Source organism: Pedobacter antarcticus (assembly GCF_900103515.1).
Classification (GTDB): Bacteria; Bacteroidota; Bacteroidia; order Sphingobacteriales; family Sphingobacteriaceae; genus Pedobacter; species Pedobacter antarcticus.
This window is the reverse complement of record NZ_FNGZ01000003.1, coordinates 295,900-353,570: the sequence shown is the minus strand read 5'-3', so window position 1 is coordinate 353,570 and position 57,671 is coordinate 295,900. Positions and strand designations below refer to the sequence as shown.

General features: G+C 41.2%; 46 protein-coding genes, 1 tRNA gene and 1 pseudogene (1 of these 48 running past the window's edge). 19 read left to right on the top strand and 29 right to left on the bottom strand.

Annotation, left to right across the window (positions count from 1 at the left end; genetic code table 11):
- The 5 genes from BLR53_RS08720 to BLR53_RS08700 form a co-directional block, all read left to right on the top strand.
- A protein-coding gene (locus BLR53_RS08720; RefSeq protein WP_074589030.1) for a sensor histidine kinase crosses the window boundary here: on the top strand, positions 1–946 show its 3' portion. Its footprint begins 569 nt before the window's first position; only the last 946 of its 1,515 coding nucleotides appear in the window; its start codon lies beyond the left edge, outside the window; the stop codon is at positions 944–946.
- A gap of 3 nt (positions 947–949) precedes the next feature.
- A complete protein-coding gene (locus BLR53_RS08715) occupies positions 950–1,633 on the top strand; it encodes a LytR/AlgR family response regulator transcription factor (protein ID WP_037442624.1) in 684 nt (227 codons plus the stop codon).
- Positions 1,634–1,783: 150 nt separating this feature from the next.
- Complete coding sequence (locus tag BLR53_RS08710) at positions 1,784–5,260, top strand: hybrid sensor histidine kinase/response regulator (protein ID WP_074589027.1); 3,477 nt, start codon at positions 1,784–1,786, stop codon at positions 5,258–5,260.
- A 1-nt stretch (position 5,261) separates the two neighbouring features.
- Positions 5,262–6,098 carry a CheR family methyltransferase gene (locus BLR53_RS08705; RefSeq protein WP_037442629.1) on the top strand — a complete coding sequence of 279 codons (837 nt, stop codon included), beginning with the start codon at positions 5,262–5,264 and terminating at the stop codon, positions 6,096–6,098.
- Between the two features lie 24 nt (positions 6,099–6,122).
- Positions 6,123–7,718 (top strand): response regulator, encoded by a 1,596-nt coding sequence (locus tag BLR53_RS08700; RefSeq protein WP_074589025.1) that lies wholly within the window; start codon positions 6,123–6,125, stop codon positions 7,716–7,718.
- Here BLR53_RS08700 and pth read toward each other — a convergent pair whose 3' ends face one another.
- From pth to BLR53_RS08680, 4 genes are all read right to left on the bottom strand, one after another.
- On the bottom strand, positions 7,719–8,279 hold the full coding sequence (gene pth, locus BLR53_RS08695; RefSeq protein ID WP_037442644.1) for an aminoacyl-tRNA hydrolase: 561 nt from the start codon (positions 8,277–8,279) through the stop codon (positions 7,719–7,721).
- Positions 8,280–8,535: 256 nt separating this feature from the next.
- Positions 8,536–9,114, bottom strand: coding sequence for a 50S ribosomal protein L25/general stress protein Ctc (locus tag BLR53_RS08690; protein WP_037440629.1), 579 nt, complete (start codon positions 9,112–9,114; stop codon positions 8,536–8,538).
- A 79-nt stretch (positions 9,115–9,193) separates the two neighbouring features.
- On the bottom strand, positions 9,194–10,135 hold the full coding sequence (locus BLR53_RS08685; RefSeq protein ID WP_037440631.1) for a ribose-phosphate pyrophosphokinase: 942 nt from the start codon (positions 10,133–10,135) through the stop codon (positions 9,194–9,196).
- Positions 10,136–10,207: 72 nt separating this feature from the next.
- Positions 10,208–10,278: transfer RNA gene (locus tag BLR53_RS08680), tRNA-Gln, on the bottom strand.
- 505 nt (positions 10,279–10,783) lie between these two features.
- On the opposite strand from BLR53_RS08680, the gene BLR53_RS08675 reads away from it, so the two are divergent.
- Positions 10,784–13,819 carry a glycosyltransferase family 117 protein gene (locus BLR53_RS08675; RefSeq protein WP_037440634.1) on the top strand — a complete coding sequence of 1,012 codons (3,036 nt, stop codon included), beginning with the start codon at positions 10,784–10,786 and terminating at the stop codon, positions 13,817–13,819.
- Positions 13,820–13,953: 134 nt separating this feature from the next.
- Here BLR53_RS08675 and BLR53_RS08670 read toward each other — a convergent pair whose 3' ends face one another.
- The 19 genes from BLR53_RS08670 to BLR53_RS08580 form a co-directional block, all read right to left on the bottom strand.
- Complete coding sequence (locus BLR53_RS08670) at positions 13,954–14,916, bottom strand: acetyl-CoA carboxylase carboxyltransferase subunit alpha (RefSeq protein ID WP_081857503.1); 963 nt, start codon at positions 14,914–14,916, stop codon at positions 13,954–13,956.
- Between the two features lie 28 nt (positions 14,917–14,944).
- The gene (locus tag BLR53_RS08665; RefSeq protein WP_074589022.1) at positions 14,945–16,492 is read right to left on the bottom strand and encodes a S10 family peptidase; all 1,548 of its coding nucleotides are present in this window, start codon (positions 16,490–16,492) and stop codon (positions 14,945–14,947) included.
- A gap of 89 nt (positions 16,493–16,581) precedes the next feature.
- On the bottom strand, positions 16,582–17,937 hold the full coding sequence (locus tag BLR53_RS08660) for an MFS transporter (RefSeq protein ID WP_074589020.1): 1,356 nt from the start codon (positions 17,935–17,937) through the stop codon (positions 16,582–16,584).
- A gap of 28 nt (positions 17,938–17,965) precedes the next feature.
- Positions 17,966–19,633 (bottom strand): alpha-amylase family protein, encoded by a 1,668-nt coding sequence (locus BLR53_RS08655; RefSeq protein WP_244889469.1) that lies wholly within the window; start codon positions 19,631–19,633, stop codon positions 17,966–17,968.
- Positions 19,634–19,719: 86 nt separating this feature from the next.
- A complete protein-coding gene (locus BLR53_RS08650) occupies positions 19,720–22,038 on the bottom strand; it encodes a family 65 glycosyl hydrolase domain-containing protein (RefSeq protein ID WP_074589015.1) in 2,319 nt (772 codons plus the stop codon).
- 121 nt (positions 22,039–22,159) lie between these two features.
- Entirely contained in the window at positions 22,160–22,828 is a 669-nt protein-coding gene (pgmB, locus tag BLR53_RS08645) for a beta-phosphoglucomutase (RefSeq protein ID WP_074589013.1), read from the bottom strand.
- Positions 22,829–22,856: 28 nt separating this feature from the next.
- The gene (locus tag BLR53_RS08640) at positions 22,857–24,713 is read right to left on the bottom strand and encodes a glycoside hydrolase family 13 protein (RefSeq protein ID WP_074589010.1); all 1,857 of its coding nucleotides are present in this window, start codon (positions 24,711–24,713) and stop codon (positions 22,857–22,859) included.
- An 82-nt stretch (positions 24,714–24,795) separates the two neighbouring features.
- The gene (locus BLR53_RS08635; RefSeq protein ID WP_037440652.1) at positions 24,796–25,833 is read right to left on the bottom strand and encodes a SusE domain-containing protein; all 1,038 of its coding nucleotides are present in this window, start codon (positions 25,831–25,833) and stop codon (positions 24,796–24,798) included.
- Between the two features lie 13 nt (positions 25,834–25,846).
- Positions 25,847–27,421, bottom strand: a complete 1,575-nt coding sequence (locus BLR53_RS08630) for a RagB/SusD family nutrient uptake outer membrane protein (RefSeq protein ID WP_037440654.1) — start codon at positions 27,419–27,421, stop codon at positions 25,847–25,849.
- A gap of 94 nt (positions 27,422–27,515) precedes the next feature.
- Entirely contained in the window at positions 27,516–30,473 is a 2,958-nt protein-coding gene (locus BLR53_RS08625; protein ID WP_037440657.1) for a SusC/RagA family TonB-linked outer membrane protein, read from the bottom strand.
- Positions 30,474–30,944: 471 nt separating this feature from the next.
- Positions 30,945–31,955 (bottom strand): LacI family DNA-binding transcriptional regulator, encoded by a 1,011-nt coding sequence (locus BLR53_RS08620; RefSeq protein WP_037440660.1) that lies wholly within the window; start codon positions 31,953–31,955, stop codon positions 30,945–30,947.
- 95 nt (positions 31,956–32,050) lie between these two features.
- Positions 32,051–33,502 carry a M28 family peptidase gene (locus BLR53_RS08615; RefSeq protein WP_074589008.1) on the bottom strand — a complete coding sequence of 484 codons (1,452 nt, stop codon included), beginning with the start codon at positions 33,500–33,502 and terminating at the stop codon, positions 32,051–32,053.
- Between the two features lie 83 nt (positions 33,503–33,585).
- The gene (locus BLR53_RS08610; RefSeq protein WP_074589006.1) at positions 33,586–34,557 is read right to left on the bottom strand and encodes a polyprenyl synthetase family protein; all 972 of its coding nucleotides are present in this window, start codon (positions 34,555–34,557) and stop codon (positions 33,586–33,588) included.
- Positions 34,558–34,631: 74 nt separating this feature from the next.
- On the bottom strand, positions 34,632–35,612 hold the full coding sequence (locus BLR53_RS08605; RefSeq protein ID WP_074589004.1) for a YpdA family putative bacillithiol disulfide reductase: 981 nt from the start codon (positions 35,610–35,612) through the stop codon (positions 34,632–34,634).
- The gene (locus tag BLR53_RS08600; RefSeq protein ID WP_074589001.1) at positions 35,605–37,026 is read right to left on the bottom strand and encodes an MBL fold metallo-hydrolase; all 1,422 of its coding nucleotides are present in this window, start codon (positions 37,024–37,026) and stop codon (positions 35,605–35,607) included. The genes BLR53_RS08605 and BLR53_RS08600 overlap by 8 nt, the downstream gene beginning before the upstream one ends.
- A gap of 129 nt (positions 37,027–37,155) precedes the next feature.
- Entirely contained in the window at positions 37,156–38,172 is a 1,017-nt protein-coding gene (locus BLR53_RS08595; RefSeq protein ID WP_037440668.1) for an asparaginase, read from the bottom strand.
- 4 nt (positions 38,173–38,176) lie between these two features.
- On the bottom strand, positions 38,177–38,944 hold the full coding sequence (locus tag BLR53_RS08590) for a TatD family hydrolase (RefSeq protein ID WP_074588999.1): 768 nt from the start codon (positions 38,942–38,944) through the stop codon (positions 38,177–38,179).
- Between the two features lie 75 nt (positions 38,945–39,019).
- On the bottom strand, positions 39,020–39,994 hold the full coding sequence (locus BLR53_RS08585) for an FKBP-type peptidyl-prolyl cis-trans isomerase (protein WP_074588997.1): 975 nt from the start codon (positions 39,992–39,994) through the stop codon (positions 39,020–39,022).
- Positions 39,995–40,101: 107 nt separating this feature from the next.
- Complete coding sequence (locus BLR53_RS08580) at positions 40,102–41,112, bottom strand: DHH family phosphoesterase (RefSeq protein WP_037440675.1); 1,011 nt, start codon at positions 41,110–41,112, stop codon at positions 40,102–40,104.
- 108 nt (positions 41,113–41,220) lie between these two features.
- On the opposite strand from BLR53_RS08580, the gene BLR53_RS08575 reads away from it, so the two are divergent.
- The 3 genes from BLR53_RS08575 to BLR53_RS08565 all read left to right on the top strand — a co-directional run bounded on the left by BLR53_RS08575 (position 41,221) and on the right by BLR53_RS08565 (position 42,736).
- On the top strand, positions 41,221–41,640 hold the full coding sequence (locus BLR53_RS08575; protein WP_037440676.1) for a nucleoside-diphosphate kinase: 420 nt from the start codon (positions 41,221–41,223) through the stop codon (positions 41,638–41,640).
- A 101-nt stretch (positions 41,641–41,741) separates the two neighbouring features.
- Positions 41,742–42,494 (top strand): BamJ family beta-barrel-assembly machinery protein, encoded by a 753-nt coding sequence (gene bamJ / locus BLR53_RS08570; protein ID WP_051759864.1) that lies wholly within the window; start codon positions 41,742–41,744, stop codon positions 42,492–42,494.
- A gap of 59 nt (positions 42,495–42,553) precedes the next feature.
- Positions 42,554–42,736 carry a hypothetical protein gene (locus BLR53_RS08565; protein ID WP_037440678.1) on the top strand — a complete coding sequence of 61 codons (183 nt, stop codon included), beginning with the start codon at positions 42,554–42,556 and terminating at the stop codon, positions 42,734–42,736.
- Positions 42,737–42,738: 2 nt separating this feature from the next.
- On the opposite strand, the gene BLR53_RS08560 is transcribed toward BLR53_RS08565, so the two are convergent.
- Together BLR53_RS08560 and recF are read right to left on the bottom strand one after the other, a co-directional pair.
- Positions 42,739–43,029, bottom strand: coding sequence for a DciA family protein (locus tag BLR53_RS08560; RefSeq protein ID WP_037440680.1), 291 nt, complete (start codon positions 43,027–43,029; stop codon positions 42,739–42,741).
- Positions 43,022–44,125 (bottom strand): DNA replication/repair protein RecF, encoded by a 1,104-nt coding sequence (gene recF / locus BLR53_RS08555; protein WP_037440684.1) that lies wholly within the window; start codon positions 44,123–44,125, stop codon positions 43,022–43,024. Before recF ends, BLR53_RS08560 begins: the two co-directional genes overlap by 8 nt.
- Positions 44,126–44,324: 199 nt before the next feature.
- On the opposite strand from recF, the gene BLR53_RS08550 reads away from it, so the two are divergent.
- The 3 genes from BLR53_RS08550 (at position 44,325) to ytxJ (ending at position 45,964) form a co-directional block, all read left to right on the top strand.
- Positions 44,325–44,996 (top strand): tetratricopeptide repeat protein, encoded by a 672-nt coding sequence (locus tag BLR53_RS08550; RefSeq protein WP_037440687.1) that lies wholly within the window; start codon positions 44,325–44,327, stop codon positions 44,994–44,996.
- 75 nt (positions 44,997–45,071) lie between these two features.
- A complete protein-coding gene (gene ribH, locus BLR53_RS08545; RefSeq protein WP_074588994.1) occupies positions 45,072–45,563 on the top strand; it encodes a 6,7-dimethyl-8-ribityllumazine synthase in 492 nt (163 codons plus the stop codon).
- Between the two features lie 68 nt (positions 45,564–45,631).
- Complete coding sequence (gene ytxJ / locus BLR53_RS08540; RefSeq protein ID WP_037440691.1) at positions 45,632–45,964, top strand: bacillithiol system redox-active protein YtxJ; 333 nt, start codon at positions 45,632–45,634, stop codon at positions 45,962–45,964.
- Here ytxJ and BLR53_RS08535 read toward each other — a convergent pair.
- Complete coding sequence (locus BLR53_RS08535) at positions 45,951–46,358, bottom strand: OsmC family protein (protein WP_074588991.1); 408 nt, start codon at positions 46,356–46,358, stop codon at positions 45,951–45,953. The genes ytxJ and BLR53_RS08535 overlap by 14 nt on opposite strands.
- Positions 46,359–46,520: 162 nt before the next feature.
- Here BLR53_RS08535 and lipA point away from each other — a divergent pair, with 162 nt between their 5' ends.
- From lipA to BLR53_RS08520, 3 genes are read left to right on the top strand one after another with little or no spacing between them, the layout of a single operon-like run.
- A complete protein-coding gene (gene lipA, locus BLR53_RS08530) occupies positions 46,521–47,399 on the top strand; it encodes a lipoyl synthase (RefSeq protein WP_037440695.1) in 879 nt (292 codons plus the stop codon).
- Positions 47,400–47,430: 31 nt separating this feature from the next.
- Positions 47,431–48,021 carry an RNA polymerase sigma factor gene (locus BLR53_RS08525; RefSeq protein WP_234797574.1) on the top strand — a complete coding sequence of 197 codons (591 nt, stop codon included), beginning with the start codon at positions 47,431–47,433 and terminating at the stop codon, positions 48,019–48,021.
- The gene (locus tag BLR53_RS08520; RefSeq protein ID WP_074588990.1) at positions 48,022–48,861 is read left to right on the top strand and encodes an anti-sigma factor; all 840 of its coding nucleotides are present in this window, start codon (positions 48,022–48,024) and stop codon (positions 48,859–48,861) included. It begins immediately after the preceding gene.
- On the opposite strand, the gene BLR53_RS08515 is transcribed toward BLR53_RS08520, so the two are convergent.
- Both BLR53_RS08515 and uvrA read right to left on the bottom strand, forming a co-directional pair.
- Complete coding sequence (locus BLR53_RS08515) at positions 48,854–50,347, bottom strand: NAD(P)H-hydrate dehydratase (RefSeq protein WP_074588988.1); 1,494 nt, start codon at positions 50,345–50,347, stop codon at positions 48,854–48,856. The two genes, BLR53_RS08520 and BLR53_RS08515, sit on opposite strands and share 8 nt — an antisense overlap.
- A gap of 11 nt (positions 50,348–50,358) precedes the next feature.
- Positions 50,359–53,202 carry an excinuclease ABC subunit UvrA gene (uvrA, locus tag BLR53_RS08510; RefSeq protein WP_037440701.1) on the bottom strand — a complete coding sequence of 948 codons (2,844 nt, stop codon included), beginning with the start codon at positions 53,200–53,202 and terminating at the stop codon, positions 50,359–50,361.
- 334 nt (positions 53,203–53,536) lie between these two features.
- On the opposite strand from uvrA, the gene BLR53_RS08505 reads away from it, so the two are divergent.
- The 3 genes from BLR53_RS08505 (at position 53,537) to BLR53_RS08495 (ending at position 56,406) form a co-directional block, all read left to right on the top strand.
- Entirely contained in the window at positions 53,537–54,181 is a 645-nt protein-coding gene (locus BLR53_RS08505) for an START domain-containing protein (protein ID WP_037440704.1), read from the top strand.
- A gap of 116 nt (positions 54,182–54,297) precedes the next feature.
- Entirely contained in the window at positions 54,298–55,194 is an 897-nt protein-coding gene (locus BLR53_RS08500) for a helix-turn-helix domain-containing protein (protein ID WP_051759865.1), read from the top strand.
- Positions 55,195–55,326: 132 nt separating this feature from the next.
- Positions 55,327–56,406 carry a transaldolase family protein gene (locus BLR53_RS08495; RefSeq protein WP_157282838.1) on the top strand — a complete coding sequence of 360 codons (1,080 nt, stop codon included), beginning with the start codon at positions 55,327–55,329 and terminating at the stop codon, positions 56,404–56,406.
- Positions 56,407–56,466: 60 nt separating this feature from the next.
- Here BLR53_RS08495 and BLR53_RS08490 read toward each other — a convergent pair whose 3' ends face one another.
- Positions 56,467–57,249 carry a lytic transglycosylase domain-containing protein gene (locus tag BLR53_RS08490; protein WP_037440734.1) on the bottom strand — a complete coding sequence of 261 codons (783 nt, stop codon included), beginning with the start codon at positions 57,247–57,249 and terminating at the stop codon, positions 56,467–56,469.
- A 219-nt stretch (positions 57,250–57,468) separates the two neighbouring features.
- Between BLR53_RS08490 and BLR53_RS20150 the strand changes: the two are divergent.
- Positions 57,469–57,671, top strand: a pseudogene (locus BLR53_RS20150) (pseudouridine synthase); the annotation flags it as partial.

The window sequence follows — 57,671 nt, the reverse complement described above, 5'->3', positions numbered from 1 at the left end:
ATTCTGGCTGGCCACAAACGCGGGGTTTCAGGTAATTATTTGCTGGACATTAATTTCTGCCACAGCGATATGGTTATTTATCCATTCGGTATACGAATTGATTCCTCAAATCTTTGATACGGCAAAAAAACCGTTGCGTACCTATCTCTATAAACTAAGCGGACTTATCCTGATAAGCCTTATCGCTACGTGTCTGCTTGCATTTCTAATCAGTGGCAGAAATCAGCTTATCCCTATTGTGATTGCATTTAACCTGCCTGTGCAATACCTGATCACTGCGCCCCTGGCATGGCAGATCTACAAAAGAAGAAATTCTACGGCCGAACAGATCTATAAGTTAAAGAAGGAACTGGGCCAAACCGACGCCAACCTGAATTTTCTCAAATCGCAAATCAATCCGCATTTTCTGTTCAATGCCTTAAATACGCTCTATGGAACTGCATTGCAGGAAAAAGCAGACCGTACGTCTGAAGGAATTCAAAAACTGGGAGATATGATGCGTTTTATGCTACAGGAAAATATGCAGGATAAAATTTCGCTGATAAGGGATCTGGATTATCTTAAGAATTATATCGACCTGCAGAAACTCAGGACTTCACAGTCAGTAGATATTACGATCAGCACCCAAATAGAGGAGCAGTTTACCGAGCTGCAGATTTCACCGATGCTGCTTATCCCTTTTGTAGAGAATGCATTTAAACATGGCATAAGTCTGCAACAGCCTTCGCATATTAAAATTACGCTGCAAACTAAAGAAAACACCTTGTATTTTGATGTACATAACAGCATTCACCTTAAATCGGAAAATGACCCGGAAAGAACGCACAGCGGAATCGGACTGGAAAATGTCAAACAACGCCTGATGCTGCTATATCCCGGGAAACATGAATTACTCATCAGAGAGAGTGCGAAAGAATTTTTTGTACATTTAACCCTGAAATTATAAAAGATGAATGCCATTGCGATAGATGATGAACCCATAGCCCTGGATGTGGTCAGTTCCCTGGCCGGAAAGGTTCCATTTATCGACCTCAAAGCCTGTTTCACCAATGCTTTTGATGCGATTATTTACCTGAAACAAAATCCGGTGGATCTGATATTCCTGGATATCCAGATGCCCGATATCAATGGAATAGATTTCCTGAACAGCCTCTCCCATCCTCCGCTCGTAATTTTCACAACTGCTTATGCTGAGCATGCAGTTAAAGGGTTTGAATTAAACGCCTTGGACTACCTGCTGAAACCATTTTCTCTTTCCAGGTTTCTAAAAGCCTGTAACAAGGCCGAAGAGTTATTCAGGCTCAGAAAGAATGCAGACCAGCAAAATACGGACCTGCACTTGTTCATCAAAGATGGTTATGAACAGATAAAAATTAATGTGTCCGACATCCTCTATATTGAGGCTGCAGGAAATTACACGCAGGTGCACAGAAAGGAACAGCCCCTGGTCAGTACCCGCATGCCAATTAGCGAGATGTTAAGCTTACTCCCCGCCGGACAGTTCATCAGAACACACCGCGCATTCATTGTCGCAAGAAAATCTATCACAAGATTTGACCGCAATCAAGTATGGATTGATACGCTCCAAATCCCTATAGGGCCCAGTTATGCCCAATGTATGCAAGATCTCTAGAAAAATTCTCTCCAAAATTCACTTCTTTACTCCTGAAACCCGGATTTATACTTATTATTGTTATAAATTCTAACACTATATTCCACTTCAGCAAATAACCTGGGACTAATTTATGCTGAAGGATATTTCATCACCACTATTTCGTATTTTATGTTTAAACTTACTTTTAAGCAACAAGTTTTAACAGGCTTTGCCATATCGCTATTGTTTGTACTTGTCTCGGCGGTAACTTCTTATTTCAGCATCCGCTCCGTAGATATTGACTCCGACTGGGAGAATCATACTTATGATTTCATAGATCGTGCGGAAAGATTGGAAGTTAAACTTCTGAATGCAGAAACAGGCCTGCGTGGTTTTATTCTGACGAGTGACAAAAAATACCTGCGGCCATACGAAGAGAACATCGGTCAGATAGATTCCACAATGGAAGATCTTAGACACATGTCTGAAGAAAATACGGCAGACGATGCACAACTGGACTCTGTTCAGTTCTATGCTACGGAACTGGTTCGGGATATGAGTAAAACACTGGAAGTTTATAGTTCTGAGGGGAAAACTGCTGCAATAGATATGATCCTTAATAACCATGGATCAGATATTAAGTACAAATTTCTAAATGCCAGTTCAAATCTGATTAAGTCAGAAAAGCAGATGCTTAAATTAAGAACTAAAACACGGCAGAATAGTACAACGCGCAGCACCATTATCATTACGCTTAGTTCCACAATTATTTTTGCGCTGATCCTATATCTGTTCAGCTTTATTCGACGGACATTCGATACCCAAAAAATTACCGAAGAGCAGATCCGTAAGAATAATACCCAACTGGAAAAATTGTCCGGAGAAAATGAGAAAAAGAACTGGCTTCTTTCCGGTGCCGCTGAAATTAATGATGTTATGAGCGGGGAACAGGAAATCGAAGAACTGACAGGACATATTATTACACAGCTTTGCAATTATGTAAATGCACCTGTCGGAGCGCTCTACCTGGTGAACACGCAGAAACAGACGCTCAGTTTCAGCAATGGTTATGCTTGGGATGATGCCAGAAAACGAAAAAAAGATATCGCACTCGGCCAGGGACTGGTTGGTCAGGCGGCGCTGGAGCAAAAGAGCAAAACGCTGCGTGAAATTCCGGATGACTATATCCAGGTAAGCACCGGATTAGGCAGCCTGAAACCTACAGAATTGATTATTGTACCTGTATTATTCCAGGATGAGACCATCGCTGTGATTGAAATAGGCTTATTGCAAAATGCAGCGGTAGATACCATGAACTTTATCGATACTGTAATTGATGCGATAGGTGTTGGTATAAACAGCGCGCAGGCAAGAACGCAGTTGCGAGAATTATTCCTGCAGACACAGCAGCAGGCAGAAGAACTGGAAAGCCAGCAGGAAGAATTGAGAACCACTAACGAAGAATTGCTGCATAAATCAGAAGAACTTCAGGCTTCCGAAGAGGAACTTCGTGTTCAGCAGGAAGAATTACGGCAAACCAATGCAGAGCTCGAAGAAAAGGCCAGCCTACTGGAAGAAAGAAATATATCGATCACTGAGGCTAGAGAGGCCATGAGCCTGAAAGCTGAAGAACTGGCCATATCCAGCCGCTATAAATCGGAGTTCCTGGCAAACATGAGCCATGAGCTTCGCACCCCGCTGAACAGTATTCTGATCCTGGCCCGTATTCTAAAAGAAAACAGACCTGAAAACCTAAATGAAGAACAAATTAAATATGCCGGCGTCATTCATAATGCCGGTTCAGATCTCCTGACTCTGATTAACGATATCCTGGATCTGTCAAAAATCGAATCCGGAAAGGTAGATCTTGATATTGAACCGGTAAGACCGGAAGAAATTGCCAGAAACATGGAATCGTTGTTCTCTGAAATTGCCAAAAGCAAAAAGATCACTTTCCGCACCATTATTGATGAGGCCCTTCCGCCACGCTTCATGACGGATCTTTCCAGAACCGAGCAGATTATTAAAAACCTGCTTTCGAATGCCTTTAAATTTACGCCGGAAAATGGAGAGATCAATCTGGAAATAAGTAAAGCTCCCGCCGAGCTTACCTATTATGCAGAGAATTTGCAGACGAGCAAAGATCAGATTATATCTTTCAGTGTAAAAGACAGTGGAATAGGTATTCCATCAGATAAGCAAAAGCTAATTTTTGAAGCCTTCAAACAGGCCGATGGAACTACAAGCCGAAAATATGGAGGTACAGGTTTAGGGCTTTCCATCAGCAAAGAGCTTTCTCATATCCTTGGAGGGGAAATACAGGTTGAAAGTGAACCTGGCACAGGAAGTACTTTCACATTGTATCTGCCAGCAAAACAATCAGGCGAAGAACGCCCGGCTCCATTACAAGCAGCAAAAGTGCCTATTACAATTCCATTAGTTTCGGAACCAGTATTGCAGGCTGTAAATCAAAACAGGAGACAGACACTGTTAATTGTAGAAGATGATCTGATTTTTGCGGACGTCCTGAAAGATTATGCAATCGAAAAAGGCTTCGATCCGCTGCTTGCCCATAGTGGCGATGTTGGGCTGGAAATGGCTCAAAAGGAATTACCTGATGCCATTATCCTGGATATTATGCTACCAGTAATGGATGGATGGACAATCCTAAAAAAGCTTAAATCCAATCCACAAACAAAAGATATTCCTGTACACATGATGTCTGCCGGTGAATTTAAAAGTGAAAAAGCATTGCAGGAAGGTGCTATTGGATTCCTTAAAAAACCGATTGAAAAAGATCAGCTGGACCAAGCCTTCCAGACCTGGCAGTCGGAAAACATTCATCTCGACTTTAACAGCGTTCTTGTCATAGAAGACCATGAACTGCAAAGTATGGCCGTAAAGGAGCAATTAACTGAAAGAGGAATCGATGTAGTCCAGGCATTTACTGGCGAAGCGGCATTGGAGCTAGTTAATTCCAGGAGTTTTGATTGCATTATCCTGGATCTGAACCTACCTGATATATCTGGATTTGACTTGCTCGACCAAATTAAGCAGAAGCCTGAGTATGCGCATATCCCTGTAATTATAAACACAGCAATGGAACTTGACCAGGATAGTATTGCACATATTATGAAGTATACGGAAGCGATGGTTCTGAAGTCCAATAAATCGAATGACAGATTAATTGACGAAGTGAGCTTATTTATGCACAAGCTTAAAAAACAGGAAAAATTCAAGGCTGTTTCAAAAAGCCCTACACAGGGGAAAACGATTTCTACTATCGAAAAAGCGCTGCAGCACAAAACGGTATTAATTACAGATGATGATATGCGTAATATTTTCGCGCTGTCCAGTGCCCTGCAGATTTACGACATGAAAATTGTTATTGCGACAAATGGTAAGGAGGCGCTGGAGAAACTGGATGAAGTTCCGGAGATTGATATTGTGTTAATGGATATTATGATGCCGGAAATGGATGGTTATGAAGCAATGAGACTGATCAGGAAGGACAAAGCTTATAAGAAGCTTCCGATCATTGCACTGACTGCAAAGGCTATGAAAAATGACAGAGAAAAATGTATCGAGGCAGGAGCAAACGATTATATCGCCAAACCTGTAGATGTCGATCAACTGTTATCTATGTTAAGAGTATGGTTAAGCTAATATGAATAATCCTGAGAAAAATATAGCCGAGGTAATCAGCTACGCCGAACTGGAGTCACTCGTGGGTTTTATTAGAAATGTCCATGGGTTCGACTTTAGTAATTATTCCCCCGCCTCTTTGAAAAGACGGGTAAGCCGTATAATGCAACTGCAACGGTTAAGTCTTTTTGATCTGAGAACCCTGCTGACTAATGATCTGGAATACTTTGAAACTTTTATTATGGAAATAACGGTTAACGTGACAGAAATGTTCCGTGACCCTCCTTTCTTTAAATCAGTTTCTCAACATATAATCCCCTATCTAAGATCGTATCAGCGGATTAAGGTTTGGAATGCCGGATGCTCAACTGGAGAAGAGCTTTATTCCTTTTCCATTCTTTTTGCCGAAGCTGGTCTTTATGACCGTAGTTTTTTTTATGGCACAGATATTAACGCAGAAGTACTGAACTATGCCAAGAACGGCATATATGACCTGCAGAAAATGAAACAATACTCAGAAAACTATCAGAAAACGGGTGCTACGCATACATTATCTGACTATTATACTGCTAAATATGATGCCGCATCAATTGTTCATTCCTTAAAAAAGAATGTTCTTTTCTCTGCACATAACCTGGCTTCTGAAGGCGTATTTAATGAATTTCAATTGATTTCCTGCAGAAATGTACTGATCTATTTTAACACCGCATTACAGGAAAAAGTGATTGATTTGTTTTACCACAGTCTCGCAAATTTTGGTTTTCTGTGCCTGGGCTCGAAAGAGACTTTAAGAAGTTCGGAAATTGGACGCTTTAAGGTCATCGACAGGAAAAACAATATCTATCAGAAAATAGCTTAATTCTCCCCGAAATTTTTTAATGCCATTAGAACATATGGAAAAATAAATATCCTGATCGTCGATGACAGACCGGAAAACATAATTGCGCTGGAAGCGTTGCTGAAAAGAGACGATGTTAATCTTATCAGCACGACCTTGCCGAATGAGGCCTTGAGACTTGCCTGGGAAATGGATATTGCCATTGCTCTTGTAGACGTACAAATGCCGGAAATGGATGGTTTCGAACTCGTTGAGATCCTGAAGAGTAATCCGCGTACAAAAAATATTCTGGTGATTTTTGTTACGGCAATATCCACCGAAACCAAATATGCTGTCAAAGGCCTCAATACAGGTGCTGTCGACTATTTATATAAGCCCCTGAATCCATATGTGACTTCTGCAAAAGTAGATTCGTTCATTCAGTTTGTCCGCAGCCAGCGTGAACTGGTCAAAAAGAACAAAGAACTGGAATCTTACCAAAAAGAGCTGATCAGAGCGAAAGAACTGGCAGAACAGGGAAGAAAGATCAAAGAGAATTTTCTGGCAAATATGAGTCATGAAATCCGTACGCCTATTAACGGCATTATAGGTATCGCCAACCTGCTTGAGAAAACCCCGTTGAATCAAGAACAGCAAGAAATGATATCCTTACTGGAGATCTCTTCTAACTCTCTTCTGGGCGTAATCAACGATATTCTGGATATCTCAAAAATTGAAGCTGGGAAATTCAAGATCAACAGAGCCCCGACCGACCTGATCATGACCAGCTTTTCTATCTTAAATCTGCTCAGTATTCGTGCAAAGGAAAAACATCTGGACCTAATTACCGAATTCGATCCGCAAATTCCAAAAAGCGTAATGGCTGACAGCCTGCGTCTGAACCAGATTTTAATGAACCTGATCGGTAACGCAATTAAATTTACGCATGAGGGGAATGTGACGCTGAGGGTGCAGGTTATGGATCATAAGGGAAATAATATGCTGATTAAATTCTCAGTTTCGGATACTGGAATTGGAATTGCAGAAGATAAAATCGATAAGACATTTGAAACATTCGAGCAGGCTGAGGATAATACGACCCTTCGTTATGGAGGTACAGGTCTGGGCCTGTCCATTGTGAAAAACCTGGCCCGATTGAAAGGCGGCCTGCTTACCGTAGATAGCGAGCTGGGTAAAGGAAGTACCTTTTCTTTTAGTAATTGGTATGAAATTGTGCAGGACAAGACTGAAAGTTCATCTGTCGCGACCGTACAACTCCTTCCCTTCAATGGCGTAAATATTCTGGTAGCAGAAGATAACCCTATCAACAAATTTCTGATTGTTAAGATCCTCAAGGGATGGAATATAGAAGCTGACGTTGTAGAGAACGGGAAGGAAGCACTCGACAAATTAAAGGAAAATCATTACGACCTGATCCTGATGGATACTTTTATGCCGGTAATGAACGGACTGGAAGCCACCAAACTGATCAGAGAGAATTATATTCCTGGCAAACAGGACATTCCTATAATTACATTTTCTGCTGCTGTGATGGAAAACGATAAAAAAGCTGCAATTGATGCTGGCGCCAGTGATGTACTGAGCAAACCTTTTGAACTGGGTATCCTACACCAGAAGATTACCCAGTTTACTGCAAAATAATTACTGGTTAAATGCAGTCATGGTCTTCGCTGGTCCGGCGGTTACAAAACTCTGGATCAGCGCAACACTCTTATCTATTAACGCGGGAAGCTCAGGTAATTCTTCTTTGTAAAAGGGTCCAAGCACATAATCTGCCTGTCTGCCTTTTGGAAAGTCGTCCCCGATGCCGAATCTTAACCTCGGATAATCCTGTCCGCCACAGGTTGCCTCTATACTCTTAAGTCCATTATGTCCTGCACTGCTGCCTTTGAGTTTTAATCGCAACTTGCCGAGTGGTAAGGCCAGATCATCGACGATAACCAATACATTTTCAAGTGGAATACGAAGTTCCTGCATCCAGTAATTAACCGCCCGTCCACTCAGGTTCATATAGGTAGTTGGCTTAATAACATGCAGCTTTTTTCCTTTCCAGGAAACTTCCGAGTAATAAGCAAGGCGCAGATTCGCAAATTCACCTCCCAGCTCCTTCACGAGCTGATCGGCGATATTAAAACCTATATTGTGCCTAGTATTGGCATATTCCGATCCGATATTTCCCAGACCAACAATTAGATATTTCATGTGAAATCGTGTATTTATATTTAAGGATCTATCCTGGGAACCCCGGTAGCAGCTTAGCCGGATTCTGGCACACAGCCGGTTCATTTGGCCAAACTTAGATAAATTCCTTTTTATGTGCAATTTAATCGCCTTGCATATAAAAAAGATTTATCGGTCTCTCCTCAACTGAGGAAAACATTATTGTAGAAGATATATAAATATAAAAAAGCCGTCTGCCCCGATTGGGGAGACGGCTTTTTTATATTAGAGAAACAGCTTATTTTTTACCTGCTGCCTGCTCTGCTTGTTTTAATGCTCTTGACATAATTACAGAAGCTATAGTATCTTCTTGAGTATTAGTCACAGTGTAAGCACCTTTTGCTAAGTCACGAACACGGAATAAGTTACCAACTTCTAATTTAGAAATGTTAACTTCAACTGTCTGTGGCATATCTTTTGGTAAAGATTTAACACGCAGTTTACGTAATTTCTGAACTAATTTACCACCCATTTTAACACCTGGAGAAGTACCGGTTAATTTAACTGGAATTTCCATAACGATTTCTTTCTCATCAAATAATTGTAAGAAATCTACGTGTAATAACACGTCTGTTAATGGATGAAATTGTAATTCTTTGATGATTGCTTTTACTTTAACACCATCAACATCAATTTCAACAAAGTTCGCTTCTGGTGTGTAGATAGCATCCTTTAAATCAGTGATAACAACAGCAAAGTGTTTTTGCTCTGTACCACCATACAATACTGCAGGAACTTTACCTTCATAGCGAAGCTCTTTAGCATCGCGTTTCCCTACGTTCTCTCTTGGAGAACCGCTAATTGCGATAATTTTCATCTTTTATTTATTTATTTTATATAATTAAATGAAGCCTTCCTGATTATTATAAAACCAGGCTGCCTCTATTTATTCTAATTTAAACCCGGAACAAATCACTGATTGAGCCATGTTCATTTACATTGGCAATTGCCTTCGCAAATAAAGGTGCAGTACTCAATACTTTAATTTTAGGGCTATCCTGTTTTAAAGGAATAGTATCCGTTACAATAAGTTCCGTCAACAGAGAGCTTTCTACTGTCTCATAAGCTTTACCTGACAATACCGGATGCGTACAAACAGCTCTAACACTTCTCGCTCCTTTTTCCATAATCAGGGCTGCGGCTTTTGCAAGCGTACCTGCGGTATCACAGATGTCGTCAATTAAAACAATATCCATATCGGTTACGTCACCGATAATAGACATAGATTCAATTTCATTAGCCCGTTTCCTTCTTTTATCACAGATTACGACCTCTGCATTGAAAAACTTTGCAAATGTTCTCGCACGGTATGATCCACCCATATCAGGTGATGCAATGGTGAGGTTATGCAAGCCCAGGCTTTTGATATATGGTACAAAAATCACTGAACCATCCAGGTGGTCTACTGGTATGTCAAAGAACCCCTGAATCTGTGCAGCATGAAGATCCATTGTCATGATCCGGTGAATACCGGCTGATTTCAACAGATTTGCAACAAGTTTAGCACCGATTGCAACACGGGGTTTATCTTTCCTGTCTTGTCTGGCCAGTCCGTAATAAGGAACAACCGCAGTAATGTAATGCGCCGAAGCTCGCTTCGCTGCATCAATCATTAATAGCAGTTCCATTAAATTATCTGAAGGCTGGTAAGTAGACTGGATTAAAAAGACATCACATCCCCTGACTGTCTCATCGTATGACGGCTGAAACTCCCCATCGCTAAATCTACTTAAGGTTACATTACCAAGAGGTTTGCCGTAACTTTCGGCAATTTTGTGAGCTAATGCTTTTGTACCGGTGCCGGCAAAAAGTTTAACGGGGTTAAATTGCAATGGCATGATTAGACGGGTATCAATGCTGGGTTAAAAAAAAATCGGATTGTGCTTTAGTCACAATCCGAATATGTTTAGTTGCCCGACCAGGATTCGAACCTAGACAAACGGTACCAAAAACCGTTGTACTACCTTTATACTATCGGGCAATCTTCCTTCTTTTCGACAAGCGTTCGTCTCAATTGGGAATGCAAATGTACGCAGATATTTTAGAATTGCAAATCTTTCTAAAAAAAAGTTTAAAATATTTTCAGAACACCATAAAACGCCCTCTATAACGTTCATTCGATGTATTACCTATACTTTCACACCTAACATATTCAAAAACAGGCAGAAAAACTACAGAATAATCCGGCGAAAATATACAGCCCTAAAAACATGGAATTAATTATTTTCAGCTAAAATAAAAGCAATCAGCAACTTAGATATCCCGCGATTTTTCCAATAAAAAAAATAAAAAAAACAGATCAGATGGCCAGAAACTAAAAAGAGACGAAAACAATTCGGTTACATAATGCCGGATAAGCAAAATATTAAACAAAATTTAAAGAAGCTCTCAATCTATTTGATTATTTTCGGCAGCATTTTAAGCTGTTTAAGTATATTAAAGTTTCAAACAGCTGCGATAAGCGAATTTTACATTAACAATAACACATGAACTATTCAAAAATTAATAACATTACAGGGTGGCTCTGCTTTATGGTTGCTGCGATTACCTATATCCTCACCCTGGAGCCCTCGGTAAGCTTCTGGGATTGCGGTGAATTTATCGCCTCAGCTTTAAAAATGCAGGTTGTACACCAGCCAGGCGCTCCATTGTTCTTAATGATCCAGCGTTTCTTCTCCCTGTTCGCTTTTGGTGATCTTGAGAAGATTGCATATTTCATGAATATCGGTTCTGCAATGGCGAGCGCCGCTACGATACTCTTTCTGTTCTGGACAATCACTGCCCTTGCCAAAAAGATGGTTATTAAAACGGATGCAGATCTAACAACAGCAAACCTGGTTACAGTTATGGGTGCCGGTGTAGTTGGTGCTTTAGCTTATACATTTTCTGACAGCTTCTGGTTTTCTGCTGTTGAATCGGAAGTATATGCACTTTCATCGCTGTTCACCGCTATTGTATTCTGGGGAATCCTGAAATGGGAAGCCCATGCGGATGAGCCCCGTGCAGACAGATGGTTACTTTTCATAGCCTATATAATGGGTTTGTCAATAGGAATTCACTTGCTGAACTTACTGACCATCCCGGCAATTGCATTTGTATATTATTTCAAAAAAACAGCCAATCCTACAAATACCGGTATTATTAAAACCTTCTTTGTAGGTATTCTGATCCTTGCTTTTGTACAATACGGTATCATTCAGTATGTAGTTTCGTTCGGTGCCTATTTTGACCTGTTCTTTGTCAATACACTGGGGCTTGGCTTCGGCACAGGTGTCGTTTTCTTCGCAATTCTGCTGATCGGTGGATTGGTCTGGGGAATTAGATACTCCATTAAACAACAGAACAAAATTCTAAACCTTGCCTTCTTATCAACAGCACTGATTATTTTTGGTTACTGCTCGTTTGCCATGATTGTTATTCGTGCAAAAGCAAGTCCTAATCTGAATAATAGTAATCCGGATAATGCCTTCTCTTTCCTGAGCTATCTGAACAGGGAACAGTACGGTGACCGTCCGTTGCTTTTCGGCCCCAATTATAATTCAGAAAAAATCAGTCTTAAAGAGGGTAAAACCCTTTATAGAAAAGGCGATACCAAATATGAAGTTGCTGGAAAGAAAACGGATTATGAATTTGACAGAACTACGCCTTTCCCAAGGATGTATAGCGACGACGCGAGACATGTCCGTGAATATAAGAACCTGATGGGTTTTGATGATGCCTACTTCCCCGGCTTATTTGATAACATCAATTATCTTTTCAAATACCAGATCGGTAATATGTATATGCGGTATTTCATGTGGAATTTCGCAGGTCGTCAGAATGACGAACAGGGAGCTGGCATTTATAGCGGGCAGTTCTTAAGCGGTATCAAACCTATTGATGCGCTTATGCTGGGAGATCAGACTAACCTCCCTCCTTCTATCACGGAAAACAATGCTTATAACCGTTTCTTCTTTTTGCCGTTAATCCTTGGACTGATTGGCGCAATATGGCACTTTAAGCGCAATCAGAAAGATGCGGGTATCGTCGGCCTATTATTCTTTTTTACAGGTCTCGCTATTGTACTTTACCTGAATCAGAAACCACTTGAGCCTAGAGAAAGAGATTATGCCTATGCAGGTTCATTCTATGCTTTTGCGATCTGGATCGGCTTTGCTGTTCTCGCACTAAAAGAATATTTATTTAAAAAGATCAATCCCGTCAACGCTGCAATTGGCGCTACGGTTATCTCCCTTTTTGGAGCCCCTGTTATTATGGCTGCCCAGGGTTGGGATGACCATGACCGTTCGACCAAAATGGTTGCACATGACATCGCAGTAGATTACCTGCAATCCTGCGCACCGAATGCTATTCTATTCACTTATGGTGATAACGATACGTATCCGCTATGGTACGCACAGGAAGTAGAGAATATACGTCCGGATATTCGTCTGGTTAACCTGAGTCTGTTTGATACGGACTGGTATATAGATGGTATGAAGCGTAAGCAGAATGAGTCTGCTCCTTTACCTATCAGTATGAAACCTTCACAATATGTGCAGGGTGTAAGAGATGTAATGTATTATCAGGACTATAAAATAGCTGGTGCTGTCGAACTTAAAAATATTTTAGAGGTACTTCTTTCTGATGATGATGATGACAAAATCCCATTGCAGAATGGCAGCAAGGAAAACTTTATTCCTACCAAAAACTTCAAACTAACTATCAATCCTAAACAGGTAATTAGCAGTGGGACTGTTAAAGCCGCAGATGCAGAGAAGATAGCTCCTGTGATGGAATGGACCTTCAACAAGAACTATGTGACCAAAGGTACACTGGCCCTGCTGGATATCCTGGTACATAACGACTGGAAAAGACCTGTTTATTTTGCAAGCACTGTGCCTTCTGATCAATTTATTGGTTTAGATAATTATTTATATACTGAAGGTCTTGCCATGCGTCTTATCCCGCTTAAAATTGATTCTGCAGCTGGCAGATCTGAGCTGGTTAATACAGACATCATGTTTAATAACGTTTACAACAAATTCAAATGGGGTAATGTTAAAAATGCGAAGTACCTGGACCCGCAATCTTCTGATGATATCAGTATCTTCAATAACCTGTTTAACACAACTATCTCGGGTTTAATTAAAGAAGGAAGAACTGAAGACGCGAAGAAAGTAGTAAACCGTTATTTTGAGGTCATGCCGGAACGTTTCTATGGAATTCGCTCGATGATGGGAAAATATTTCATGGCAGAAAACCTGTATATCTTAAAAGATACCGCACGCGCAAATGAACTAATGGAAAAATCGGGTGTTTACATCTATAAGGAATTGACTTACCTGGCAGATGTATCGAAAAGCAAAAATCGCTTTGTGGGCGGACAGAATGTCCAGCTTGGCCTGCAGTTCCTGAATCAGATGGTTAAAACAGCCACAGAACAGAACCAGACAAAACTTGCACAGCAACTAGGCAAACAGTTCACTGAGCTGGAGGGTCGTTTCTCTGTCTATTTTGCACAGGAAGTACCTGAAGAATAACGGGAGTTACCCGTAAAAAAGAGTTGTCCTAACCGGCAACTCTTTTTTTTATTATGATTTACAGCATACACGGAACAACAAAAAAGCCTGGTCAGAATTAATCTGACCAGGCTTTCTCATTTGTATTGTGCAGCTTATTCTACAACTACACCCATATTACAGAACTTGTCAATTCTGTTCTCTACCATTTTTTCTGTTTTGATTTTACTGAACTCATTTAAATCATTAATGATCTGTGTTTTCAGGGTCTGTCCCATTTGTGTCGGATTCTGATGCGCTCCACCTAAAGGTTCCGGGATAATCCCATCAATCAGTTTGTTCTTCAGCATATCTGCAGAAGTAAGCTTCAGGCATTCTGCGGCTTTCTCTTTGAAATCCCAGCTTCGCCATAAGATAGACGAACATGATTCAGGAGAAATAACCGAATACCAGGTATGCTCAAGCATATAAACACGGTCACCAATACCGATACCCAAAGCTCCCCCTGATGCACCTTCGCCAATAACAAAGCAAAGAATAGGTACTTTCAGCACAGACATTTCGAGCAGGTTTCTGGCAATAGCTTCTCCCTGACCACGTTCTTCTGCCTCAATACCAGGATATGCACCCATGGTATCAATGAAAGAAATCACTGGTTTATTGAATTTCTCCGCAAGACGCATTAACCTCAGTGCTTTACGATAGCCTTCCGGATTTGCCATACCGAAATTACGATATTGACGCTCTTTTGTGTTTTTACCTTTCTGATGACCGATTACCATTACTGTCTTACCTGCAATGGTTGCAAATCCACCAATAATAGCTTTATCATCTTTTACGGTACGGTCACCATGCATCTCAATGAAATCATCACAGATCATACTGATATAATCAAGCGTCTGCGGTCTTTCCGGATGGCGGGATAACTGAACTTCCTGCCAGCCTGAAAGATTGGTATATAAGGCCTTCTGGGTTTTTGCCAGTTTTTCCTCCAGCTCAATCAGTGTAGCAGACATATCTACTTTTGTTTTATCAGCAACCTGTTTCACCTTTTCAATTTGCTGCATCAGTTCAGCAATAGGTTTTTCAAAATCAAATGATGTTTTTATCTGTTCCATAAGTGGGCAGTAAAAATAGGTATTTTATTTAAAACTTCGCAGGAACTCCGGGTTTAGGTAAAGAATTAGTGATAAACTCCCTGATATCGTTATTACCGGCGCTAAGATCTACTTTTCTCAGATACATCATATGTCCGCTTTCATAGCCTTTCCAGCTCATTCTGTCTTTCAGTTTTCCACTTGGATCCATCTGCCATAAATTATATTTAGCATTGAAATAATCACAGGCTCCGTCGTAGTAGCCGGACTGCACCATTACATGCAGATAAGGATTTTGCGCCATAGCGGCACGCAGATTCTCACCAGTACGGTTATTCGAATCATCCCATGGACGGACAGGTCCGAACATATTATATTTCAAATCCGTTTTATAGTTTAATTCATTACGCAGATACATATTAATTGCAGGTGTAAAGGAATGCAGCCATGATGTTAATTCGGCATTATAGTCCGGGCGTTCTCCTGCACTCGCTTTGTCCAGACCTTTATACCTGGAATCCAGACGTCCGACGGTAAAGCCTTCATCCCTCAATAATTCCTTCCAGAAAAAGTTTACGGGAACGGACAGGTTTTGCTGCAAAATTGATTTTTCACTGATTCCAGCAAACCGGGACATCTGCGCTGCAATAGATTTACGCTCTGCATCCGGCAACTGATTGCCTTTCGCTAATGCAGGTACCAACACATTCATGGTATAGTTCTCCACTTCAGGTAACATATCCTGCAATTTTTTATTCTGAAGTTCAGGTGTTAATTTATGGTGATACCATGCTGTCGCCGCATAATATGGCAACATCAATGCAGCTTCCATAGCCGGACCTCTTTGTATACCTAAATCCGTTGGAGAAACCAGGATCACACCATTAAGGTACATCCACTGCGAACCCTGCAGCTCCATAGCCAGTCCGGAAACACGGGTTGTTCCGTAACTTTCACCAATCAGATATTTAGGGGATGCCCAGCGGTTATTCCGTGTAACGAAGGTATTCAGCCATTCAGCAAGGTATTTGATATCTGCATTTACACCGAAGAATTTGCTGCCTGGTGTATCACCTACAATACGGCTGTAACCTGTATTTACGGGATCTATATAGACGATATCGGCCATATCAAGAATAGACGTCTGGTTTTCTTTATAACCGTACGGCTGAACGGGATAACCTTCATCATCAATATTTAATACAACTGGCCCGGTATAAGCGATATGCATCCATACAGATGCAGAACCTGGTCCGCCGTTAAAGGAAATCACTAGTGGCCTGGAAGCTCTGTCTTTGACATCAGAACGTTCGTAATAAGTATAGAATAAACCAGCAATTGGCTTGCCGGCATCATCCCAGACAGGAAGGGTTCCTGTGGTCGCCTTATAAGGTACTCGTTGCCCCTTAATGGTAACCTGGTGATTGGTGATAACCGTACTCTCAGGCACGATCGTACGCGAATTAACAGTAGTTCCGACTTTTACAGAATCTGCTGCTTTTGGCGGCAGTGCGGGTCTGGTTAATTTGGATTGCTGCGCATCAGCAAACTGAAATGCGCAGACTCCGGCTAATAGTAAAGTGCAAAATTTCTTCATTTGGTTTAATAAGGTTTGAATGAAGATTAAAGATGAAGATAAGATCACCAGGTATTGTCAATACTTTAAAAATGTTACGTTTTCGATACCTAGTTGAGTGTTTTTTCCCGGTCTGCACGAATATATAAAACAGAAACAGCTCCCATTAACATGAAAATACCTGCAATCACGATGGCATAAATTGCTTCACCATTATAGAACCGCTTCACGATCATACCACCAAAAATACCATTTACAATTTGTGGCATCGTGATAAAGAAATTAAAAATACCCATATATACGCCCATCTTTCTCGCAGGGATTGCACTGGATAGAATTGCATAAGGCATAGAAAGAATACTTCCCCAAGCCAGGCCAATACCAATCATCGAATAGAGTAAATGGTCTGGATTGCTGATAAAATAAATAGAAAGCAGACCTATTCCTCCGGCAACTAAGGAGAAAGCATGTGCAATTTTTCGGCTGGTTAGTCTGGCGATAGTTGGCAGTATCAAGGCATAAATAGCTGAAACTCCATTATACACACCAAAAAGAAAACTTACCCAGTTACCGGCATCGGCAAATTCAACAGATGAAGTATCTCCGGGTACTACTTTATAAATATGCTGTGCAATGGCAGGTGTCGTAAAAACCCACATAGAAAACAAAGCAAACCAGGAAAAGAACTGCACAAGTCCCAACTGCTTCATAGTTAAAGGCATCCTGGAGAAATCTGTAAAAATTGACATGATCCCCTTTGCCTCCTCCTGCTCTGGTTCTGCGGAATGATATAAAGCCATTTCTTCGGGTGGATATTCTTTTGTTGTCAGTACAGTCCACAGAATGGTAACCAGCAAAATTGCAGCACCTGCATAAAAAGAATAAACAACATTATGAGGTACTTGTCCTGCTTCTGCTATCTTGGAGACACCCAGATATTCAGAGAATATATAAGGAAGCCATGATCCGGAAATAGCTCCGGCCCCAATCAGAAATGTCTGCATTGAAAAACCGAAACTTCGCTGGCTCTCCGGTAGCTTATCTGCTACCAGTGCCCTGAATGGTTCCATTGCCACATTGATCGAAGCATCCATAATCATCAGCATTCCCGCCCCAATAATAATAGGCGGCATATAGTCGGCTAAAGCCGCCGAATTTGGCATTAGAATTAATGCAATCGCTGTTAGCACAGCCCCCACAAGAAAAAATGGTCTTCTTCTGCCGAAACGATTCCAGGTCTGATCACTGTAGTAACCAATAATCGGCTGTACAATCATACCTGTGAGTGGAGCAGCCAGCCAGAATAGAGAAAGATGCTCGACATCTGCACCAAAGGTCTGCAGAATCCGGGAAGCATTTCCATTCTGTAAGGCAAATCCAAACTGAATACCAAAGAATCCGGCGCTTAAATTAAATATTTGTATAGCAGATAACCGCGGCTTTAATGCGACTGGAGATTTTTCCATGAGATAAGAATGTATTTATATCAATGAATTAGAATGAAATGATCTGGGCTGAGACTGGTTGAAGCCAAACCGGAAGTGTATGATTGTCCTGTACTTTAATTTCCTCACCGCTTAACTGATCGACAGCTTTTGTCAAAGGGTATTTTTTCAGGATTTCATCTGGTATGCGTACCTGGTTCTCCATACGATAATGCCTGTCAAAATTTACAAGTATCAATAACCGCTCTTTATCTGTAAAACGGAAGAAGCCATACATCTTCTGATTCATGTTACCCCCGGCCGGCATTTCCAGAAACTCACCGGAAGCAACTGCCTGCGAATGCCCTGCAAACTTAAGCAGCTTACCGTAATAAGCGCGGAGTTCATGCTGCTCAGGACTGAGCTGCCCCCCGTCAAAAGCACCATTGTTCATCCATTTCTGATGTTCCGGTACTCCCCAGTAATCAAAAATAGTGGTTCTGTTATCCTCTCCTCCAAATCCTTCTGCGCCTCTGCCTGGTTCACCGACTTCCTGGCCTGAATAGAGCATTACAGGTCCACCGGAAAGCGTTGCCGATAAAACCATTGCCGGTAAAGCCAGTTCGGCCTTTCCAGCAAAACCTGCAGATGCAATTCTTTCTTCATCATGGTTTTCCAGAAAACGCAGCATCTGATCACCGAACCCTGCGCTTTCCTGCTGCCAAACGTGACGGATTGCAGCAACATCGGCCTGATCTTCACTCCTGATCAGCTTCTTCAGCCCATCATAAAGACCAACTTTATCATATAGATAGTCGAATTTACCAGTGGTGAGAAATGTCTTATAGGTAGAAGGATCATATGCTTCTCCGATAAAAATAAGTTCGGGCTTTTTCTTCTTTAACTCGGGAATTACCCATGCCCAAAACTCTATAGGAACCATTTCTGCCATATCGCAGCGGAAACCGTCTGCTCCTTTATCTGACCAATAACTTAAAATATCTTTCATTTTAAGCCACACTGCCGGAACAGGGTTATAGTGACCAACGGAACCACCCTGAACATCGAGTCCGTAATTTAACTTGATAGTTTCATACCAGTCATCAATGGAGGGAGCAGCGGAAAACACATTGTTTCCGGTTGCTTTCGCCGGGTTTTCCAAATAAGGTCCTTTACTGACTGAAGCCAGCGGATTCACCTGACCATGGTGAGGCTGGGGCACAATAAACTGCTGCCCTGGAATATAATAGTAATCATTTTCCGGACTGAAGGCACGGCTCACATCATCTCCTTCACCAAAATCTTTTACTCCTGCAGGCTTCATTCTGGATTTATACTGCCTGGCAACGTGGTTAGGTACAAAATCAAGGATGAGCTTAAGATTCTGCCCATGTGTCCGTTCAATCAAATTTTGAAACTCTTCCATCCTTTTATCTACCTGAACGGCAAGATCCGGATCGACGTCGTAATAGTCACGGACTGCATAAGGAGATCCAGCCCTACCTTTCACGACTGATGCATGATCTGCGGGCAGACCGAATTGGCCGTAATCGGTAAGGGTGGCATGTGCAATCACACCAGTATACCAGACATGGGTAGTACCCAATTCTTTCATACCCTGTAAAGCTTTTACAGTGATATCATCGAATTTACCGCTACCATTTTCTGTTATTGTACCGTACGGGATCTGCTGCTGCTGTTTGTTGCCGAATAATCGCGGCAACAACTGATAGATCATTATTTTTTGTTTTTGCTGGGCCATAGCCAAAGGTAAATTGCCTGAAATGATAATTAAAGTGGCAATAACAAATTTACAGGTGCGCCTCATAGAGCCGCTGCCTGATAATTAATTACTGTTTCTCCTGTTGGAATCTGATAAACCTCATCGAATATGCTGATGTTGCTGATTTGATCTCCGGCGTTAAAAATAGTAATTTCTCCTGCCCTTATGGTAATGCTGAACTGCGTGCCCCGGAATCCTATTTTAAATGCAAATGACTGCCATTCCCGAGGTAAGAAAGGACGGAATAACAACTGACCGTTCCGCACCCGCATACCTGCAAATCCTTCTACAATACTCATCCAGGTGCCTGCCATCGACGTGATATGCAGACCATCTTCTGTATCGTTATTATAATCATCAAGATCCAGACGCGCTGTGCGCAAATAGAATTCATAGGCTCTTGCGCCATCATTGAGTTTGGCAGCAAGAATACTGTGAACACATGGAGATAATGAGCTTTCATGAACTGTTCTTGCTTCATAGAAGTCGAAGTTCCGGCGTAAAGCATCCAGATCATACTGATCTTCCAGGAAATACATTCCCTGTAAAACATCAGCTTGTTTAATAAAACCTGAACGCAGAATTCTATCCCAGCTCCATTTCTGATTGATCGGACGCTGTGACGCTGGCAGATCTTTGACCAGAATCTGTTCTTTATCGAGGTAACCGTCCTGCTGAAGGAAAATACCAAGGTTCTTATCTTCCGGCAAATACATCCCAGCTGAAATCTTTGTCCATGCAGCAAATTCTTCTGCTTCATTTAGTCCTGTAGCTTCGATAATCTCTGCTAATCTCGCAGGGTCTTCCGCACGAACGATTTCTGTAGCCTCCATCGCATAGTTGAGGCACCACACTGCCATGGTGTTAGTATACCAGTTGTTGTTAATATTATTCTCGTACTCATTTGGTCCGGTAACACCAAGCATTACATACTGTTGTTTGTCTTCACTCCAGTTTACACGTTGTTTCCAAAAACGGGCAATACCGATCAGTACTTCAAGTCCATATTGTTTCAGGTAATCCTGATCGCCGGTATAACGGACATAATTATAAATCGCAAAAGCAATAGCCCCGTTACGGTGAATTTCTTCGAAGGTAATCTCCCACTCGTTATGGCATTCTTCACCGTTCATGGTTACCATCGGATATAGTGCAGCCCCCTTATCGAAACCTAATTTCTGTGCATTTTCAATAGCCTTCTCCAAGTGTTTGTAACGGTAAACCAATAGATTTTTCGCTACTTCCTGATTTGCGGTGGACAGATAAAAAGGTATACAATAAGCCTCGGTATCCCAATAGGTAGACCCTCCGTATTTTTCGCCGGTAAACCCTTTTGGTCCGATATTAAGCCTTGCATCTTTTCCTGTATAAGTCTGGTTTAGCTGGAAGATATTAAACCGGATTGCCTGTTGTGCAGAGGTGTCTCCTTCAATCTGAATATCTCCTTCTGCCCATTTATGTGCCCAGGCTTCAGCTTGTTCTGCAAGTAGTTTTTCAAAACCCGCAGCTGTAGCGGCGTGTAGCACTTCCTCTGCACGTGCAGAGAGTTCCGCTGCTGCATAATTCTGTGAGGAAAGGTTAGTGACAATCTTATAGATATCCAGCACATCGCCAGCCTGAAGTTCAACAGCCAGCTCTTCTGAAATATATTTATTCCGTTCTTCTGAAGATTTAAGCTCAAGTGGCTTACCATTAAGCAGGACAATTGTTTTAACTCCTGTAATAACTTCAAAGCCGGTTTTTTTAGTCCTCAATGTAAGGAACGTACCTTTTTCCGTCCGGCTTTTGCCGACTTCATCCCAGAACTTCTCATCATAGTTGGAATCTTGGTTACTGACATCCCCATCAACTACGGCCTTTAACTTAAGCGTACCGGTAAAATCCGTTGCTTTCAGTTGATAATGGAGCGCCGCTATTTCATCATTTGCCATGCTGAAAAAACGTTTGCTCTGTACTTCAACAGTACTGCCCGAAGGAATAGTGGCGACGAAATTACGCTGCAAATAACCTTTCTGCATTTGCAGTTCCCTGCGGAAAGATTTCACCTCTGCAGTATGCAAATCCAATAGGGTACCGCCGAAGTCAAACTGTAGTCCCATCCAGTTACAAGAGTTCAGCACTTTCGCAAAATATTCGGGATAACCATTCTTCCACCAGCCTACACGCGTTTTATCGGGATAATAAACACCCGCAACATAATTTCCAGAGAGACTTTCGCCTGAATAGGTCTCTTCAAAATTAGCCCGCTGACCCATACGGCCATTACCCAGGCTAAAAATACTTTCTGATATCTGGTGAAGAGCCGGATCAAACCCTTCTTCAATAATGCTCCAGGCAGCTGCCTGTATATAATTCTTCATGCGTATAAACTATAGTTAACAGAAAAAATTCTGTTTTGAATGCCTGATAATTGGCCTTTTATTAATTGTTCTTTTCTTTTTTATCGCACCTGATTTGGACTTAACAGCAGCAATCAAGCTTTTAGCTTTTATGTTGTAAAAGTGCTTTAAGCTTTTCCAGATTGATTTTGCTGAGGTCTTCAATAACGACATCTGCCCCCGGCAGGTTTTCGGCAGTACCGATTCCAACTACGGCCATTTTTGCGGCCAGTGCGGCCTCTACTCCGGCTGCTGCATCTTCAAAAACAACACAATTTGAGGGTTCTGTTCTCAACAGTTCGGCACCCTTCAGAAAAACTTCGGGGTCCGGCTTGGAACTGGTCACCGAATTGCCATCAACAATTGCATTAAAAAAATGACTCAAGCCGGTTCGTTCCAGAATCAACCCAGAATTTTTACTTGCTGAACCCAAAGCAACAGGTACACCCGCAGCCTGCAGTTCAGTTAACAACGTCAAGGAGCCCGGTAAAACTTCAGTGTCAGACATCTTACTAATCATTTCTACATACCAGCTGTTTTTAAGTGCGGCGAGTTCTTCCTGCTCGGCAGCAGTTTTAGTAATGCCGCCCCAATTCAATATTTTCTCCAGGGAACGTTGTCTGTTTACGCCTTTTAACTGTTCGTTCTGAGCATGGCTAAAGTCAAACCCGAGTGAGTTAGCCAGTTTTTTCCAAGCCTGGTAGTGGTAGACTGCTGTATCGACCAAAACGCCATCTAGATCAAAAATGCAGGCAATCTGTGTTGTGTTCATCTGTTTATAATTTGTTTTGTTTTCAGGATTAATTTAATTCAAGAACCAGCGTAGTTTTCGCCGGAACGGCTATTGGCTGATCAAGTTTAAATTCGGTATTATTTATAACATCCTTCAAGATAGTCTTATTCACCAATCTTTCAGAAAAACGTTTAGTATTCAATGTCTTAGCTGTAGAATCGGCATTCAAGATCACCATTACATCTTTTGCATCTTTATTTCCGTCAGCATAACGGAAATATACATACATTCCATCTTCAGGAACGAACTGCATCATTTTCCCTGTCTGTAACGCGGGGTTATTCTTACGGTAGTTTGCAAGCTTACTCACATAAGTCCAGGCGTCCTGCTCCTGCGTGGTTCTACCTGCGGGTGTAAATTTATTCTCTTTATCGCCTTTCCAGCCACCTGGAAAATCGGATCGCACCAAGCCATCAGGATCAGAATAATTCTTCATCAGGATCTCTGTTCCATAATACATTTGAGGAATCCCACGCAGGGTGAGGAGTAATGCTATGCCTGATTTATATTTATTGTAGTCTTCCCCGATTACAGAGTAAAATCGGCTCATATCATGGTTATCAAAATAAATTACATTCTTGTCTGCATCCTGATATAAGAAGTCCTGAGAAATTGTATTATATAGTCTGAAGACACCATCTACCCAGCCACTTTTCCCATTTAATGCTTCAAATAGAGAGGCCTTTAATACATTGTCAGTAATTCCCGGTAAATGTGTATCGAACCCTCTGTTCACGGTATTTCCCTGAGTAAAGAAGGCCTGGGCAGGAACTGAATTTACCAGCGTTTCTCCAAAAATAGATAATGTCGGAAACTCGGCTTGAAGCCGCTTTGCCCAATCTGCCATGAACTCCGGCTCATTGTAAGCATAAGTATCCAATCTCAGCCCGTCAATACCCGCATACTCAATCCACCAGATATGATTCTGAATCAGATATTGCTGTACGAAAGGATTACGCTCGTTCAAATCCGGCATACTGGATACGAACCAGCCATCCAGCATCTTTTTACGGTCTGCCAAACTAGTATGCGGATCCATAACTGGCTCATCTCTATAACTGGTCTGCGTGAATTCCGGCCATTGATTCAGCCAGTCTTTCATCGGCAGGCTGTTGTACATCCAGTGCCCGGTTCCAATATGATTATGCACAATATCTTTAATCACTTTAAGTCCTTTAGCATGCGCTTTCTCTACATAATTCTTATAGCTTTCGTTTGTTCCGTATCTCGGATCAATACGATAATGATCGGTAACTGCATATCCATGGTAGGAAGCATTTACCATATCGTTTTCTATTTCCGGTGTCATCCAGATCGTGGTTACACCTAACTGCTTCAGATAATCTAGATGATTAACGACCCCTTGAATATCACCACCGTGACGATAATACATGGAATCGCGGTTCAGTTTTGTTTCACGCATCCCCTTAACAACGTCATTGGACGGATCGCCATTAGAAAAACGATCCGGCATTAGCAGGTAAATGAAGTCTTTATTTGTCACTCCCTGAATACGTCCTGCAGCATTGTCTCTGTTTTTCAGCTCGTATGTAAATTTCAGACTTGACTTCCCTTTTTGTTCCAGGTTGATTACAAATTTACCTGCTTTTGCTTCAGACTGAATATCCAGGTCAACAAACAAATAGTCTGGGTTTTCTACTGGATGTGTTTTCACTAATTTAACACCAGGATAGTTTACTTTTAATGTGTAACCGGAAAGATCTTTACCATGTAGCATTAATTGCAGGTTTGTATTTTTCATACCGGTCCACCAAAATAAAGGCTCAACCCGTTCCAGACGGTTTTGCGCATGAATCGTTTGTACGGACAGGAAAAGGAACAGAATCAGGAATAGTTTTTTCATCAATTTTAAATTTGCGTTTGAACAGACACCTCTCGTTTAACCACTAAATGCCCTGAACCAGATGGCCAGGGCATTTAAGCTCTTATAATTTTTCTATACTGTAACTGTAGTTACCGGGCGTACTCAACTTTAAAGTTACCCTGTAGCTGCCTGCGGCAGCAATCGGGATATTCTCCCCATTTGATTTCAATTTGCCGTCAGCAGGCTTGTTGTCACCGAAATTCATGTCCCAATCTGCATTACCGCGGAATTTAAATGCCCCTGCGGATAAGTTCTTAGTAATAGTCCAGTTTCCGCTAACCGCATCGTAAGTTAACGGGGTATCAGCATCCCAGGAACCGGTCGCATCACCAATAATGCCCCAAGTTGTTTTAACTGCAGAATAAGTAAGTTTCTTAGTATCAACTTTCAACAGGTAATAACCTGCACCTTTTATGGTAATGTTCTCGCCGCCGCCTTCATTCAGTTTACCTGGAGAAGACTCACCATAATTTACATTGTCCCAGTTCGGTGCAGATGTAAATTTGAAAGTGTTTTCTGCATCTTTTAAATAAATGTATCCTTCGTAAATTCCATTGTCTTCAACAGAAGAGATTTTTGGTGCTGTAGCAGGATCCCAGCCCTGGAAGGATCCGGGAACGTACAATGAAGGATAAGAGATTTCAACCAGATACGGTGTAACCTGTAATTTAATCACATTGCTATAGGCGGGCGCATATTTATCACTGATAGATGCTTTAACCCTAACTTCCAGCTCGGCAGAAACTCCTGGGGTCATGCCCAGCTGATTAATCAGGCTATTCAGGTCTGCGACTGTAAATTCACGGTTTAGTTGTGCTCCGCCAGCTACTTCTTTAGGCGATTTAAAATTATTCCCGCCAAGGTCAAGTTCGACTGCATAAGAAACCCCTGCTTTAAATCCGAACGATGAGGCAGTCCAGGTAAAGTTCAGCGCTGTTTCATCTGCGTTAATTTCATCAAGAATGATGGATTGTGTGTTTACAGTCAGCGTAGGTGCAGTTCCATTACCAGCGACGACTTGCGTCTCGTCCTTTTTACAGGAAACAAACATCAGCAGGAACATACTGTACGCTATAGTATTCATGAAAATCGATTTCATATCTGTATATCTTTTAATAACCAGGGTTTTGAGTTAAGTTAGGGTTGGCAATCAGATCTGCCGATGGTAACGGGAAAAGTGCACGTGTGGCTTCGACTCCTCTTCCACCTTTTATTCCACCTTTAAACGGCCATAGATAAGACCCATCTGTGAACTTTCCGAATCGGATCAGGTCGGTACGTCTATAACCTTCCCAATAAAATTCTTTAGCTCGTTCCGATAGAATCACATCCAGACTGATTGAATTCAGACGGCCGGAATCATTACCGTAAGCCCGTTGACGTAACAGATTTACATAAGCCAATGCCTGACTGTTTGTACCACCGCCGCCACCGCGCAATACACCTTCTGCATAGTTCAGATATGCTTCCGGTAATCGGAACAGCGGAAAGTCAACTGAACTGAATGTTCCGGCATTAGAAGGTGGCGTGATATTATTCTGAGAAACATTTCTGAATTTAATTACTGCCAGACCATCCTTGAAAACTGCGATATTATCATTTTCCAGTTTACCGGCAAAGAACATTGCCCTTTTATCAGTATTACCGCTGTAATCACCGAACATCAATGGTAAGGTAGAAGCGGAACGAATACCACCCCATCCGCCATTTGGAACACCAAAGGAAGCCGGATCCATATCGCTGCTAATAGCAGCATTGATCAGAAAAGTTGTGCCTCCGAAATTCTGTGTGAAATTAGCATCGTAATTGATCGCAAAAATTGTCTCTGGATTTCCCTGGTTATTGTCAGACAGAAACAGGTTTTTATACTGACTGTGTAAGCTATAACCACCACTTATAACTTTAGACGCATAATTAACTGCCTCCGTATTTTTTGCAGTGCCGATATACACCGCAGCATTCAGATAAACTCTGGATAATAACATCTGTCCGGCTGCACGGGTTGCTCTGCCGTATTCATTACTGACGGGCAGCTCATTTTCAATAGCCAGTAGTTCTGATTCGACATAGTTAAACAAATCGGCACGCTTGATTTGTTTAGGTGCAACTTTTCCGATTTCATTTGCTTCTGTAAGGAATGGTGGATTACCGAACATATCCATTAATACCCAATACTGATAAGCACGAAGGAAACGTGCTTCTGCACGCGCGGCCGTAATATCTGATGCATCGGCACCAGAAATATTCCTGGAAGCCAGTTTCTCTGGCGTACTTTCTCTCAAAAATTCATTCGCAAGTGTAATCTGGTAGATACTGCGGGTATATAATCCCTGCAGTATAATATTGTCAGAAGTATAAGTCTGATAGTTCAGATCGAACACTCCGGGATCATTCCAAACACAAAGGGCTTCATCGGTTGTCAGTTCCTGTGCATTCCAGTATAATCTGAAAAAGTCAGAGGCACCGGCGTCAATACCGCCAAGGTCGCTGTCGCCGGAACCTTTACCACTGGTTGTCGCAAAACTCGCATAAACCTTAAATAAGACCTGTTTGTAACCTTCCGGAGTAGAATAAACTTGATCTGCCGTGATGTCATTTGTAGGTTTCAGATTAAGATCTTTTTTACAAGCCGTAAGAGAAGCTAATAGGATGGCCCCTCCGGTTAATATTTTATGTAATGTTTTCATTCGTATATTTTTTAAGCAGTTGTATGTTTCAGAACTGATTCCCGACTTTAAAGTCAGAAATCAGCTGATCACTCAACCGGCGATCAAAATTTGATTAAAATCCTAAGTTTAAGCCTAAACTATAAGTTCTTGGTCTTGGGTATAAATTATAATCGACACCACTGCCAATCTCCGGATCAAGTCCTTTATAGTCGGAAATCACGAACACATTCTGCACATTAGCGGTTATCCGCAAAGTAGTTTTGGAATTCGCGCTAAGCGGACCGAAGTTATAAGCTACACCTGCATTATCCATTTTCAGGAAAGAAGCATTTCTGATATAATAGTCACTCAAGAACTGGTTATTAGAGAATCCTGTGTTCATCAAATCAACCGCAGCGTTGTTAATCAGGCCACTTGGACTCAATACATTTCTGTCTACACCAAAATTGGAAGACACATTGTCATAAATATAGTTACCCAGATTGGCACGCAAAACGGTGCTTAATGTCCATTTTTTATAATTGAATGAAGTTGTAAAACCCATAATATACTTAGGCGCCGGTGCATGGTAGAAATATCTGTCCTGCTCAGTCACTACTCCATCTTCATTCGTGTCTTCATAAATACCTTCAAGTGGCTTACCATTGGTATCATATACTTGTTTATAAACGAAGAAAGCTGCAGGATTGTAATTAGCGGCATTCCATTTCAATGTAGTACCGGTTGCACCAGTGATATTACCCGCACCGATCTTGAAATTCGGATCCGGGTTTAAGGAAAGATTAGTTACTTTATTTTTATTGTAGGTAACATTGAAACCCATATCCCAGTTTATGTCGCTGCTTTTTATCAATGCGACGTTGATACTCGCCTCAATACCTTTATTCTCCATATTACCGACATTTGTCAATAAAAGGTTACTAAAATTGGTTCCAACAGGAATAGGTACGGTACTTAGCAAGTCTTTGGTTTTTTTATAGTAAACATCGACGCTACCAAATACTCTTCCGTTAAAGAAACCGTAATCTAAACCGGCATTGTAAGTCTCTGAAGTTTCCCATTTCAAATCTTTATCGTAGGCAAGCGGCGAGAAGAAATGATAAAATTTATCTCCTATCTGATATTGAGCTTCATTTACACTGCTGTAATAATTAGGCATATAACTGTAGTTCGCTATGCCATCCTGCTGACCGGTTATACCGTAGCTTAAACGAAGTTTTAAATCGGAAAGAACCTTACTGTCTTTCAGGAAAGATTCATCAATCGCTCTCCAGGTAAAACCTGCAGATGGAAAATATCCCCAGCGTCCGGCTTCACTAAATTTAGAGGAACCATCTGCACGCATGGTACCTGATAAGATATATTTATCTGCAAGGGTATAAACTAAACGGCCATAATAAGATAGCAACCTGTTTTGCTGAACATCAAATGGAAAAACCGGAGTGGTCTGAATCCCACCCAATGCATTATAGGCCGTGAAATTATAGGTTTTAACCGCATTGTCGTAAAACCCGTAACCCGCAGTTGCGTTAATATTACTGTTAATACCTTTCAGGTCTTTAGAATAATTAAGGTAAAATTCTACTAGTTTATTGTGTTGAACTTCTTCGTACTGTGTCGATTCACCTAAGTTTGCAAATTTCTGTGCAGCATATGCTGGGATTAAAGTTTTTCCATATCCTTTGGACACGTCATAACCTACATTTGCATTAGCATGTAATTCCGGAAGAAAGTGGAAAGAGTAATCCAGGCGCATATTACCGAAACTTCTGTCTGCATAACCTGTATTATTTTTTTGCTCAATTAATCCAAGGGGATTTCTTGGTGCATTCGGGTTCAGCTGGCCTGTCGAGCCTACCCATTCATAGTAGCCACCAAACTGATTGTTTGCATAAATACTTTGAGTCGGATCAAATTGTATCGCTGCGCCAACCGCATCCTGATTTGCAAAACGTGATTCACTGATTGTACCTTTCAGATTCAAATCTACTTTCAGGTGCTTGTCAAAGAAAGTTGGGTTAATCGTAATTCCACCGGATGCACGTTTCAGACGATCGGTTATTAGCAAACCTTTCTGATCAAGGTAACCTGCAGAAACGCGATAAGGAATATCCTTAAAGCTTCCAGAAATACTCAGGTTATTATCTGTAGTAAAAGAATTGTTGAAGATCGCGTCCTGCCAGTCTGTACTTGCAGAACCTAATAAGCCGATCTGCTCTGGCGTACCATGTGTATTTACATATTCACGAATCTGATCACCGGATAATACGTCAACCTTTTTTGCAACCGTAGCATATGAATTCACTGTACTGAAGTCAATGCGCGGCTCGCCCGATTTACCTTTCTTAGTGGTAATCAAAATAACACCATTTGAGGCACGTGAACCGTAGATAGCAGTTGCATTTGCATCTTTTAAGATGGTAAACGTTTCAATATCATTAGGATTTACAAGACTCAGTGCGTTAGCAGAACCTGCAATTTTGTTACCGCTAAATGGAATCCCGTCGATTACGATAAGCGGATCATTACTGGCATTCAGAGAAGCACCACCCCTAACACGAATAGTACTCCCAGAACCTGGCTGCCCACCATTAGACGTAATAGACACACCGGCAACTTTACCGGAAATTAATTGTTCTGGAGAGGTAATATTTCCAGCCTGAAAGTCTTTAGAGCTTACTGTTGTAATCGAGCCGGTCAGATCTTTTTTCTGTGCGGTTCCATAACCAATCACAACGACCTCATTCAAATTCTGCGCATCTGGTTTCAAAGAGAAGTCAAGTACGGTGTTACCGCTTACAGTTACTGCTGACTCTATTGAGGTGTAACCAATATAGCTTGCAGTCAACGATATCGGACCATTTGCAACGCCGGTAATTTTATAATTACCGTTACCATCGGTCATCGAACTCTTACCAAGACCTTTGATGAGCACAGAAGCACCGGGTAAACCGAATCCTGTTTCATCAACCACTTTTCCGGATACTGTTCCGGTCTGAGCCTGTGCGGTAATTATGCTTAATGTAAGCACGAAAAACAGACAGTATCTCATGATGTAAAATAGCTTCATATTTTATACTTTTTTGGGGGTATATATTTGGATAATAGCAGTGTGTATTACACTCGAGGTAAATTTACATCTGAGATCCATAAATCAAAATATTATATTAAAATAATTTATATGGCAGTATTTTATACTTAAATATGCCATATTTTGGCAGAATAATTTTTATACACAAATCACAACAAAAACTATTACTCGTGATTAAAATATTGATTATCAAATATTTGAAGTAAATAAAAATGATAAATAGTGTTTTTTGTACACTAAGTGACTTTATGTCCTTTTTACGGGAACGATACCGGGAACGTTCCCAACTTACTTAGAGAGGGAAGCGGCCTTCAGAAGATAAACTATCCGGAATTCTGCGTATTTCAGTTGGGTCAATGCTTTTTTTAACAGAAAAACACAGCGAAACCGGCATAAAAATACCGGTTAAAAAAAGTCCTTGAATCTGAAGAAATGGAAGAGATATTTGATTTAAACGGCAGTCGATCTGCGTTTGATTAAGCGAGAAACTAAAACTATTTTTTCATTGCTATTTACGGTATCCGGCTGCTCGAGCATCTTAAATAAAAGAGATGCTGCCTCTACACCTATTCTGGTAGCTGGCTGGGTAACAGTAGTCAGAGAAGGATTTAATAGCGGTGCGATTTCAAGGCTTGAAAACCCGACGACTTTTAACTGTTCGGGAATTTGAACGCCCAATTCATGACAAGCTGTATAAGTAGCGAAAGCCAGACGCTCCACCGACGTGAATACGCCATCAGGTTTCAGTTCCTGCAACATATGTTTCAGAATCTGCCCGTTTTTACGATAACTATTGGTACAGTCCACAACCAGATGGTCATCAAATGGTATTCCGTACTTTTCTAATGCATCCAGATACCCCTGCATCCTGGTCTTCCCGATAGAAAGATTTTTATTGATTACTAAATAGGCAATACGCTGGCAACCTTGCTTAATGAGGTGTTGAGTGGCTGCAAAACTACTTTCATAATCATTAGTTATTACTCGTGGTGCAGAAATGTCTTCATAAACTCTATCGAAAAAAACCAACGGAAGCCTCTTATTATTCAGACCGTTCAAATAGGTGGGATCATTCCCCTCTCCGGAAACTGACATAATAATCCCGTCGGCCCGACCGTTATGCAAATGCCTTATAAAGGAGACTTCTTTTTCGAAATCATCATCTGTTGCGTAAATCAGGATATGATACCCCTTACTCCGGGCAACCCCCTCTATTCCATGAATTGCCTGAGAGAAAAAATTATTTGCCAGTTCAGGAACGATTACAGCTATTGTCTTACTACGCTGTTCTCTAAGATTACTTGCATAATGATTCGGCTGATAGTTGAGTTCTTTAGCCGCAGCAAGTATCTTATCTTTCGTTTCCCTGCTGATATCGCTGTTATCCCGGAATGCCCGGGAAACAGTCGATGTAGATAAATTTAGAGCTTTAGCTAGTTCTTTGATATTGATATTACGCATGGAAAATGCTGGAATTACAAATAATATAAGAGTAAATATAGATGAATTTCCTCAATAGCCTTATTTAACTGCAATTTTTACCGAAAATACCTTGCCTAATCATTCCAACGCCAGTCACCGGCTATCTTTAAAGGCAACTCCAAATTATTTTGTTTAAGAAAATCCTTCAATTCATTCTCCGTTTGTCTACCAACAGGGATTACAGGTGTGTTAGCCAGAGCATATGTTAACATAGCTGAATAACGTACAGTATTCTTCAATTCCTGCTCATCGACTAGATGAAAACCGTCACCATCTGAGTGATAGAAAGGACCCGAATTATTTGGTAGTTTGCCGCCAGTTCCACCTGCAGTCGGAATACCTTCCAGCATAAACGGCTGATGATCACTATGTAGTCCGGCTCCAGCCCTGAAGAGATTTTTATAGCCGGTATCTATCTGTGCAATTTGTGTACCCCAGCCTTTAATCAAATCCTCCATTTCTTTCCGGCTTGTCGTAACTCCTTTAGGATCATTAGTCATGTCGTAGTTCAGCATATACTTGATTTCACCTAACTCGTTTTTTGCTTTAGCGTCGCGGACAAAAGCTTTAGATCCTAAAAGGCCCTGCTCCTCTCCCATAAACATGACGAATTCTACAGTTCTTTTAGTCTTTAATTTGAGCGTTTTAAAGGTTCTTGCCATATCCATTATGGCAAATGAGCCTATACCGTTATCTATTGCACCAGTGGCAAGATCCCAGCTGTCCAAGTGTCCGCCGAGTACGATTTTTTCTTTCGGAAACTCCGTACCCTTCAATGTCGCAACAACATTTCTGGCCTTAATCATCCCGGAGAAATTGGTCATATTTAAGTTGGCATACTGAGGTTTTTTAGCCAGTTCTGCCTTAACAGCCATTCCATCTTCCAATCCTATACAAGCCGCTGGTATTGGAATAAGCTTACCGGTTACCGAAGCCGTACCCGTTAGCAGGACTCCATTTTTAACGCCATTAATAATGATGATACCGGTTGCTCCGTATTTTGTAGCCAGGGCCGTCTTTTCAGAGCGGTGTAATCCCGGTGTTCCGGCTGGTGAACCAGGTAGAACTCCTAGATATACAAGTGCGATTTTCCCTTTAACCTGACCTGCTTTTTTTTGATAATCCTCATCCAGGCCATTCCCCATATCTACGAGTTCTCCACTTACATTAGCTTTCACAGGTGAATGCGCAAGTGCTACTGAGGCGACTTTATGTAAATTTGAAGCTCCATCACCAATTTTCGTCTCGTTAGTCAACCTGCTCCAGCTCTCCACTTCAAATGGCTGGTAACGCACATCATACCCATAAGATTTCAATAGCTTAAAAGCATACTCTTCTGCTTTCGCACCATTTGCAGATCCGGTTAAACGGTGGCCGATTGTAGAGGTCGCATCTTTCAGCGTCGAATAAGCCTTAGAATGCTGCTGGACTTCTGAATTAATTTGTTTAAATGCCGGAGAAAAATTGTCCTGAGCGTAAGCGGACACGGCGAAAGCCGATAAAAAGAGAAAGCAAGAGGTCTTCATGGTCTTATTTTTTGATTAAATTAAGTTATTTCTTAATATCAAAAAGAATTAAGTCCCGATAATCTGCTTTCGTATGATGATTGTTACTTTTTACGTTCTGTTGTATAGCGAACAAGCTGTTCAAGACCAGTTCTGGCCTCACTTTCGGGAAAAGTATAGAGAATATCAAATGCTTCCTGCTGATATTGGGCCATTTTTTCGGATGCGTAACGAACCCCTTCTTTTTCATTTACGAAATCTATGATTTCCTGTATCTTTTTAGGATCATCTTTATGATTCTTCACCAAATTGATCATCCTTTTCTTTTCTGCCTTATCGGAACGGTTTAGTGCATAGATTAGAGGGAGCGTAACTTTCTTCTCTTTGATATCAATTCCAAGTGGCTTTCCGACGTCATCGGTACCGAAGTCAAAAGTATCGTCCTTAATCTGGAAAGCTATCCCCACTTTTTCACCAAAAGCATGCATCTGCGCAACCTGCGCATCGTCAGCACCTGCAGAGGCAGCGCCGCAAGCGCAGCATGATGCTATTAATGAGGCTGTTTTCTGTCGGATCACATCGAAATAAAGTTCTTCGCTGATGTCCATACGGCGAACCTTCTCAATCTGGAGCAATTCGCCCTCACTCATTTGTCTCACAGCTTCAGAAACGATCTGTAACAAGCGGAATTCGTTATTATTCACCGACAAGAGCAGTCCTTTGGCCAATAGATAATCTCCTACAAGGACTGCAATTTTATTCTTCCATAATGCATTAATTGAGAAAAAACCACGGCGTTCGTAAGCATTGTCGACAACATCGTCATGAACTAGTGTTGCTGTATGCAATAATTCAACTAATGCAGCGCCACGGTGTGTTGATTCCAGAATACCGCCGCAAAGCTTGGCTGCAAAAAAGACAAACATCGGCCTAATCTGCTTTCCCTTTCTTTTTACAATATAATGCGTAATACGATCCAGTAATGGAGCATCACTATGCATAGAAGCTTTAAATTTTTCTTCAAAAACTTCGATATCTGCAGCTATAGGTTTCTTGATCTGATTTATTCCCGGCATTCACGCTAAAATTAATGGGCAAACTTAATTAAAATCGGCTAATTGCCGGCTTTAATGCTTTCTAAAAATAAGATTTAAAGGATTTCGGCAGAAATATGCCTGATAATTTGAGCTGCATGTACTCTTGAGTTCTCAATAAACCATTGATGTGTATCTCTTCCTCCACAAACAACCCCTGCCAGATATAAACCGGGCAAAACAGTCTCCATCGTTTCCTCATTATACGCAGGTTCATGCTTTTCCGTATCTGCCAGCTGAACACCCAAACGTTCCAGCATGCCAAAATCCGGTTGGTACCCGGTCATCGCGATTACAAAATCATTCTCCAGGATTATATGACCATCCGGAGTCTGTATAGTTACCTCACCATCACGGATTTCCGTTAATTCCGAATGAAAGTATACTTTGATAGCCCCCTCTTTAATCCTGTTTTCAATATCTGGTCTGACCCAGTATTTCACATAGGAACCAATCTCTCCTCCACGGATAACCAAGGTAACCTGTGCCCCCTTACGGTAGGTTTCTAACGCAGCATCTATTGCAGAATTATTAGCCCCAACTACAACTACTCGCTGAAACGCATAAAGATGCGGGTCTTTATAATAGTGCGTAACCTGAGGTAGTCCCTCACCGGGAATATTCATGAGTAACGGGATGTCGTAAAAACCAGTAGCAATAATGACTTTTCTGACTTGGTAAGTCCTTTTAGATGTTTTTACGAGAAAACTACTTCCGACACTATCAGCCGATCTTTCAACCTGCTCAACCCGTTCAAATAACCGAATATTCATAGCGAACTTTTCTGCTACACGACGATAATATTCTACAGCTTCATTTCGGTTGGGTTTAGGATTAATGCTGACAAATGGCACCTCTCCGATCTCCAGCTTTTGTGAGGTCGAAAAAAAAGTCATAAAAACAGGATAATTGAACAAACTGTTTACCAATGCCCCTTTTTCGACAATAACGTATGAAAGGCCGGCACGCTGTGCTTCTATAGCACAAGCCATCCCTATCGGCCCGGCACCAACGATCAGGATATCATACTTATCCATTTTCACGAGCTGAAGATGTTTCGGTAAAGGAGTCGGAACGTAAAAGTCCGGTTGACTTAATTGCACCGTAACCACCCTGCACGTCCACCACTTCATTTATTCCACGGGCTTTCAGGATAGAAGCAGCTATCATTGACCGGTAACCACCAGCACAATGGATAAAGTATTTTTCATTTCTTTTCAAATCCCCGGTCCAGTCGTTGATATAATCCAATGGACGGCTCTGACCCGTGACCAGATGACCTGATTCGAATTCTCCCGGCTTTCTCACATCAATAATAGCTGTATCAGGGTTTGACAACATTTCCTTTTCAAAATCCAGGGCGCTCACCGAATGAATCTGATCAGTGTTTCTACCTGAACTTTTCCAGGCAGCGATACCGCCATCTAGAAATCCAATTGTCTGATCGTAGCCAACTCTGGATAACCTGGTAATTGCTTCTTCTGCTTTACCTTCATCTACGACCAGCAGAAGTGGCTGGTGCAGATCCGTGATCAATGCACCCACCCATGGAGCGAACTGACCATTTAAACCGATATTAATTGAGGTTGGAATAAAATCAGCAGCAAAATCCTGCGGTGCCCTAGTGTCAATAATTAAGGCTCCATGGTGTTCGGCTGTAAATTCAAATTCTGCCGGATCCATTGGAACCATTCCCTTTTCCCTGACCTGATCAAAACTTTCATAACCTGCCTTGTTGATCGCCGCATTCTTGGCAAAATACTGTGGTGGGGGCAGAATTCCATCAGTCACCTGTGCGATGAAATCACGACGTGATTCGGCCATTAAGGCATAGTTAACTTTTCTTTGGTTGCCAAGGGTATCAAAGGTTTCCTTACTCATATTTTTTCCGCATGCGGATCCTGCCCCATGAGCTGGATAAACGAGAATATGGTCTGGAAGGGTAAGTATTTTTGTTTGCAGAGAATCATATAAAGTACTGGCCATATCTTCCATAGTCAGGTTTCCTTTCTGCACAAGATCCGGCCGGCCAACATCCCCTATAAATAGGGTATCACCGGTGAAAATGCAATAAGGTTCACCAGCTTCGTCTTTAAGCAGGTAAGTTGTGGACTCCGGTGTATGACCAGGCGTATGCAATACTGTAATTTCGAGGTTACCTACTTTAAAGACCTCTCCATCAGTGGCAATATGTGCATCAAAATCAGTTTGTGCCGTTGGGCCGTATATAATTTGCGCACCTGACTGTATGCCGAGATCAACATGACCAGAGACAAAATCAGCATGAAAATGCGTCTCAAAAATGTACTTTATATTAGCTCCATCTTTCGCCGCTTTCTTCAAGTATGGTGCTACTTCGCGAAGAGGGTCAATAATTGCGGCCTCCCCGTTACTCTCAATATAATAAGCTGCTTCGGCCAAACAGCCTGTATAGATTTGCTCTATTTTCATTTCTTTTTTATTAGACGATTTATCCTGCAAAGACGCATGGACAATCCTGTTCAGGCAACATAACGAAGTGCAAATTAGCTAATTCCGTTCCGATCTCTGTTTTCGGGCGGACAATTTACATTCCGCTTACTAAGCTGTCAGTTCTCCCCGGAGATTTTGTTCCATCAGGCTTGCAATTTCAGCTGTAGTTAACCCTTTGCCCATCAAGTACATCAGCTTGGTTACCGTAGCTTCAAAAGTCATATCGTACCCACTTACTATACCCATTTGCTGTAATTTCTTACTGGTCTCATATTTACCAAGTTCAACTGAGCCCCCCTGACACTGAGAGATATCAATAATCAGTTTCCCTTGATCCAGTGCTTCCTGCAAACTATCAATAAACCAACTCGCTGTTGTCGTATTTCCCGAACCAAAAGTTTCCATAACTATAGCATCTACACCTGATCGTGTCACTGCCTGTACTGCTTGTGGTGTGATACCAGGGTACATCTTAAGCACCCCAATATTAGCGTTGAAATTAGACTGCACTTCCAGTTTTCCCTTCGGATGTGGCAAAATATAATTCGTATAGAAAGATAAATTAACCCCCGCTTCGGCAAGTATATGATAATTTGGAGATTGGAAAGCCTCAAATTTTTCAGAATTGTATTTAATTGAACGATTACCGCGGAACAACTGGTAATCAAAGTAAATACATACTTCAGGAACCATTGCTACTCCGTCGTCCTTTCTGGCAACAATTTCGAGTGCAGTAATCAGGTTCTCTTTTGCGTCGGTACGGATCTCTCCGATAGGCAGCTGGGATCCTGTTAATACCACAGGCTTATCCAGGTTCTCCAGCATAAAACTCAATGCGCTGGCCGTGAAAGCCATTGTATCAGAACCGTGTAATACCACGAAACCATCATAACTTTCATATTCCGACTTAATAATCCGCGCAATCTCCGCCCACACTGACGGATCCATGTTAGAAGAGTCCATAATCGGATCAAAAGAATGCACACCAATCTGGTAATTCAACCTGGCGAGTTCCGGCACATTCTGCTGAATTTGCGCAAAATCAAATGGTATCAATGCCCCTGTAAGAGGATTATTTACCATTCCTATAGTTCCACCTGTATAGATGATAAGAATTTTAGTCATTAAACTATCTGTTAAAAATTTTAATAGAGTTTTCCGTTGTTATACGAGCTATTTCCTCCACGCTAAGCTGGTATATATCAGCAACTCGCTGGGCTATATGAATTAAATAACTACTTTCATTTGGCTTTCCGCGAAATGGGACCGGCGCGAGATAGGGCGAATCTGTCTCCAGCACCAGGTGCTCAGGAGATATTCCTTCAAGAACTGCGTCAAGACCTGCCTTTTTATAAGTGACGACACCGCCGATTCCCAGATAAAAGCCAAGATCTATCGTTCGTTTGGCCTGCTCCAGGTCGCCTGTAAAACAATGTAGAATGCCGCGTAGTTCCGGACCTCTTTCGGCTTCCAACACATCAAATACTTCATCAAATGCTTCCCTGCAGTGAATAACTATCGGAAGCCCAAGTTCCTTTGCCCAACCGATCTGCTTTAGAAAGGCATCGCGTTGGATATCCAACGTCGTTTTATCCCAATAGAGATCAATACCAATTTCGCCTATTGCGCAGATATTCCGTCCGCTGATTCCAGCATAAAGCTGATCCAGTACAAACTCATATCCGGGCTTAACATCACAAGGGTGTAAGCCACTCATTGCAAAACAGTTTTCCGGGTAAAGGGAAACAAGCTGATCGATTTTAGAAACAGAATCAAGGTCTACATTGGGAAGAAACAATCGCCCGATCTGGTTATCCAGGCATCGCTTCATTAGTTCGCCCTGTTTCTCTTTATCCGTTTCATAGTATAAATGTGTATGCGTATCCGTTAAAAGCATATTCAAAGTTAATAAAAAAACCCTGTCCGGAATGCCGGACAGGGTTTGTATCTAAGCTAAATATTCGTTTAAATATTATGGTTTCTTAGCTGGTGCTGCCGGAGCAGCTACCGCTTTCTTAATATCAGTGATTTCCACATCGAAAGCTAGTGGAGAAAACGGAGTAATACCCGCTTGTGGCATACCGCCCTCACCGTATGCTAACTGAGAAGGGATAATCATTGTAATTTTACCACCTTTGCCAATCAGTTTAAGACCTTCATCAAATCCTGGAATCGCTCTTCCTAAAGTAAAAGGACGAGGACCGTATTGGGCCATTGGATTATCTTTTCCTGCTTGTTTTGCGATAGTTTCTACACTTGTATCGAAAACATTATCTTTTCCATCAGACTTCTTAGGAAGTAATTTACCTGTGTAATTTACCATTAAAGTATCAGTAAGACCAGCTCTTTGTGCATCACCAGGTGCGGTAATTACATATTGTAAGCCCGATGCTGTAGTCTGAACTTTAAGTTTATTATCATCTATAAACTTTTTGATTTTCCCTGTTTCAGCAGCTTTATGCTTCGCTACAGTTTCCTGAAAATCTTTCTGGAAGAATTCAGTTGCTTTTCTCTGGAACACTGAGTCTGCTTCTCCAGAAGCTTTGTGCATTACTTTTTCGATTTTCACAGTGAAAACCATATATCTGTCTTTCTGTGTAGCTGGTTTTGGCTGATTAGAATGTTTAGCCATTGAATCCAGGTCAATTTTAAAAGTTGCACTATCACCTTCTGCCAATAACATCAGGGCATCAGAAATATCACCATCCCATTGTTTCTTTGAAACAGGGAAAACAGCTGGCTGCTGAATGTCGTATGTACTACTCGTAACCGAATCCTTTTCAGTTTTCTGAATTGCATTGATTTTAATAATATCGCCTTCAACAATCTTATCTTTTCCTTCGGTTTTGTGAATCTGGTACATCAGGCCACCCGGACCTTTTTTAAAGTTATTACAAGCGCCAAGACCAACCGTGGCAGCTACAAGAATAATGAATGATTTTTTCATCAGAATATATTTGTTTTTTTTTAGTTTTTATGATGCTTGCCAGAAACTTTTATTTTTATCCCAGCAGCTTTCATCAATGTATGAATAGATTTTTTTTAATAACTCTTTTATTGTAACAACTGTGTTTTATATTCAGGAAGTATAGCTTTAAAATGCGCCACCGTATCTTCCAAATTCATATCCGATACTCCACCAGCAGCATTTCTATGTCCGCCACCGTTAAAATATTTATTACATATTTCATTCGCAGGAAAATCACCTGTTGAGCGCAAAGATAATTTAACTTTATCAGTTCTTTCAATGATAAATGCAGCCAATCTGATCCCATTTACGGATAGCGCATAATTCACAATACCCTCAGTATCACCAGTCACGATCTCAAAACGCTTCAACTCCTCTGCAGTTACGGTAATAATAGCAGTATTATATTCACGCAGAATCTCCAGTTTGTTGGTCAGACAGTTACCCAGGAAACGTAAACGATTTTCAGTGGCATTATCATATACCAGCTGATGAATTCTCCAGTGTTCTGCACCCGCATCAATCAGATCTGCACCGATTCTGTAAACTGCCGATGTAGCAGAAGGGAAACGGAAGCTACCTGAATCTGTCATAATACCAGTATAAAGACAAGTTGCAATATCCTTGTTCATCAGGGCTCCGTCCTGTAGCACATTTACAATAAAATCATAAACAAGCTGTGCGGCAGCGCAAGCATTAATATTCCAGTGACGGTAATCATCAAAATCTTCAGGATCAAGATGATGATCTATCATTACTTTATAAGCAGATGCGCTGCGGATCACTTCACCCAATTCATTGATCCTGCTAAGCGTATTAAAATCAAGACAAAATACCAGTGAAGCCTCACTGACAAGCTTTTCTGCATGTTCTTTTGCCTCGGTATAAATAATAACGTCGGAGTTATTAGGCAGCCAGTGCAGAAAGTAAGGATAATCTGTCGGCGTAATCACTTTCACGTGATGACCTTTTTGGATCAGATAAGCGTATAAGCCAAGAGATGAACCCATAGCATCGCCATCCGGTTTATGATGTGTTGTAATTACAATTTGCTGCGGCGTGGCAAGCAATGACTGAAGTTCTAAAAGGGATAGCATATTTTTTCGCTGCAAAGCTAATAATTTAATGATGAAATGATTCGTATATAATTTGATGTTTAATATTAAGCGTAGAAAATGTAATTTTGCAAAATAAATAATACAAAGATGACTACAAACAGAACATTTACAATGATTAAGCCAGATGCAGTAGCAAACGGGCATATCGGAGCAATTATCAATGACATTACTGCTGCAGGTTTTAAAATCATTGCTTTAAAATACACAAAACTAACTGCTGAAACAGCTGGAAAATTTTATGAAGTTCATAAGGATCGTCCATTCTATGGAGACCTTGTAAACTTTATGTCTTCAGGACCTATCGTGGCTGCAATTTTAGAAAAAGACAATGCTATCGAAGATTTCAGAAAATTAATTGGCGCAACTAATCCTGCTGAAGCTGCAGAAGGAACTATCCGCCAGAAATATGCTAAATCTATTGATGCAAATGCTGTTCACGGTTCTGATTCAGACGAAAATGCTGCAATTGAAGGAGATTTCTTCTTTACTGCAGATGAGCGTTTCTAAACATTCCCATAATTACAGAATAACAAAACAGGCACCTCCAAAAAGGGTGCTTGTTTTGCATGCAACCAACCTATCAGCCATTAAAACATTCTTAAACATTCATGAAAAAACTATTAATCGGGCTCTTAATCCCTTTTTGCGGATACACAGTTGTTGCCCAGACTAAAACACCAGTCAAAAAAACACCTGTACGCAATACCGCCTCCAAAACAGGCGTTAAAACAATACATACAGCACCGGCTGTGGCCAAATCAATGAGTACATTAGACTCTGCGAGTTATGCCTTCGGTACCTCAATGGCCGCCAGTTTGAAAAGCGGTGGTCTGACCAACCTGAATTACGACCTTTTAGTGAAAGGGTTAAAAGAGACTTTCTCTGGAAAACAGGCTCTGATAAATCAGGAAGACAGCCAGCGTGCAATTGCAAACCTATTCCAAAAAATGAACGAGAATAAATTTTCAGCTGAAATAGAGGAAGGCAAGGCTTTCCTTCAGCAAAATGGCACTAAAGACGGTGTAAAAACCACTGCAAGCGGTTTACAATATGAAGTGATTACTCCGGGTACCGGAATCAGTCCGAAATCTACAGATACTGTCCTGGTTAACTATAAAGGAACATTACTTAACGGTAAGCAATTTGACAGCTCCTATGACCGTAACGCGCCATTATCACTATCTCTGGACAGGGTTATTCCAGGATGGACAGAAGGAATGCAGTTAATGCAGACCGGCGCAAAATACAGATTCTTTATCCCTTACCAGCTGGCTTATGGAGAAAGAGGAGCAGGTGCAGATATTCCACCATACAGTGCACTTATTTTCGAGATCGAATTATTAAAAGTGAACGGTAAATAAGAAGCTAAAAACCATTTGTAAGGATATTTGTTGTGATCTGTAAACTAATCAAAACGAACATGAACATCAACAAATATCTTCCGTTGGCCGTTGTGGCCCTGTTAATGACAACATTGTCAAGCTGTGCCGCTATTGAAAGTATTTTCAAAGCCGGTGTATGGTCAGGTGTAATTATAGTTGTACTGATACTTGCTTTAGTAATCTGGCTGGTCAGTAAAATCTTCGGGGGTGGTAGAAATTAAACCTACAGGAAGATAATTTCTTTAATAACTTCAGAACCGGCTCGTTCATTCAATTTTTGGATGATGCCGGTTTTGACCATTAAGAGCTCATTTTTTATTACAGAAGACTCAATCCGGATAAATAACTTCTGATGGGCGATATAGATTTGTGTCGTACGGTTTCCAATGGCGGTACCCATAACTTCCGGCCACATGGCTACCACACCGGTCTCATCATATTTACCTCTGAGACGGTATACAGCCAACATCTTAGTGATGGCTTCCTTCATGGTCATATCATTAGGCTTACGCATGTCTTATTGTCCCGTTATCGACTTCAAATATAGTTAAGGGAACATCAATCTGGTTAAAAATCTTAGTGACCCTCTCCTTCCCGGTGTCGGTAATAAAAATTTGTCCGAAATCATGATGAGACACCATTTCCATTAATTTATGCATGCGGTGTTCGTCAAGTTTGTCAAAGATATCATCCAGCAGCAGCAATGGTTTAAATCCTTTATATTTTTCCACGTAAGCGTACTGAGCGAGTTTTAACGCAATTAAAAATGATTTCTGCTGTCCCTGGGAACCAAATTTTTTCAGTGGCATATCAGCGATATTAAACACAAGATCATCTTTGTGGATCCCCGTAGTCGTTCTCTCCAGCGTTTTGTCCTTCTCCAGAGACTGTTTGAGTAGTATAGGGAAAGGCGTTTCATTCAACTGACTCAAATAGGTAAGTGTAACTGTTTCAGCTTCATTGCACAAGTAACGGTAGTATTGATCAAATAATGGTATAAAATCCAGCATAAACTGCCTTCTTTTTTCGAAAATCTTTTGCCCCGAATCTACAAGCTGTTCATCATAGATTTCCAGTAATGCAGGATCATATTTGCGTGTAACTGAAATCTGTTTGAGCAGTGCATTCCTATTTAGCAGTTGTTTATTATACAGCATTAATTCGTCCAGATAAACAGAATCCGTCTGGGAAATCACATTATCCATAAACCGTCGGCGTTCTTCGCTTCCATCCATAATAATTGTAACGTCATAGGGTGAAATCATGACCAGAGGAAAAAGGCCGATATGACTGGCTAATTTATCGTACTCCTTTTTATTGCGTTTAAACTGTTTCTTTTGATTTTTCTTCACACCACAGGTAATCTTCTCCGGTTTGGTCAGCCTGTCAAAGTCTCCCTGAATCATAAAAAGCTCTTCACCGGTCTTAATCTGCTGACTATCTATAGGATTAAAATAGCTTTTACAAAGACAGAGATAGTGAATTGCGTCCAGTAAATTAGTTTTTCCTGCACCATTATTACCTGCAAAGGCATTTACAGTTTTAGAAAAACGCAAATCAGCGTCCGCATAATTTTTAAAATTCAGGAGAGTAATATTTTTTAGCCACATAGTATTCCGCTCAAAGTTACCGTTTAGGTTTCTTAAAATCAGCTTCCCGGCCGATTTGTTTCCCGACAAGAGCTATTCCCATAAAATTCAGGCGGTTCGAAATTGAACTATTACTGAAAATTTATTTAAATACATCAAAAAGAGGTTGATACTTTAACCGAAAAATGTATTTTTGCAATCCTTAATTTTTTTAAATAAAATGTCCACAACAGAAAAAGAAGTAAATCATAATGTAAGAAAGGGGTCCTTTTTAGAGGAAAACTCTAAGAGCCTTTTATTCATTGCCGCAGCTGTAATCGTATTGGTGATTATATACTTTTGGTATCAGAATGTATATTTAAAAGACAGAGCTGAAGAAGCCTCTGCGAAAATGTACAAGGCAGAACAATTTATCGGTGTGGACTCCCTGGCTAACAAAGCAATTAACGGCGATGCGGGCTATCCGGGTTTCGAGAAAATTGCTGACGAGTACAATAATACTAAATCGGCGAACCTGGCTAATTTATACCTTGGCGGAATTTATCTGCGCAAAGGAGAATATAAAAAAGCAACTGAAGTATTAGGCAAATACACAGAAACAGGTAGCGTGGTTGCTGATCCTTTGGCTTTAGGTATGCTTGGAGACGCTTATAGCGAATTGAAGGATTACAATCAGGCAATAACTTATTATAAAAAAGCCGCCGACAAATCAAGCAACAAATTCACTTCTCCGCTTTTCCTTAAAAAATTAGGATTGGTTTATGAGACACAGAAAAAATATAAGGATGCTGAAGCTGCCTATACTAAGATCAAAGTTGATTTCCCGGCAAGCCAGGAAGCTGCAATGATTGATGAATACATTGCGCGTGCTACTGCATTACAGAACAACTAGGTTCAAATAAATATTTTGACAAAGGCCTGCGTATTACGCAGGCCTTTTTTTGTGATGAATACTTATATTTGACTCATGGCAACACAATTAAAGAACCTATCAGATTTTTCTCATACAACCGTCCCGGACGGAAAGAACTATAAATTTGCAATAGCCGTAGCGGAGTGGAATGCTGCGATAACGGGAAGTTTATATGACGGCGCATTAAAAACATTGCTTTCAAACGGAGTACTCGAAGAAAACATTATTTCTGTTCCGGTACCAGGAAGCTTTGAATTAACCGGTGCTGCTGAAATCCTTTTAAGTAAACATCCGGAACTCGACGGTGTTATCTGTCTGGGCTGTGTAATTCAGGGAGAAACCCGACACTTCGATTTTATCTGCCAAGCTGTGGCCAGTGGACTAACTGATGTGAGTATCAAACATAGTAAACCGGTCATATTTGGCGTACTTACTACCAATGACCAGCAGCAGGCAGTAGACCGCTCCGGAGGAAAGCATGGCAATAAAGGAGATGAGGCAGCTATTACAGCCATTAAAATGGCTCATTTAAACGCCACTGTATAAATTAATAAAGAGTACAACGGCCCAACCTCAAAAGAAACGAAGGCGATAATTAAAATAAAAAACAAGAGATGGAGTGGATTCAGATGACCGATGCAGATCAGGTCGACAAGATTAAAGCAAGCAGTGGATATAGCTTAATATTTAAACACAGCACAAGATGTTCAGTTAGTATGATGGCGAGAAAACGCTTTGAGCTAGAATGGGATGCTATACCTGCAGAAACGCCATTATATTTCCTGGACCTCATCAGCCACCGTGCAATTTCCGCACAGATAGCTGAAGATTTCCAGGTTCATCATGAATCTCCGCAAATATTATTGATCAAAGATGGTGAGTGCGTTCTCGACGCCTCTCATAGTGATATTTCTGCGGAGGAAGTAGCAGAAGTTATTCAAAAATAAAGGAAACAGTTTTCTTTAGATCAGGATGCAGGCTGTAAAAGACCGGACAGGTATTTGCAGCCCGCTCTATGATTTTCTTTTCTTTATCCGTATATCCATTCGCTGGAAATCTCAATACCGCAATAATCTCCGCAACCCGTCTTGGCTGTTCTGCCATTATTTTGGTAATTTCACAAGTTGCACCGTCAATATTGAAGCCGTGCTCTGCGGCTGCGATACCAACTATAGTCAGCATACAGTTACCTAAGGACGTTGCCAGTAGATCGGTAGGTGAGAAAGCTTCTCCCTTTCCTTTGTTGTCTACAGGAGCATCTGTAATTATTTCATTTCCCGAACGCTCATGAACTGAGCTGGTCCTGAGCGCACTCAGATATGTTACTTTCGAAGTTGCCATATATATATATATTTTTACGAGCAAAATAGTGCTAATTCCGGAAATACGGAAGTTAGAATCGCATACTTGATCTTAAATCGCTGCAGCGGCATACTAATAACATTACAAGAGGGAAACATTTCATGTTTATAACAATTCAAACCTATTGCTTAACTTTGTCAAATGATCGAACTTCCGGTTGTTTCAGCAAACACAGTACAACGTAAACCAGACTGGCTTAGAGTTAAGCTTCCTGTTGGTAAAGAATATGCTCAGGTCCGCAGCCTGGTAGACACCCATAAATTACATACCATATGCGAAAGCGGCAATTGTCCTAATATGGGTGAATGCTGGGGAGCAGGCACGGCAACGTTCATGATTCTTGGTAATATCTGCACCCGGTCCTGCTCTTTTTGTGCAGTAGCCACTGGCAGACCTAAAGCCGTTGATCTGGACGAGCCAAATAGAGTGGCAAATTCTGTAAAGCTAATGCAGGTTAAACATTGTGTTATAACTTCTGTGGACAGGGATGATCTGAAAGATGGCGGTTCTATTATATGGGCAGAAACACTGCAGGCTATTCGCCGAGAAAGTCCTGAGACTACACTAGAAACGTTAATTCCCGATTTCAGAGGCATCTGGGACAACTTGTATCGGGTTCTGGAAGAAAGACCTGAAGTAATGTCTCACAACATCGAAACCGTACGCAGGCTTACTAAACAAGTGCGTATCCAGGCCAAATATGATAGAAGTCTGGAAGCATTAAAAAGAATCTCTGAATTCGGATTAAGAACTAAAACCGGTATCATGCTTGGTCTTGGAGAAACAGAAGACGATGTACTGGAAGCAATGGATGACCTTGTTGCTAATGGCGTACACATACTGACCCTGGGACAGTATCTGCAACCAACTCGTAATCATCACCCTGTGGTAGACTGGATTCATCCGGATCAATTTGCAAAATATAAAGAGATTGGGTTGGCAAAAGGTCTCCGTTATATAGAAAGCGGCCCCTTGGTAAGGTCCTCATATCATGCTGAAAAGCACTTATTTGATTTTTAAACGCTGTTGATGCTGCTTCCTGAAACAAATTATGGCAGAACTTGTTAGACAAACTGTATATTCGATTCCATTGGCAGCAACAACTAAAATATCTCTTACTGAGGAACAACTTGTTCAGGGCTTGAAAGCACAGGATACTGCAGCTATAAAGGCTCTTTACGAACAATATTCCGGCGCATTAATGGGTGTAATCATAAGGATTATTCCTATTGAAGAAATTGCTGAAGATTTACTTCAGGACACATTTCTCAGAATCTGGAATTCCACAAGGCATTATGATCCTTCCAAAGGAAGGCTTTTCACCTGGATGATGAATATCGCCAGGAATATTGCTATCGATAAATACCGCTCCAAAGATTTTCGAAACGGGGGAAAAAACCAGAACATTGAAAATAACGTAGATTTGATCAATGAAACAAATGAAGTCATTTTCAATGCAGATACTTTGGGTATAAAAGAGATGGTTACCAAACTGAAACCTGAATTTAATGAGGTTCTGGAAATGGTCTATTTTAAAGGTTATACCCATGTGGAAGCTGCCGAAGAGTTAAGTATACCATTAGGAACTGTAAAAACCAGGATCAGAATGGCAATTATGGAGTTAAGAAAGCATTTTAATTAGGTGGAAGAAGCAAAGGCATACATAGAATCAGGAATACTGGAACTTTATGTTCTGGGTCAGCTCGATGCCCCAGAACAGGAGGAGGTGGAGAGAATGGCTACTTTACACCCTGAAATCAGGTCAGAAATGGCCGCTATTGAGCTTGCTATGGAGAAGTATGCCATGGAAAAAGCAGTGCAGCCTAAACCACAACTAATGAATAAAATCTTGCAGCAGATTAATGCTGGAGAAACATTAGCGGAACCAGAATTTAAGGAGGCGGTCGTTACACCGTTAACTGCCGATCCGCCACCGAAATCTTTAAAACCATTGCAATTTGCGCTTGCCGCTTGTCTGGCACTCCTTGCGATGAGTATTTTTGCTTTATACACCACACATAGTCGCTTATCAGATGCAAATCAACAATTGATTGTAATGCGTCAGGATAGGGAGAAGTTTGCCGCAACAGTGAATTTCATGAAAGATGAAAATAAAGATCTGCAGCAAATTAACCAAATCACGATCGACCCCACCTGGGCTAAGGTGAAGCTGGCAGGTACACAGATATCACCAAAAGCCTCCCTAATGGTTTACTGGCATAAAGAAGGTAAACATGTAATGCTGGATAATGCGAGCATGTCCCTGCCCGAAAATGACAAGGAACACCAGTATCAGCTTTGGGCAATTGTTCAGGGTAAACCTGTCGATCTTGGTGTATTTGATGCAGACTCACGTCCTAAAAAAGTACTCCTGGATATGAAAGCTGTAGGTAATGCCCAGGCCTTTGCAGTAACCCTTGAAAAAAGAGGTGGCAGTCCGGGCCCTACCATGGAAAAAATGGTCCTTATCTCCTCTATTTAGTTAATTCATAAAGTATTTGGGGAATCCCTGCTGCCAGCTCTGAGGCGCGGATTGTAGCTTGGCATCTTGCGAGTTTATCAGCCGACTTCCCGTGTATATAACATCCGGTTATTGCCGCTTGAGCCGGATGGTAACCCTGTGCCAGTAAGGCCAGTATAATACCGCTTAGCACATCTCCCATCCCACCTTGAGCCATCGCAGGATTACCCGTAGGATTTATAAATACCTTCCCCTGCTCATTTATAGTGAATGTATATTGGTTCTTCAATACAATAACAAATTGCTTTCGTCTTGTCCAGTCCCTGGCTGTCTCTATGCGCTCCCACCAGCTCTCATGTTTACCGAAAAGATTATCAAACTCTTTCATATGTGGTGTTAAGATCGTACCAGCAGGAATCTGTTCCAGCAATGTTTTTTCCTGAGCCAGGCAATTCAGGGCATCGGCATCTAGCAGTAATGGTTTTCCTGCATCCAGTAATAAACTTACCTTATTCAGCGTTTCCGTTGACTTACCAAGACCCGGACCCGCACCGATAGCCGAATATGACTGCAAAGAAGCTTTATCGGTTAAACGAAGAGACGGAACATACATTACTTCTGGAAGTGCCGTATTTAACGCCGTAAGACCAGAAGAAGGTATGGCGGCAGTTGTTAGGCCAGCTCCAGCATACAGACATGCAGAAGATGCCAGTAACGCCGCGCCCATCGTATCTTCATGACCAGCAATTACCAGTGCATGGCCATAAGTCCCTTTATGACTAAAGCGTTTTCTCGGTTTGATTATTTGCTTTATATCATTTTCTGTTACCAGATGGAACACGCCATCCTGCTGCTGGATAAAACCTTCATCTAATTCAATATCAGCTATGATAAACCCATTTATGGCAGTCGCAGACTCAGGGAAAAAGAAGTTTATTTTTGGTCGCTGGAAGCTAATAACCAGCTCAGCCTCAACAACGGGCCAATCCGGGTTGATCACTCCTTCTGAAGGAAGGCCGGCAGGGATATCTACCGAAACGATATGCGCACCAGACTGATTAATTAGTGCTATAAGTTCAGCCCATTCCCTGGCCAGTGGTTTATTCAATCCCGAGCCAAAAAGCGCTTCAATGATTATGCCGTTTGGAAAAGCTTCAAAATCAGAAACCACACCTAAAGATCTGATAGTCAATTTCTTCTTCCTAACCCATTCCAACTTAACAAGAAAAGCCGGTTGAGCCTTTCCATCAAAATCACACAGATGAATAATTAAACGCTGGTAGTCCATTTGTTGCAGAAGTCCGGCTATGACCAGACCATCTGCTCCATTATTTCCAGGCCCGCAGTAAATATCAATAGCTAAGTTCCGGTCTGGGTATTCTACAGCAAATAAACTCACAAATGCTCCCGCTGCCCGATCTATCAAATCATTTTCTGTGATCTGCTCCCGACGTATTGTATGCTGGTCGGCAGCGCGCATCTGCTCTGTGGTGAGTAATTGCTGCATTTTATAAAAATTTAAGCTTTCATTTCTTTTTTAAGGAATTTACCAGTCAAACTGATGGAATTTTGAATTAAGCCTTCGGGAGTTCCTTCAAACAAAATTCTTCCACCACCCGCACCCCCTTCTTCACCCAGATCGATCACCCAGTCCGCGACTTTTACTACATCAAGATTATGTTCAATAACCAATACTGTATTCCCTTTGTCAACTAATTCATTCAGAACTCCCAGAAGAACACTGATATCTTCGAAATGAAGACCAGTCGTCGGCTCATCCAGGATATAAAAAGTTTTTCCTGTGTCTTTTTTCGAAAGCTCTGTAGCTAGTTTAACACGCTGAGCTTCCCCGCCAGATAAGGTAGTAGATGACTGACCCAAAGTGATATAACCCAACCCGACATCTTTTAATGTCTTGATCTTTCTGTAGATCACGGGCATATTTTCAAAAAACACACAGGCATCTTCTATACTCATATCCAGTACATCACTAATGGACTTACCACGGTAGCGCACTTCCAGAGTTTCACGGTTGTAACGTCGGCCACCACATGCTTCACATGGGACATGTACATCAGGAAGGAAGTTCATTTCTATTACTTTCATGCCTGCACCCTGACAAGTTTCGCATCTGCCACCCTTCACGTTAAATGAAAATCTGCCCGGTTTATAGCCCCGTATTTTTGCTTCCGGAAGCTGTACAAATAAATTACGGATATCAGAGAATACGCCAGTGTAAGTAGACGGATTTGATCTTGGAGTCCTGCCAATAGGAGCCTGATCAATTTCAATAACTTTATCTATTTCTTTTAATCCGTTTATCTTTTCATACGGCAGCGGATGTTTCTTTGCCCTAAAAAAATGATGGTTCAGTACAGGATATAATGTTTCTGTGATTAGACTGGATTTACCGCTTCCGGAAACACCGGTCACAGCGATGAATTTACCTAGTGGAAAGTCTACGGAGACATCTTTCAGATTGTGCCCGCTGGCTTTGATAATGGACAGTTTATGACCGTTTCCTTTTCTTCTGACTGCTGGAATTGCAATTTCTTTTTTCCCATTCAGATATGCAGCTGTCAGCGTACCGGATTTCAAAATCTGAGCAGGTGTACCCTCGGCAACTATTTGCCCGCCATGCAGCCCCGCAGCAGGCCCCACATCAATTACATAGTCTGCTTCCAGGATCATATCCTTATCGTGCTCTACCACAAGAACTGTATTTCCAAGATCACGGAGATTCTTTAATGCACCAATCAGTCTTTCATTATCCCGCTGATGGAGACCAATACTTGGCTCATCCAGAATGTACATTACATTCATTAACTGGGAGCCTATCTGGGTCGCCAGTCTTATACGCTGCGCTTCCCCTCCGGAGAGTGTCCTTGCAGTCCTGTCCAGAGACAGATAATTTAGTCCAACATCGGAAAGAAACCCTAAACGCGCCCGGATTTCCTTGAGTATTTCCTTTGCGATCGTATTCTGCCTTTCCGACAGACGATCTTCAAGAGCTGTGAACCAGGATTTTAGATGATTGATATCCATTTCAGCCAGCTCAAAGATATTCTTCCCGTCTACTTTAAAATGAAGGCTTTCCTTTTTAAGCCTGGCACCATTACAAACAGGACAAGTCTTCAATTTTCGGAACGTGTCCATATCATCAGTAGCGGTATCTCCTTTTTTCTCGTGCTGCTCTTCCAGGAGTTTGATAATTCCATCGAAGGTAATCTGGTAATTCTGAACATTCCATTTATTGTATTCTACAGCAACGGAAATTAACTCAGGACTTCCATTCAGTAACATATGGATAGTTTCTTCACTCAATTTTTCGATCGGCGTGGAAAGCGAGAAATTATATTTTTTTGCCAGTGCCTTGAGAACCTGGAACATCCAAATATCGCGGTATTCCCCTAAAGGTGCCAGACCGCCATTCATAATACTTAATTTTGGGTTTGGAATGACCGAATCCTTATCGACTACAAAGATATAACCCAACCCGTCACAGCGCTCACACGCACCGTATGGAGAATTAAAAGAGAAACTATTTGGCTGTGGTTCATCATAAGAAATCCCGGAAGTAGGACACATCAGGAATTTACTGAAATGTGACACCCGGTTTTCCTTATCGCTGATTTTAATGATTCCTTTACCCAGGCGCATGGCAGTCTGTATAGAATCAACCAGACGTTTGTGATCTTTACGATCAATAAGCAGGCGGTCGACCACAATTTCAATATCATGAATTTTGTATCTGTCCACTTGCATCTTAGGACTCATATCCTGGATTTCACCGTCAATTCGCACCTTTACATATCCTTGCTTCCGGATCTGTTCAAAAAGCTCACGATAATGCCCCTTTCTACCCTTAACTACGGGAGCAAGAATATTTACAGCAACATTTTCGTATTTATTATAGATCGTATTCAGGATCTGGTCCTCGCTCATACGCTGCATGCGCTCACCCGTTTCATAGGAGAAAGCATCGGCCGTTCTTGCATAGAGAAGACGCATAAAGTCATAAATCTCCGTAATCGTGCCAACTGTCGAACGCGGATTTTTACTGGTTGTTTTTTGTTCAATAGCAATAACCGGGCTCAGACCGGAAACTTTGTCGACATCAGGCCTTTCCATTCCCCCCATGAACTGGCGGGAATAAGCACTAAAAGTTTCCATGTACCGGCGTTGACCTTCTGCGTAGATCGTATCAAAAGCGAGTGACGATTTTCCACTACCACTCAAACCAGTAATAACGACCAGTTGATTACGAGGAAAAGAAACATCTATATTTTTAAGGTTATGAACCCGGGCACCATATACTTCTACATCTTTTTGCTCGCCAAGGTCGATCGTATTTTTGCTCATATTTTATCTTAAAACGCTACGTAGAACTGCCCGAATAAAAGCAATTCCACAGCTACAAAAATGCTAATTTTTTCATTAGCAATTGTTTGTTTTTTAAAGGTAGTAACCTGCCTTAAAGCTTTCGCGAAAGCTGCAGTTTTGAATAGCGGACTGTAAATTTGTTAGCTCTCATTCTTACAGGCAGAACAACAAATCAGTCCGCAAAGAGTTTTATAAGCAATTGGATTTATGTTTTAAAGAAAGGAAAGGTGTTTTAAACATATAAACATGTGTTTTCAGCATGGTTTAATACCAAATTATAATTGACTTTTGTCTTCTAATATTGCACAGTAAAATGCACAGATCAGGTTCAGCAATTCTCTTTCTACTGGTTACCTGCCAAACCAGCTTCGCTCAAACATCATGGAAACTCGAGAAAGATAAGAACGATATAAAAATTTACACCTCTGCGTTAACCGGCTCTAAAGTAAAAGCCGTAAAAGTAGAATGTGAGATCCAGGCAAGGCCTTCACAGCTCGTGGCTTTATTGCTGGACATCGACGCTGCTCCGGAATGGGTATATCATACAAAATCTGCCAAACTGGTTAAGCGTGTATCCCCTTCCGAACTTTATTATTATTCCGAAGTGATTTTACCATGGCCGGTCCAGAACCGGGATTTCATCGCACACCTTACAGTAACTCAGGATCAGGAAAGCCGTATTGTCACTGTTGACGGACCAGCCGTAAGCGGATTTGTTCCAGAAAAGAAGGGCATTGTCCGGATAGATAATTCTAAAGGCAAATGGATCATTATACCGGCAGGCAAAGATAAAGTCCGAATCAGTTATACACTACATGTAGATCCAGGTGGGACACTCCCTGCATGGCTGGTCAATATGTTCGCGGCCGAAGGCCCGTCCCATATTTTTGAGCAGCTCAAATTGCAGGTCAGCAAACCAAAGTACAAAAACATCCATTTACCCTTTATTCAGGATTAGCCATCAGACAACCCTTTAGTAGTCCGATTGTAAAATTCCACAGAAGCCCTGATATTCAGTGTAGGTATCACCAGCAATTCAATTTTGTAGTTTATTTTTGAATCTAAATTTTCCCTATGTCAAGTTCCATTACAGCTGTGCAGACGTGTACTTTTGCACAATTACTGGAAGCAGTCGGAGTAAGCGATCAGAATGCCGAAATCAGTATTTGTTCTACAACAGGACTGGAGATGGAAATACCTATACGATATCCATTCCGGTCTGATCACTTTTCTTTTCTGGTCGTTCAGGAAGGAGCGTTCAAAATAAAAGTAAATCTGACACCATACACTGTAACGAAAAACGAAATCCTGATGATTACGCCTAATGATGTCAGACAATTCGAAGAATTCTCATCTGACTGCATCATTAAGTTTGTCGGTTTCAAGGCTGAATATCTCTATGCAGCCGGCATTCATAAGAAAAATGTAGATGCGCTGACTTTTTTCTCATCTCTACTTAATCCGGTCCTGAGGCTTGGAAACGGGGAAATGGAAAATATAGCGAGAATTCTGGATGTTCTGGAGCATAAAAGCACTTTACCCGCTACATCGGACTATCGTGATGATATAATGCTTAATCTTTTCTCAGGATTTATCTACGAACTCGCGCTACATTTCCGGCGTTCTCAAAGCCTGGAGGAAATCCGGGTTACCCGTAAAGAGGAGCTGGTTATGCGCTTTCTTAAATTGCTGCCAACACAGTTCCGGTCTGTACGAAGTGTGCAGGTTTATGCAGAAATGTTAAATGTCTCCCCGAAATACCTTTCTCAAACCTTAAAAGATATTTCCGGAAAAACAGCCGGCGATTTTATCGGTGAGATGTTATTACTGGAAGCCAAAATTCTATTGAATCATCCAGAATTGTCTATAGCTGAGGTATCAAATCATCTGAATTTCAGCGATCAGTTTTCCTTCAGTAACTATTTCAAAAAGCACACAGGTAAAAGCCCAACACTATACCGTAAATCATAGTTCTGTAAAAACACGATTAGAAAGATTATATACGAAAAAAAAAGTGTTTTAAGCATATTTTGACGCCTTTTCAATATTCCTTTCTGACTTGCATATTCACATCTTTGGTTTATGATGATGTGGCTTAATTACTTGAACAGAAGATTTGTACTTTCCGGAAAACTCAAAAGTCTGATTGAAGAATCAAAATTAGAAGGTGTAATATTTCGTGTAGACGAACTGGAAAAAGCTATGGCGGAGACCAGAGATTACGACAAACTAGTATCAGGATTGATCAGATCCGGAAAATCTGTACATGAAATTATCATGGCCGTCGTTATTTCCGATGTCAGACGTGCAGCGAACCAGTTTATTTTGGTACAATCCCGATCAAAAGGGAAATCCGGATATGTTGTTTTTGGCATCCGTTCAGAATTCGCCTGGTTTGAACTCTCAATTGTAGATGAAGTCAGACATCTATGGAAAGAGATCGACCGGAAAAATGTAATTATAGATATACCGGGATCCAAAGAAAGTACACGCGCCATATCTATATTAACTGCTGATGCAATTAATCTCAAAGTCTCAAATCCTGTCGGCTTTAAACGCTTTCATGAAATTCTGCTGGGCTATGTAGAAGGACTCGAAAAGCGGAAAGCAGAGCGAAAATCACTAGAGCAGATCCATTTCCTGGTGAGTTTTAATCTCCGGCTTATAGATGAGCTAATTGATCCTGTTCTATTATCTATAATTCAGCAAAGCAATAATCAGTCTGTCATCGCTATTCAGATGTTAGGTAAGTCTGGCATAATGTTCGCCGCCAAGATTCGCCAGATATATGATGATGTTTTTAAAAGCGAGCGTTTCGCTATTCTCGCAGCAGACGGAGCAAGGCCTGCCAATTTGATGTGGGATTTCAGTAAATCTCCGGAGAAGGATCAAAACGATGGACTCTCGGCATTAATGCACCAAAACGACACATCAGTAATACTCTCTATGAACAACCTGAGCACAGTAACTCAGAGTCCTGCGAGGAATATACAAGGAGAGACCAGCAGTTCAACAATCAAATGGAACATCTTTCAACTGGAAAATATTCTGGGTGTTAATTTTAACCACCTGGAAGAACAAGTAGATGAAATTACACTTAGAGACTTCAATCTCCCTTCCAAACAACTATATGATCTAATTAGAGAGCGAATCATATCTACAGCAACCTTGCACTGGTGGTAAAAAAAAAGCCAGCTGTTTAAAGCTGGCTATCCCCAATTATTTGTCAAATTATAGATTCTTTTATTCTACGGTAGTTTGCATAGCGAGCATTTTACCGGAAGTCCGGTAACCATGTCTGCCCGGGTCATTTAAAATCTCTTTCATTGAAATTAATTTATAAACATATCCGGCAGTCTCTCTGTTCAATTTCATCTTGAAATAATTATCCTGATTTTGTTTATTGATCTGCCGGCGCATGTGGTTATCACCTACATTGTAGGCAGCGGCAACCAGTGTCCAGCTATCAAAGATTCCGTAAAGTTCTTTAATGTATTTGCAGGCAGCTATAGTTGATTTACGCAAGTTCTTGCGCTCGTCTATTTCGCTGTTTACTGTCAAGCCGTAACTTCTCGCTGTTCCGGGCATAAACTGCCAGAAACCATTAGCCCCTTTCGGCGACATCCCGCCCTTAAGTCCGGACTCCACTAAAGGAACATATTTAAAGTCATCAGGTATACCGTAGGCAGCGAGGATCGGCTCTATAATAGGAAACCATTCTTCCGCTTTACGATGCAGTTGATTTGTCTGCAATTGACTAAAGCTGTGTGCAGCAAGGATAGTTTTCATTTTACGCTCTACCTTCCTGTCCCCCAGGGGTAAAGATTCTTCTGCGAAATTGAGTTTGGCCATCATAGAGACTGGCTTTTTCGTAGTAGTAGTGGTAACAGTGGTGACTGTCTCAGTCAGCGTATTGTTGTTGTTTTTTTGACTTTTTGATGCTTGGGGCATGTTATAAGCAAACACTTTTGCCATAACGAGTAATCCTAAAATTACAGTACTAGTTATGATGTGTTTCTTTATCATTTTCCTCCTTTTTTTGGTTAATAATTTTAAAACGCTTGCAAACATACATGATATTATGTTAATTATCAAGCTATTACAAAACAAACTACCAAAATCAACGTTTAAACACTCATTAAGGTGGATTTTTTATTTCATGATCACATTGAAAATTAAATCCCTAAATTGAGCGATTTTTATTAAATTTGCACCCCGCATTAATTATGTGGTTAACAGCGTATCATGATAAAAAATAACAACAGGAACAGTCGGGATGACAAGTCCAAACCGGGAAACCGAAGCACAACAGGTAATAGCCGCAGTGGAGCCGGACAGGCAGGCACGGGTAAAAGCAGGTTTGAGGATAAAGAGGGGAAAGATAGAACGAAATTTGGTGCTGGTGCTGACAGGGACAATAAATCTTTCAGACCAAGACCAGAAGGTGA

Coding starts and splice junctions, on each gene's coding strand:
- BLR53_RS08715 (WP_037442624.1), top strand. CDS start 950: ATGAATGCCATTGCGATAGATGATGAACCCATAGCCCTGGATGTGGTC.
- BLR53_RS08710 (WP_074589027.1), top strand. CDS start 1,784: ATGTTTAAACTTACTTTTAAGCAACAAGTTTTAACAGGCTTTGCCATA.
- BLR53_RS08705 (WP_037442629.1), top strand. CDS start 5,262: ATGAATAATCCTGAGAAAAATATAGCCGAGGTAATCAGCTACGCCGAA.
- pth (WP_037442644.1), bottom strand. CDS start 8,279: ATGAAATATCTAATTGTTGGTCTGGGAAATATCGGATCGGAATATGCC.
- BLR53_RS08690 (WP_037440629.1), bottom strand. CDS start 9,114: ATGAAAATTATCGCAATTAGCGGTTCTCCAAGAGAGAACGTAGGGAAA.
- BLR53_RS08685 (WP_037440631.1), bottom strand. CDS start 10,135: ATGCCATTGCAATTTAACCCCGTTAAACTTTTTGCCGGCACCGGTACA.
- BLR53_RS08675 (WP_037440634.1), top strand. CDS start 10,784: ATGAACTATTCAAAAATTAATAACATTACAGGGTGGCTCTGCTTTATG.
- BLR53_RS08670 (WP_081857503.1), bottom strand. CDS start 14,916: ATGGAACAGATAAAAACATCATTTGATTTTGAAAAACCTATTGCTGAA.
- BLR53_RS08665 (WP_074589022.1), bottom strand. CDS start 16,492: ATGAAGAAATTTTGCACTTTACTATTAGCCGGAGTCTGCGCATTTCAG.
- BLR53_RS08660 (WP_074589020.1), bottom strand. CDS start 17,937: ATGGAAAAATCTCCAGTCGCATTAAAGCCGCGGTTATCTGCTATACAA.
- BLR53_RS08655 (WP_244889469.1), bottom strand. CDS start 19,633: ATGATCTATCAGTTGTTGCCGCGATTATTCGGCAACAAACAGCAGCAG.
- BLR53_RS08650 (WP_074589015.1), bottom strand. CDS start 22,038: ATGAAGAATTATATACAGGCAGCTGCCTGGAGCATTATTGAAGAAGGG.
- pgmB (WP_074589013.1), bottom strand. CDS start 22,828: ATGAACACAACACAGATTGCCTGCATTTTTGATCTAGATGGCGTTTTG.
- BLR53_RS08640 (WP_074589010.1), bottom strand. CDS start 24,713: ATGAAAAAACTATTCCTGATTCTGTTCCTTTTCCTGTCCGTACAAACG.
- BLR53_RS08635 (WP_037440652.1), bottom strand. CDS start 25,833: ATGAAATCGATTTTCATGAATACTATAGCGTACAGTATGTTCCTGCTG.
- BLR53_RS08630 (WP_037440654.1), bottom strand. CDS start 27,421: ATGAAAACATTACATAAAATATTAACCGGAGGGGCCATCCTATTAGCT.
- BLR53_RS08625 (WP_037440657.1), bottom strand. CDS start 30,473: ATGAAGCTATTTTACATCATGAGATACTGTCTGTTTTTCGTGCTTACA.
- BLR53_RS08620 (WP_037440660.1), bottom strand. CDS start 31,955: ATGCGTAATATCAATATCAAAGAACTAGCTAAAGCTCTAAATTTATCT.
- BLR53_RS08615 (WP_074589008.1), bottom strand. CDS start 33,502: ATGAAGACCTCTTGCTTTCTCTTTTTATCGGCTTTCGCCGTGTCCGCT.
- BLR53_RS08610 (WP_074589006.1), bottom strand. CDS start 34,557: ATGCCGGGAATAAATCAGATCAAGAAACCTATAGCTGCAGATATCGAA.
- BLR53_RS08605 (WP_074589004.1), bottom strand. CDS start 35,612: ATGGATAAGTATGATATCCTGATCGTTGGTGCCGGGCCGATAGGGATG.
- BLR53_RS08600 (WP_074589001.1), bottom strand. CDS start 37,026: ATGAAAATAGAGCAAATCTATACAGGCTGTTTGGCCGAAGCAGCTTAT.
- BLR53_RS08595 (WP_037440668.1), bottom strand. CDS start 38,172: ATGACTAAAATTCTTATCATCTATACAGGTGGAACTATAGGAATGGTA.
- BLR53_RS08590 (WP_074588999.1), bottom strand. CDS start 38,944: ATGCTTTTAACGGATACGCATACACATTTATACTATGAAACGGATAAA.
- BLR53_RS08585 (WP_074588997.1), bottom strand. CDS start 39,994: ATGAAAAAATCATTCATTATTCTTGTAGCTGCCACGGTTGGTCTTGGC.
- BLR53_RS08580 (WP_037440675.1), bottom strand. CDS start 41,112: ATGCTATCCCTTTTAGAACTTCAGTCATTGCTTGCCACGCCGCAGCAA.
- BLR53_RS08575 (WP_037440676.1), top strand. CDS start 41,221: ATGACTACAAACAGAACATTTACAATGATTAAGCCAGATGCAGTAGCA.
- bamJ (WP_051759864.1), top strand. CDS start 41,742: ATGAAAAAACTATTAATCGGGCTCTTAATCCCTTTTTGCGGATACACA.
- BLR53_RS08565 (WP_037440678.1), top strand. CDS start 42,554: ATGAACATCAACAAATATCTTCCGTTGGCCGTTGTGGCCCTGTTAATG.
- BLR53_RS08560 (WP_037440680.1), bottom strand. CDS start 43,029: ATGCGTAAGCCTAATGATATGACCATGAAGGAAGCCATCACTAAGATG.
- recF (WP_037440684.1), bottom strand. CDS start 44,125: ATGTGGCTAAAAAATATTACTCTCCTGAATTTTAAAAATTATGCGGAC.
- BLR53_RS08550 (WP_037440687.1), top strand. CDS start 44,325: ATGTCCACAACAGAAAAAGAAGTAAATCATAATGTAAGAAAGGGGTCC.
- ribH (WP_074588994.1), top strand. CDS start 45,072: ATGGCAACACAATTAAAGAACCTATCAGATTTTTCTCATACAACCGTC.
- ytxJ (WP_037440691.1), top strand. CDS start 45,632: ATGGAGTGGATTCAGATGACCGATGCAGATCAGGTCGACAAGATTAAA.
- BLR53_RS08535 (WP_074588991.1), bottom strand. CDS start 46,358: ATGGCAACTTCGAAAGTAACATATCTGAGTGCGCTCAGGACCAGCTCA.
- lipA (WP_037440695.1), top strand. CDS start 46,521: ATGATCGAACTTCCGGTTGTTTCAGCAAACACAGTACAACGTAAACCA.
- BLR53_RS08525 (WP_234797574.1), top strand. CDS start 47,431: ATGGCAGAACTTGTTAGACAAACTGTATATTCGATTCCATTGGCAGCA.
- BLR53_RS08515 (WP_074588988.1), bottom strand. CDS start 50,347: ATGCAGCAATTACTCACCACAGAGCAGATGCGCGCTGCCGACCAGCAT.
- uvrA (WP_037440701.1), bottom strand. CDS start 53,202: ATGAGCAAAAATACGATCGACCTTGGCGAGCAAAAAGATGTAGAAGTA.
- BLR53_RS08505 (WP_037440704.1), top strand. CDS start 53,537: ATGCACAGATCAGGTTCAGCAATTCTCTTTCTACTGGTTACCTGCCAA.
- BLR53_RS08500 (WP_051759865.1), top strand. CDS start 54,298: ATGTCAAGTTCCATTACAGCTGTGCAGACGTGTACTTTTGCACAATTA.
- BLR53_RS08490 (WP_037440734.1), bottom strand. CDS start 57,249: ATGATAAAGAAACACATCATAACTAGTACTGTAATTTTAGGATTACTC.